The 56863-nt window shown below is 65.4% G+C and carries 49 protein-coding genes and 1 tRNA gene (1 of these 50 cut by a window edge); 27 read left to right on the top strand and 23 right to left on the bottom strand.

The genetic code is table 11. The annotated features are described in order from the left end of the window. Window positions 1-844: 844 nt before the first annotated feature. The 3 genes from ACFPAH_RS06680 (at window position 845) to ACFPAH_RS06670 (ending at window position 3959) form a co-directional block, all read left to right on the top strand. Complete coding sequence (locus ACFPAH_RS06680; RefSeq protein ID WP_379742494.1) at window positions 845-2257, top strand: purine-cytosine permease family protein; 1413 nt, start codon at window positions 845-847, stop codon at window positions 2255-2257. Continuing rightward, window positions 2250-2963 (top strand): cysteine hydrolase family protein, encoded by a 714-nt coding sequence (locus ACFPAH_RS06675; RefSeq protein WP_379742491.1) that lies wholly within the window; start codon window positions 2250-2252, stop codon window positions 2961-2963. Before ACFPAH_RS06680 ends, ACFPAH_RS06675 begins: the two co-directional genes overlap by 8 nt. A 174-nt stretch (window positions 2964-3137) precedes the next feature. Then, window positions 3138-3959, top strand: a complete 822-nt coding sequence (locus ACFPAH_RS06670; RefSeq protein WP_379742488.1) for an outer envelope protein — start codon at window positions 3138-3140, stop codon at window positions 3957-3959. 46 nt (window positions 3960-4005) lie between these two features. Here the strand turns inward: ACFPAH_RS06670 and ACFPAH_RS06665 are convergent, their stop codons facing one another. Both ACFPAH_RS06665 and ACFPAH_RS06660 read right to left on the bottom strand, forming a co-directional pair. Continuing rightward, window positions 4006-4521 carry a MarR family winged helix-turn-helix transcriptional regulator gene (locus tag ACFPAH_RS06665; RefSeq protein WP_379742485.1) on the bottom strand — a complete coding sequence of 172 codons (516 nt, stop codon included), beginning with the start codon at window positions 4519-4521 and terminating at the stop codon, window positions 4006-4008. Between the two features lie 333 nt (window positions 4522-4854). Next, complete coding sequence (locus ACFPAH_RS06660) at window positions 4855-6039, bottom strand: FAD-dependent monooxygenase (RefSeq protein ID WP_379742482.1); 1185 nt, start codon at window positions 6037-6039, stop codon at window positions 4855-4857. Between the two features lie 324 nt (window positions 6040-6363). Between ACFPAH_RS06660 and ACFPAH_RS06655 the strand changes: the two genes are divergently transcribed. The 11 genes from ACFPAH_RS06655 (at window position 6364) to ACFPAH_RS06605 (ending at window position 17800) form a co-directional block, all read left to right on the top strand. Then, on the top strand, window positions 6364-7128 hold the full coding sequence (locus ACFPAH_RS06655) for an Asp/Glu racemase (protein WP_379742479.1): 765 nt from the start codon (window positions 6364-6366) through the stop codon (window positions 7126-7128). A gap of 16 nt (window positions 7129-7144) precedes the next feature. After that, window positions 7145-8008, top strand: a complete 864-nt coding sequence (locus ACFPAH_RS06650; protein WP_379742476.1) for an alpha/beta fold hydrolase — start codon at window positions 7145-7147, stop codon at window positions 8006-8008. Further along, window positions 7999-9042, top strand: a complete 1044-nt coding sequence (locus tag ACFPAH_RS06645) for a 2,5-dihydroxypyridine 5,6-dioxygenase (RefSeq protein ID WP_379742473.1) — start codon at window positions 7999-8001, stop codon at window positions 9040-9042. Before ACFPAH_RS06650 ends, ACFPAH_RS06645 begins: the two co-directional genes overlap by 10 nt. Before the next feature lie 10 nt (window positions 9043-9052). Continuing rightward, window positions 9053-9688, top strand: coding sequence for an N-carbamoylsarcosine amidohydrolase (locus ACFPAH_RS06640; protein ID WP_379742470.1), 636 nt, complete (start codon window positions 9053-9055; stop codon window positions 9686-9688). A gap of 41 nt (window positions 9689-9729) precedes the next feature. Continuing rightward, entirely contained in the window at window positions 9730-10050 is a 321-nt protein-coding gene (locus ACFPAH_RS06635; RefSeq protein WP_379743004.1) for a 2Fe-2S iron-sulfur cluster-binding protein, read from the top strand. A 142-nt stretch (window positions 10051-10192) separates the two neighbouring features. Next, the gene (locus ACFPAH_RS06630) at window positions 10193-11911 is read left to right on the top strand and encodes an NAD(P)H-dependent oxidoreductase subunit E (RefSeq protein ID WP_379742467.1); all 1719 of its coding nucleotides are present in this window, start codon (window positions 10193-10195) and stop codon (window positions 11909-11911) included. A 19-nt stretch (window positions 11912-11930) separates the two neighbouring features. Beyond that, window positions 11931-14732, top strand: coding sequence for a formate dehydrogenase subunit alpha (gene fdhF, locus ACFPAH_RS06625; RefSeq protein WP_379742464.1), 2802 nt, complete (start codon window positions 11931-11933; stop codon window positions 14730-14732). Then, window positions 14729-15598 carry a formate dehydrogenase accessory sulfurtransferase FdhD gene (locus tag ACFPAH_RS06620; RefSeq protein ID WP_379742461.1) on the top strand — a complete coding sequence of 290 codons (870 nt, stop codon included), beginning with the start codon at window positions 14729-14731 and terminating at the stop codon, window positions 15596-15598. The genes fdhF and ACFPAH_RS06620 overlap by 4 nt, the downstream gene beginning before the upstream one ends. A 9-nt stretch (window positions 15599-15607) precedes the next feature. Beyond that, complete coding sequence (locus tag ACFPAH_RS06615; protein WP_379742458.1) at window positions 15608-16315, top strand: ABC transporter permease; 708 nt, start codon at window positions 15608-15610, stop codon at window positions 16313-16315. Next, on the top strand, window positions 16312-17007 hold the full coding sequence (locus ACFPAH_RS06610) for an ABC transporter ATP-binding protein (protein WP_379742455.1): 696 nt from the start codon (window positions 16312-16314) through the stop codon (window positions 17005-17007). Before ACFPAH_RS06615 ends, ACFPAH_RS06610 begins: the two co-directional genes overlap by 4 nt. Then, window positions 16994-17800, top strand: coding sequence for a substrate-binding domain-containing protein (locus tag ACFPAH_RS06605; RefSeq protein ID WP_379742452.1), 807 nt, complete (start codon window positions 16994-16996; stop codon window positions 17798-17800). The genes ACFPAH_RS06610 and ACFPAH_RS06605 overlap by 14 nt, the downstream gene beginning before the upstream one ends. Window positions 17801-17869: 69 nt before the next feature. Here the strand turns inward: ACFPAH_RS06605 and pepA are convergent, their stop codons facing one another. The 13 genes from pepA to ACFPAH_RS06540 form a co-directional block, all read right to left on the bottom strand. Continuing rightward, the gene (pepA, locus tag ACFPAH_RS06600; protein WP_379742449.1) at window positions 17870-18721 is read right to left on the bottom strand and encodes a flocculation-associated PEP-CTERM protein PepA; all 852 of its coding nucleotides are present in this window, start codon (window positions 18719-18721) and stop codon (window positions 17870-17872) included. A 384-nt stretch (window positions 18722-19105) separates the two neighbouring features. After that, the gene (locus tag ACFPAH_RS06595; RefSeq protein ID WP_379742446.1) at window positions 19106-20563 is read right to left on the bottom strand and encodes an RAD55 family ATPase; all 1458 of its coding nucleotides are present in this window, start codon (window positions 20561-20563) and stop codon (window positions 19106-19108) included. Window positions 20564-20574: 11 nt separating this feature from the next. Next, window positions 20575-20976, bottom strand: a complete 402-nt coding sequence (locus ACFPAH_RS06590; protein ID WP_379742443.1) for a hypothetical protein — start codon at window positions 20974-20976, stop codon at window positions 20575-20577. Window positions 20977-21060: 84 nt separating this feature from the next. Next, window positions 21061-21963 carry a sensor histidine kinase gene (locus ACFPAH_RS06585; protein ID WP_379742440.1) on the bottom strand — a complete coding sequence of 301 codons (903 nt, stop codon included), beginning with the start codon at window positions 21961-21963 and terminating at the stop codon, window positions 21061-21063. A gap of 250 nt (window positions 21964-22213) precedes the next feature. Next, the gene (gene rng / locus ACFPAH_RS06580) at window positions 22214-23677 is read right to left on the bottom strand and encodes a ribonuclease G (RefSeq protein ID WP_379742437.1); all 1464 of its coding nucleotides are present in this window, start codon (window positions 23675-23677) and stop codon (window positions 22214-22216) included. A 164-nt stretch (window positions 23678-23841) separates the two neighbouring features. Further along, window positions 23842-24459, bottom strand: a complete 618-nt coding sequence (locus ACFPAH_RS06575) for a Maf family protein (protein WP_379742434.1) — start codon at window positions 24457-24459, stop codon at window positions 23842-23844. Window positions 24460-24470: 11 nt separating this feature from the next. After that, window positions 24471-24941, bottom strand: a complete 471-nt coding sequence (gene rlmH, locus ACFPAH_RS06570; protein WP_379742431.1) for a 23S rRNA (pseudouridine(1915)-N(3))-methyltransferase RlmH — start codon at window positions 24939-24941, stop codon at window positions 24471-24473. Between the two features lie 42 nt (window positions 24942-24983). Next, window positions 24984-25682 (bottom strand): ribosome silencing factor, encoded by a 699-nt coding sequence (rsfS, locus tag ACFPAH_RS06565; RefSeq protein WP_379742427.1) that lies wholly within the window; start codon window positions 25680-25682, stop codon window positions 24984-24986. Beyond that, window positions 25682-26362: a nicotinate-nucleotide adenylyltransferase gene (locus ACFPAH_RS06560; RefSeq protein WP_379742424.1), complete on the bottom strand. Its 681-nt coding sequence runs from the start codon at window positions 26360-26362 to the stop codon at window positions 25682-25684. The genes rsfS and ACFPAH_RS06560 overlap by 1 nt, the downstream gene beginning before the upstream one ends. Beyond that, window positions 26359-27270 carry an oxygen-dependent coproporphyrinogen oxidase gene (gene hemF / locus ACFPAH_RS06555; RefSeq protein ID WP_379742421.1) on the bottom strand — a complete coding sequence of 304 codons (912 nt, stop codon included), beginning with the start codon at window positions 27268-27270 and terminating at the stop codon, window positions 26359-26361. The genes ACFPAH_RS06560 and hemF overlap by 4 nt, the downstream gene beginning before the upstream one ends. Window positions 27271-27430: 160 nt before the next feature. After that, entirely contained in the window at window positions 27431-28696 is a 1266-nt protein-coding gene (purD, locus tag ACFPAH_RS06550) for a phosphoribosylamine--glycine ligase (RefSeq protein WP_379742418.1), read from the bottom strand. A gap of 10 nt (window positions 28697-28706) precedes the next feature. Further along, entirely contained in the window at window positions 28707-29432 is a 726-nt protein-coding gene (locus ACFPAH_RS06545; protein WP_379742415.1) for a YebC/PmpR family DNA-binding transcriptional regulator, read from the bottom strand. A gap of 72 nt (window positions 29433-29504) precedes the next feature. Continuing rightward, entirely contained in the window at window positions 29505-30317 is an 813-nt protein-coding gene (locus tag ACFPAH_RS06540) for a DUF2182 domain-containing protein (protein WP_379742412.1), read from the bottom strand. 472 nt (window positions 30318-30789) lie between these two features. Between ACFPAH_RS06540 and ACFPAH_RS06535 the strand changes: the two genes are divergently transcribed. From ACFPAH_RS06535 to ACFPAH_RS06525, 3 genes are read left to right on the top strand one after another with little or no spacing between them, the layout of a single operon-like run. After that, a complete protein-coding gene (locus ACFPAH_RS06535; protein WP_379742409.1) occupies window positions 30790-31167 on the top strand; it encodes a methylglyoxal synthase in 378 nt (125 codons plus the stop codon). Between the two features lie 40 nt (window positions 31168-31207). Beyond that, complete coding sequence (locus tag ACFPAH_RS06530) at window positions 31208-32182, top strand: quinone oxidoreductase family protein (protein ID WP_379743001.1); 975 nt, start codon at window positions 31208-31210, stop codon at window positions 32180-32182. Then, window positions 32179-32322, top strand: coding sequence for a hypothetical protein (locus tag ACFPAH_RS06525; RefSeq protein WP_379742406.1), 144 nt, complete (start codon window positions 32179-32181; stop codon window positions 32320-32322). Before ACFPAH_RS06530 ends, ACFPAH_RS06525 begins: the two co-directional genes overlap by 4 nt. A gap of 78 nt (window positions 32323-32400) precedes the next feature. On the opposite strand, the gene ACFPAH_RS06520 is transcribed toward ACFPAH_RS06525, so the two are convergent. After that, on the bottom strand, window positions 32401-33039 hold the full coding sequence (locus ACFPAH_RS06520; protein WP_379742403.1) for a DUF4136 domain-containing protein: 639 nt from the start codon (window positions 33037-33039) through the stop codon (window positions 32401-32403). A 195-nt stretch (window positions 33040-33234) separates the two neighbouring features. Between ACFPAH_RS06520 and pepN the strand changes: the two genes are divergently transcribed. The 3 genes from pepN (at window position 33235) to ACFPAH_RS06505 (ending at window position 37094) form a co-directional block, all read left to right on the top strand. Then, a complete protein-coding gene (gene pepN / locus ACFPAH_RS06515) occupies window positions 33235-35880 on the top strand; it encodes an aminopeptidase N (protein WP_379742400.1) in 2646 nt (881 codons plus the stop codon). A 31-nt stretch (window positions 35881-35911) separates the two neighbouring features. Next, on the top strand, window positions 35912-36913 hold the full coding sequence (locus ACFPAH_RS06510) for a class 1 fructose-bisphosphatase (RefSeq protein ID WP_379742397.1): 1002 nt from the start codon (window positions 35912-35914) through the stop codon (window positions 36911-36913). A 105-nt stretch (window positions 36914-37018) separates the two neighbouring features. Continuing rightward, window positions 37019-37094 (top strand) — tRNA-Thr (locus ACFPAH_RS06505). A 207-nt stretch (window positions 37095-37301) separates the two neighbouring features. Here the strand turns inward: ACFPAH_RS06505 and ACFPAH_RS06500 are convergent. Continuing rightward, entirely contained in the window at window positions 37302-40202 is a 2901-nt protein-coding gene (locus ACFPAH_RS06500) for a molybdopterin oxidoreductase family protein (RefSeq protein WP_379742394.1), read from the bottom strand. A 324-nt stretch (window positions 40203-40526) separates the two neighbouring features. Between ACFPAH_RS06500 and ACFPAH_RS06495 the strand changes: the two genes are divergently transcribed. Beyond that, entirely contained in the window at window positions 40527-40862 is a 336-nt protein-coding gene (locus ACFPAH_RS06495) for a four-helix bundle copper-binding protein (protein WP_379742391.1), read from the top strand. A 10-nt stretch (window positions 40863-40872) separates the two neighbouring features. Here ACFPAH_RS06495 and ACFPAH_RS06490 read toward each other — a convergent pair whose 3' ends face one another. Continuing rightward, window positions 40873-41841, bottom strand: a complete 969-nt coding sequence (locus ACFPAH_RS06490) for a mechanosensitive ion channel family protein (protein ID WP_379742388.1) — start codon at window positions 41839-41841, stop codon at window positions 40873-40875. Between the two features lie 132 nt (window positions 41842-41973). On the opposite strand from ACFPAH_RS06490, the gene ACFPAH_RS06485 reads away from it, so the two are divergent. Then, a complete protein-coding gene (locus tag ACFPAH_RS06485) occupies window positions 41974-42486 on the top strand; it encodes a DUF421 domain-containing protein (protein ID WP_379742385.1) in 513 nt (170 codons plus the stop codon). Between the two features lie 28 nt (window positions 42487-42514). Here ACFPAH_RS06485 and ACFPAH_RS06480 read toward each other — a convergent pair whose 3' ends face one another. From ACFPAH_RS06480 to ACFPAH_RS06465, 4 genes are read right to left on the bottom strand one after another with little or no spacing between them, the layout of a single operon-like run. Then, the gene (locus ACFPAH_RS06480) at window positions 42515-43024 is read right to left on the bottom strand and encodes an HPP family protein (protein ID WP_379742382.1); all 510 of its coding nucleotides are present in this window, start codon (window positions 43022-43024) and stop codon (window positions 42515-42517) included. A gap of 10 nt (window positions 43025-43034) precedes the next feature. Further along, window positions 43035-43421: a DUF1622 domain-containing protein gene (locus ACFPAH_RS06475; protein WP_379742380.1), complete on the bottom strand. Its 387-nt coding sequence runs from the start codon at window positions 43419-43421 to the stop codon at window positions 43035-43037. Next, window positions 43414-44685 carry a cation:proton antiporter gene (locus tag ACFPAH_RS06470; protein ID WP_379742377.1) on the bottom strand — a complete coding sequence of 424 codons (1272 nt, stop codon included), beginning with the start codon at window positions 44683-44685 and terminating at the stop codon, window positions 43414-43416. The genes ACFPAH_RS06475 and ACFPAH_RS06470 overlap by 8 nt, the downstream gene beginning before the upstream one ends. 3 nt (window positions 44686-44688) lie before the next feature. Beyond that, the gene (locus ACFPAH_RS06465; protein WP_379742375.1) at window positions 44689-45963 is read right to left on the bottom strand and encodes a DUF2254 domain-containing protein; all 1275 of its coding nucleotides are present in this window, start codon (window positions 45961-45963) and stop codon (window positions 44689-44691) included. Between the two features lie 385 nt (window positions 45964-46348). Here ACFPAH_RS06465 and ggpS point away from each other — a divergent pair, with 385 nt between their 5' ends. The 5 genes from ggpS to ACFPAH_RS06440 all read left to right on the top strand — a co-directional run bounded on the left by ggpS (window position 46349) and on the right by ACFPAH_RS06440 (window position 54110). Beyond that, window positions 46349-48679 carry a glucosylglycerol-phosphate synthase gene (gene ggpS / locus ACFPAH_RS06460; protein ID WP_379742372.1) on the top strand — a complete coding sequence of 777 codons (2331 nt, stop codon included), beginning with the start codon at window positions 46349-46351 and terminating at the stop codon, window positions 48677-48679. 23 nt (window positions 48680-48702) lie between these two features. Then, window positions 48703-49815 (top strand): mechanosensitive ion channel family protein, encoded by a 1113-nt coding sequence (locus ACFPAH_RS06455; RefSeq protein WP_379742369.1) that lies wholly within the window; start codon window positions 48703-48705, stop codon window positions 49813-49815. Window positions 49816-49918: 103 nt separating this feature from the next. Continuing rightward, window positions 49919-51352 carry a DUF389 domain-containing protein gene (locus ACFPAH_RS06450; protein ID WP_379742366.1) on the top strand — a complete coding sequence of 478 codons (1434 nt, stop codon included), beginning with the start codon at window positions 49919-49921 and terminating at the stop codon, window positions 51350-51352. A gap of 37 nt (window positions 51353-51389) precedes the next feature. Further along, on the top strand, window positions 51390-52709 hold the full coding sequence (locus ACFPAH_RS06445; protein ID WP_379742363.1) for a chloride channel protein: 1320 nt from the start codon (window positions 51390-51392) through the stop codon (window positions 52707-52709). A 501-nt stretch (window positions 52710-53210) separates the two neighbouring features. After that, window positions 53211-54110, top strand: a complete 900-nt coding sequence (locus ACFPAH_RS06440; protein ID WP_379742360.1) for a DUF883 family protein — start codon at window positions 53211-53213, stop codon at window positions 54108-54110. Window positions 54111-54353: 243 nt separating this feature from the next. On the opposite strand, the gene ACFPAH_RS06435 is transcribed toward ACFPAH_RS06440, so the two are convergent. Further along, window positions 54354-56863, bottom strand: partial view of an efflux RND transporter permease subunit gene (locus tag ACFPAH_RS06435; RefSeq protein ID WP_379742357.1) — the 3' portion only. Its footprint extends 607 nt past the window's final position; 2510 of the gene's 3117 nt are visible here — the last part of the coding sequence; the start codon falls outside the window, past its right edge; its stop codon occupies window positions 54354-54356.

Here is a 56863-nt window from a genome sequence, read left to right as displayed (position 1 = left end):
AAATATTCTAGTCTCCGATTGGGGGAAGCGCTGTTGCGCGCGCTCCAGGCGTTCCGCAAGCTTTCGGTGCTGCGTCTGGTGAACGCCTCCGGGAAGCCCTGGGGGCCGGCCGAATTCCTCATGTATCTGCCCCGCACGTATAGGCATTCCATCCCGCGCTCATGGGAAAAAGCCGCGCCGATGCTGGCTGCTGCGCGGCCGCCGGGGCAAGCACGGCATGCATGCAACCCCGGCCGCGGAGTTGCCACGGTGTCAACGATATCCCGTCACTTCACTTTCCTCGACTGAAACGCGAATACTTCTTGCAAACTGCATAAAGCTGTACGATTATGGTGTACGCGTTGTAAATTCAGTGAGGCATGAAAGGTCGTCAGATCCGCCTCGCGCATTTCTCGAGGAGACAGGAGTGGAAAAAATATTCCGCGTCGGCCCCATGGTGCCGAGTTCGAACACAGGCATCGAAGCCGGAGTCGCGTGGACGCCGACCGCGCGCCGCCCCGTCCGCTCCGAACGCCTTGCCTTTTATTCGCCCCGCAGTGCCGACGTGATCGTCCCGTCGGCTTGCGCGCACGCGCCTGCGCTGCCGGCGATTGCCCAACGTCGAGGCGATCCCGGGCGCGGCACCCGGCATGTAACAGGCCCTGGCTGACGCTCGCGACAATTTAGAAATAAGGAAAGGATGGACGTGGTAGGGGAACCAGGACAGGCAGACTCGTCCGAGTGAGTCGTGCGTCCAGGGTTCCCGATGCAAGACCCGAGACAGGCTGCGCATCGGAATTCCGGAAAAACAGTTACGGCAAGTCAGAACAATCATGTCAAAAAAATTAAATCAAGGAGACCTTAAATGAATGAGAAAGACCGTCAAGCGCAGAATCACGACGATTACGCTCGAGAGAGGGTGCCGGAACACGCAAAGCGTGGTGCGTCTTCTGTCTTGAGCGTGCTGGTGGGTTTTATTACTGCATTCTTTTTTGTATTGGTCGGCGGCCTGTCCCTCAACAAGAGCGGCGCGGCGGCGACATGGGTGGCCTTGCTGATTTCCTTCGTACTGCTGATTGTCTTCACGCTGATCGTCGCCGGCAGGGCGTCCAGGGAGGGGCTGACTTCCGAGCTGTTGACACGTGGCGCGGGGTTTGGCGCGGTAGGGTCGGTCATGACGACGATCGTGTATGCTGGAACCTTTGTCATCTACGCAGGCACCGAGGGTCAAATTCTTGCGCATTCGATTGACCAGATCTGGGATCTTCCCGACCAAATATGGTTCGTGCTCGTTGCCTTGATCTTTTTGCCGATGGGGTGGAACGGCATTAGCAGCATGACCAAAATCCTCGCATGGACCGTGCCGGTGTATGTGGTGTTGCTTGTTTGGGCAATTGTTCAGGCCTGGAACAAAGCAGGCGGCATGCCGGATGGGATGTTCGACGCGATGCCGGCCGGTGCCGTCGGTGGCGTCGCCGGGGTCATCGCCATCGTTTCTGCCCTGTCGGGAACCGTCGGGATCAACCCGTTCGAGGCATCCGACTACAACCGCTTCATCAAGGCCGAGGATTTCAAGCGCAAGGCCTGGTTGACGGTGATCCTTCCGTACGCGCTGTTGTTCTTCGGCGCGATGCCGCTGGGGATGTATTTCACCCTCGCCACCGGCAGCACGGACCCCGCCATTTATTTTATCGGCCTGATCGGCTTGCTGCCTGGCGTGGCACTGGCATGGGTCTCCCAGGTCCGCGTGAACCTGACCAACATCCACGTGAGTTCGGTTGCATTCGCCTCGGGGTCGGAACTCGTCGGTGCAAAAATCCTCGGACGGCGTTTCTGGGTGCTCGGCGTAACGGCCGCGTCGATTGCACTGATGTGGTTCAACGTGCTGGGCAATCTGTATGTCTTCCTCCAGTGGACCGGCATCTTCCTGTTGTCGTGGGTCGCTTGCGTCGTGGCCGACATCACGGTCGTGCGCGGACTGTTGAAGATCGTCACCGGCGAGATCGAATACCGCACCTCGCATATCCGAAAATACAACTGGGTTGGCATTGTCGCCATGCTGACCGGAACGATCTCGGCATCCCTGATCTGGATCTATTCGCAGGATCAGATGCTGAATGACTTGTCGGCCTATATCGGCTTTGTCATCGCCTTTTGCGTGCATGTCGTGATGGCCATCGTTACCAGGGGCAAGACGTATTTCAAAGATCCAGCAGATCCACGGATCGCTGTAAATGGTTCAATCGGCATTTTTGAGGAGGACAAGATTCATGCATAAGTCGGCGATCAATCCCGTGATCAGGGCGCGGTATCGCGCCATGAAGGGAGGCAAGGAGTTCGCGTTTGCCGCGCTCGATCCCCAGCGCACTGCGCACCTGGTGATCGACATGCAGAACGGCTTTGTCGAGGAGGGCAGTTTCTTGGAGGTGCCCGAAGCGCGAAACGTGGTGCCGAACATCAATGCGATCAGCAAGGCCATGCGTTCGAATGGCGGGATGAATCTCTTCCTGCGGTTCACTACGACGAGCAAAAGCGATTGGTCCGTCTACTTCGAACAATTCCAGAGCGAGGAATTCTCGACAGTGGAAGTCGACGGATTCATGGCCGGCAGCCATGGACACGACTTGTATCCCACGCTGGAGGTCCTGCAGGACGACCATATTCTCGATAAAACGCGATTCAGTGCGTTCACGCCCGGCTCTTCTTCCGCACTCGAACTGCTGAAGGCGAAGGGCGTCGATACGGTTGTGATCTCGGGGACGCTCTCCGATTGCTGCTGCGCGGCGACGGCGCGCGACGCGCAACAACTGGGCTTTCGGGTGATCTTTGTCAGTGACTCCAACGCTGCATTGAGCGACGACGAGCACAATGCTGCCCTTAATTCACTTGCGGCATGGTTTGCCGATATACGGACCACCGCCGAGGTCGTTCAACTCGTCCTGCAGTCCGAGGGTGCCGTGAAGAAAGCGGATCGAACCGGGTAACTCACCTGGGCAGTGCGCGTCGTTCGGCGCGCACTGTTTCTTCTTCATTAATCAGAACCAGTGGCGGAAAAGCGGTCGGCGCGCGCCGAGGCCTCGTGCCGTCCCTATCAAGCCTGAATTCTGTGGAAATTTCTCGAATTAAAAACAAAGTGACAGAACCTTGGAGGAAGACAAATGAAAAAACTGTGCAGCGTGTCGATTATCGGGATTGCAGGATTGTTGAGTGCCAATGCATCGGCGGAAGTGTGGAGCGATACATCGATCGGCATCAGCTACGGCCCTGGTTACAGAGAGCCGGGCGTGAACGGCGATATCGCAAAGACGGTCGTGAACATGACCCACGCGGGCGGCTATAAATATGGCAGCAATTATTTCAACGTCGATTTCCTGAAATCGGACAGCGTCGACCCGTCGGTTGGTGCCGGCAATACGGACGGATCCATCGAGGTCTATGCGGTGTACCGGCATCAGTTGAGCATGTCGGCCGTCGCCGGCAACCGCTTTGCCTACGGTCCGGTAAAAGACCTGTCCCTGACTGCGGGATTCGACCTCGGTACGAAAAACAATGGCTTCGGTTCGCGCCCAGTGAAAACCGTCGTGGGTCCGACGCTGAATTTTGCCGTGAACCAGGGTTTTTTTGATCTCGGCCTGTTCTGGTATCGCGAGACGAACAACAACGGCATCGTCGGGAGAAAAGTAACTTTCGATAGCACCTACCAGGTTTCCGCGGCATGGAAGAAAAATTTTGCCCTTGGTCTTCCCGCCGCTTTTGAGGGCTACCTGTCGTATACGGGGGCGAAAGGCAAGAACGGCTTCGGCGTCGAAACGGTGGGCGGAACCGTGGCGCATGCCCTGCTGATGTTCGATATCGGTTCGCTGGCCGGAAAGCCGGGCGTCGTGTATTCCGGTGTCGGTGTCGATCACTATCGGAACAAATACGGGGAGCGCGGGGTGGATCAAACGAGCGCGATTGCGCAGCTCGCCATCCACTTTTAATCGTCGCGATGTGGCCAGCCCAAGCGCTGGCCTTGCTGCGCCGGCCTTATGCCTGGTCGAACTTGTTCATCTTCTGCAGCAGATAGAGCAGCGCCATCCGCTCCGCTGGGTTCAGTTCCCCGAAAGTGCTTTCGGTGATGCGCGCGGCGAACGGAAGGACCTCGTTGATCAGTTCGTTCCCTTGATCGGTCAGCCGCACCAGGACTTTTCGCTTGTCCGAAAGGTCGTGTTCGACAGCCAGCAATGCGCGTGCCTTCAGGCGCTTGACGATATCGCGCACGGTCGCCTGGTCGATGGCGGTCATTTTCGTGATCTCGGTGAGGGAGCAGCTGTGCTGTTCCAGCACGGCGCACATGACCACGAACTGCGCCGAGGTCAACTGCGAGTCGGGAATCATTTCCTGGAAAATGGCCACATGCCGCTGATAGGCGCGCCGCAACTGGTGGCCCACCTGTTCGGCGAAATGATAGTCGTGGTGCGCTTCCTCTTGCTCGAGCTGATTCGCGGATGAAGCTGTCGACGCTAACTCCGCGGTCGATTTGTCGGCATTCTTTTGCTTCATGCTTCGGTATCCAACTCAGTTGATTAAATAGCAGTGATTGATCGTCAAGGTCAGCGCGGCCGGTCTCGGAAATAGCGAGCCATTATAACAAGACAACACAACAGGCAAGCCGCCGTCGACTCCTGCTTCTGGCGATGGCATGGGACGGGTGTGGGGCGCAGGGTGGGGCGCAGGGTGGGGGAAACCCGCGCTGGTAAAGGCCGGGCGCGGCATGGTTGACGGGCCGGCCTTCGAGCCGGCCCGTGTTGGCTGAATGATGGCCTGTGCCCAACCAGGGCCATCATTCAGGTGCGCTGCAGGCTTGCGCCTCAGCCCGCTCAGCCGCTCAGCCGCTCAGCCGGTCAGCAGTTCGGCAGCGTCCGCGGCTCCGGTGGTGCTTTTCGGTGCCGGGTCGACCAGCGGCACCGTGAAGACGTCGTAGCCGAAGCACCAGTCGGGGTCTTCGTTGCTGCGCAGCCAAGTATTGTTGTGCGACACCAGCTGAACCTTGCTGGCGCGCTCGTTGCGGTTGGCCTGGTACAGGGCGAAGGCGGAAGTGTAGTCGCTCACGCCGACCTGCTCGAAGCAGCGCACCAGCATGGCCGCGTCCTCGATCGCCATGGCGGCGCCTTGTGCCATGTGCGGTTTCATCGGGTGGCAGGCGTCGCCCAGCAGGACCAGGCGGCCGCGGCTCCACAGCGGCAGCGGATCGCGTTCGAGCAGCGGCCATTTGGTCACGTTCTCGCTGGCGTCGATCAGCGACTGCACGCCCGGGTGCCAGCCGTCGAAGGCCGCCTTCATCTCGTCGCGGCTGCTGGGCACCCAGCTCTTGCTCATGTCCCAGGTCGGTTCCGGCACCCCCGTCACATAGTAGAGCTCGTCTTTTTTGCCGGTGACGTAATACACCATCATGTGGCGGTCGTCGGACCACCATTTGGTGCACAGGTCGTGGGTAAATCCCTTCACGCTGGCGGTCGGGAAGACGGCGCGGTGGCCGACGTAACCGGTGTATTTCGGCAGTTCCGCGCCGAGCAGGGTGTCGCGGATCTTGGAGTTGATGCCGTCGGCGCCGATGACGATATCGGCTGTTTCCACCGTGCCGTCGGCAAAGCTGAGGAGCACGTCGTCGCCGCGGTCTTCCACCTTGAGCAGGCGCTTGTCGAACGCGATCACGCTGTCCGGGATGGCTTCGATCATGAGGGCATGAAAGTCGCCCCGGTGCACGGTCAGGTAGCTGGCGCCGTAGCGCGACAGCGCGTAGTCGCCGAGCGGGATCTGCGCGATTTTCTCACCGCTCTTCCAGTCCCGGCTATACCAGAAATCGGGATGCGAGCCGGTGCTGTTCAATGCATCGGCGATGCCGATCTTCTGCATGACCTTCATCACGTTGGGCCCGAGGTGGATGCCTGCGCCCAGGCGCGAGAACTGCGGGGCCTGCTCGTACAGGCGCACATTGAATCCGCCCTGATGCAGCAGCGCGGCCGCTGCCGCGCCCCCGAGCCCGGCGCCGATGACGGCGATACGCGGTGATTTTTGCATGGTGTGTCTCCTCGATGTTGGGAAAATTCACTCATCCTTGGATAAGCTCAAAATCGAGTGTACACGCGATAAAATTCGCTGTAAAGAAAATGTGTCGCGGATTCCGGTTGCGCGCCTTGCGGCCCAGTCTGCGCCGGGGCACGCGCGCTCTTACGGGCTGTGACAAGAGTGGAAATTGGCCGAGCTGGAAATAAAAGCCTTGCATACCGGAGAGATTTGGATAAATATAGCGTACACACTTTATTCGTAGGTAATCAAACGATGCCTTGCGCGGCGCCGCCTGCGGCCCGGGTTCGTGCAAGCGTCATCTACCAGGAGATCGAGATGCAAAAAGTCTTTCGAATCGGCCAGATCGTGCCTAGTTCAAACACGACCATGGAAACCGAGATTCCCGCCATGCTCGCAGCCCGCCAGCTGGTGCGGCCGGAACGGTTTACCTTCCACTCGAGCCGGATGCGCATGAAGAAAGTGGTGAAGGAAGAGCTGGCGGCCATGGATGCCGAGTCCGACCGTTGCGCCGTCGAGCTGAGCGATGCGCGGGTCGATGTGCTGGGCTATGCCTGCCTGGTGGCGATCATGGCGATGGGCCACGGTTATCACCGCGTATCGCAGAAGCGGCTGCGCGCCCACACTGCCGAGAATGGCGGCGATGCGCCGGTCATCACCAGTGCCGGCGCCCTGGTCGATGCGCTCAAGGTCATCGGCGCCAAACGCATCGTCGTCGTCGCCCCGTACATGAAGCCATTGACGGAACTGGTGGTCGACTACATCCGCAACGAAGGCTACGAGGTGATCGACTGGCGCGCGCTCGAGATTCCAGACAATCTCGAGGTCGGCCGTCATGACCCGGCACGCCTGCCGGCGATCGTCTCCCGGATGAACTTCAAGGATGCCGACGCCATCGTGCTGTCCGCGTGCGTGCAGATGCCTTCGCTGCCGGCCGTCGCCCAGGTCGAGGCAATGACCGGCAAGCCGGTGATCACCGCGGCGATCGCCACCACCTACGCGATGCTGCGCGCACTCGACCTCGATCCGGTGGTCCCGGGCGCAGGCGCGCTGCTGTCCGGCGCCTACCGCGACGCCGTCTGACGAGGAGGGCGACGACATGGACACGAGTACGTTTATTTACGGCGGCAACGTTCAGGCGAACGGTATCCGCCAGCATTACCTGCGCTACGGCGGCGCGGGCGGCGGGCGCGCGGCACGCGATGCGGTGATCATCGTGCCCGGCATCACCAGCCCGGCCGTCACCTGGGGCTTCGTCGGCGAACGCTTCGGCCGCGTCTTCGATACCTATGTGCTCGACGTGCGCGGCCGCGGCCTGTCGGAAGCGGGCGACACGCTCGACTACAGCCTCGACGCCCAGGCGGCCGACCTGCTGGCGTTTGCGGCGGCACTGGGACTGGAGCGCTATGCCGTGGTCGGGCATTCGATGGGCGCGCGCATCGCGGTGCGCGCGGCACGAACGCAGCCGGCCGCCTTGAGGCGCGTGGTGCTGGTCGACCCGCCGGTATCCGGCCCGGGCCGCCGCGCCTATCCCTCCAAGCTGCCCTGGTATGTCGATTCGATGCGCCTCGCCCGTGAAGGCATCGACGCCGAGGGGATGCGCTCGTTCTGCCCGACCTGGACCGACGAGCAGCTGCGCCTGCGCGCCGAGTGGCTGCACACCTGCGACGAACGCGCGGTGCTGGCCAGCTTCGACGGCTTCCATACCGACGACATCCACGCCGACCTGCCGCGCCTTGCGGTGCCGGCCATGCTGATGGTCGCCGGGCGCGGCGATGTGGTGCGCGACGAAGATATCGCGGAGATCCGCGGGCTGCTGCCCGACCTGGCGCTGGCGCGCGTCGCCGATGCGGGCCACATGATCCCGTGGGACGACGAAGAAGGCTTCTACCGCGCCTTCGGCGACTTCCTTGGTGCGCCGCTGGCACCCCAACTCGACACCCGGGAGGCAGCATGGCCGTAAGCGACCACGATTTGATCCAGGCCTGGAAACAGGTGCTCACCCTGTCGAAGCTGGAGCAGGGCCAGATCGTCACCATCCTCACCAGCGCGGCAAGCCATCCGCAGAACGTGCATGCGGCCACCATTGCCGTGGCCCAGATGGGCGCGCTGGTGAACCGCCTCGACCTGCAGGCCGTGAACGGCGAGAAGGCGCTCAGCCGTGACTCGCTTGCCTATCTCGGCACGACGCCGCTCACCGGCAACCGCGCGGCGATTGCGGCATTGAAGGAAAGCGACCTGGTGCTCGACCTGATGACGCTGCTGTTCTCTCCCGAGCAGCACGACATCCTCAAAAGCGACACCAAGATCCTGCTGGCGGTCGAGCCGCCCGAGGTGCTGGTGCGCCTGGTGCCGACCGAGGCCGACCGCGCCCGCGTCAAGGCGGCCGCGGCGCGGATCGCGGCGGCCAGGGAAATGCACATCGTGTCCGATGCCGGCACCGACCTGCGCTGCGGCCTGGGCGAGTTCCCGGCGATCAGCGAATACGGCTACGTCGACGAGCCGGGCCGCTGGGATCATTGGCCCAGCGGATTCGTCCTGACCTGGCCCAACGAAGGGCAGACCAACGGCCGCCTGGTGCTCGACCGCGGCGATATCCTGCTGCCGCAAAAGTCCTACCTGCAGTCGCAGATCGAGGTCACCCTGACCGACGGCTACGTCACCAGGATCGATGGTGGCGTCGATGCCGCGCTGCTGGCCGAGTACATGGCCTCCTTCGAGGATCCCGAAGCCTATGCCATGTCGCATATCGGCTGGGGCCTGCAGCCGCGGGCCCGCTGGTCCACCCTCGGCCTGTACGACAAGGAAGCGACGATCGGCATGGATGCGCGTGCGTTCGAAGGCAATTTCCTGTGTTCCTTCGGTCCCAACAACGAAGCCGGCGGCCAGCGCACCACCGCTTGCCACATCGATATCCCGATCCGCAACTGTACGGTCCGGCTCGACGGCCGCGACGTGGTTACCAAAGGCAAAGTGCGCGATGCCAAAGACGATTGAGGAGAACGCCATGCACACAGAAGTCCGTACTTACGAGCGCCAGGGGTTCGGCGCCGAGCTCCCGCTGCAGGCGCCGTTCGGCCTGCTCCTGATCGATTTCGTGAACGGCTTTGCCGATCCCGAAGTGTTTGGCGGCGGCAATATCCCGGAGGCGATCGCGCATTCTGCGCCGCTGCTGGCGGCGGCGCGCGCCGGGGGCTGGCCGGTGGCGCACAGCCGGATCGTGTTCGCCGATAACGATTCCGACAACAACATCTTCTCGATCAAGGTGCCCGGCATGCTCGGCTTGAAAGAGCATGACCACAACAGCGCGATCGTCGATGCGCTGGCGCCTGCCGCCGGCGAGCTGGTGGTACGTAAAACCGTGCCCTCGGCCTTCTTCGGCACCTCGCTTGCCGCATGGCTGACCCAGCGCGGCGTGCGCACGCTGGTCGTGGCCGGCTGCGTGACCAGCGGCTGTGTGCGCGCCAGCGTGGTCGACGCCATGTCGCTCGGCTTCCGGCCGCTGGTGGTGTCCGACTGTGTCGGCGACCGGGCCATCGGTCCGCACGAGGCGAACCTGTTCGACATGGCGCAGAAGTACGCCGCCGTGATGCCGCGCGACGAAGCGCTGGCCGCGATCGGGCGCGCCGCCGGCGCTGCCTGAGTACCACCTTTTCTTCAACAAACAACAGGATGACAATCAAGATGGCGCACATCACCTATATTGAATCCGACGGCACCGCGCACAAGGTCGAGGTTGCCGAGGGCTGGAGTTTGATGAAGGGCGCGGTCCACAACAGCGTGCCCGGCATCGATGCGGAGTGCGGGGGCGCCTGCGCTTGCGCGACATGCCACGTGTATGTCGACGATGCGTGGATGGACAAGCTCGGCGATGCCGGGGGAGCGGAACGGGACCTGCTCGAGTGCGTCGGCGAACCGCGGCCGAATTCCCGCCTGGCCTGCCAGATCCGCATCGGCAGCGAGCTCGACGGCCTGGTCGTGCGCATGCCCGCGTCGCAGGGTTAAGCCACGCACCTTCGTGTCAGGCGTCACCGGAACAAGGGCCGGTCCTATACTGACGCCAGCGCCGCCAACGGTCCTGGGTATTGCGCGCCCTGCGTTCAGTATCCCGGAACCCTTGCACAACGATTTGAACCTGGGACTCATCATGAACCACCCCATCATCCCGATCGCCCGCGCGGACCAAGCTGCCGGCGCCACCCGCCAGCGCAAGCGCGAGGCCCCGAAGGGCCGCCGGGTCGACCCGCAGGCACTGCGCGAGGTCCAGGCCCTGCTGGGCCAGGCATCGCGCCGGCGCGACCTCCTGATCGAACACCTGCACGCCATCCAGGACCATTTCGGCTGCCTGGGCAGCGCGCACCTGGCCGCGCTGGCGCAGGAAATGCGCCTGGCCCAGGCCGAGGTGTACGAAGTCGCCACCTTTTATCACCATTTCGACGTGGTCAAGGAGGGGCAGCCGGCTCCGCCGGCATTGACGGTGCGCGTCTGCGCCGGGCTGTCGTGCGAGATGGCCGGCGCCCGCGACCTGCTGGCCAAGCTGCCCGCGCTCCTCGGGCGCGCAGTGCGGGTGCTGGAGGCGCCCTGCGTCGGGCGCTGCGAGCAGGCGCCGGTGGCCGTCGTCGGCCAGCGGGCGCTGCCGCAGGCCAGCGCCGAGGCGGTGCTGGCCAGGGTGAACGCCGGCGAGACGGTTGAGGCCGTCACCGGCCACATCGATCATGCAGGCTACCGCGAGGGCGGCGGCTACCGGCTGCTGCGCGCCTGCGTCGCCGGCGAGCACGCCGTCGAGGACGTGATCAAGACGCTGGAAAGCTCGGGCCTGCGCGGCCTGGGCGGCGCCGGCTTTCCGCTGGGCCGCAAGTGGCGCATCGTGCGCAGCGAGCCCGGTCCGCGCCTGATGGCAATCAACATCGACGAAGGCGAGCCCGGCACCTTCAAGGACCGGGTCTACCTGGAGCGCGATCCGCACCGCTTCCTGGAAGGCGCCCTGATCGCGGCCTGGGCGGTCGGCATCGAGGCCATCTACATTTATTTGCGCGACGAATACCACGGCTGCCGCGCCATGCTGGAAGCGGAGCTCGACAAGCTGCGGCGCGATCCGCCGGTGCCGGGCATGCCGCCGATTTACTTGCGGCGCGGCGCCGGTGCCTACATCTGCGGCGAAGAGTCGGCGATGATCGAATCGATCGAGGGCAAGCGCGGCATGCCGCGCCTGCGCCCGCCTTATGTGGCCCAGGTCGGCCTGTTCGGGCGCCCGACGCTGGAACACAATTTCGAGTCGCTGCACTGGGTGCGCGAGATCCTGGAGCGCGGCGGGGCATGGTTCGCCGGCTTCGGGCGCCACGGCCGGCGCGGCCTGCGTTCGTTCTCGGTCTCGGGCCGCGTCAAGCAGCCCGGCGTGAAGCTGGCGCCGGCCGGCATCACCATCACCGAACTGATCGCCGAATACTGCGGCGGCATGCAGGACGGCCACCGTTTTTATGCCTACCTGCCGGGCGGGGCCTCGGGCGGCATCCTGCCGGCCAGCATGGGCGACATTCCGCTCGACTTCGACACGCTGCAGCCCTATGGCTGCTTCATCGGCTCGGCCGCGGTCGTCGTCCTGTCCGACCACGACAGCGCCACCGCCGCCGCCCGCAATACGCTGGCCTTCTTCAAGGACGAGTCCTGCGGCCAGTGCACGCCTTGCCGCAACGGCACGGCGAAGGCGCTCGACATCATCAAGCAGCCGGTGTGGGACCTGCCCTTGCTGGCCGACCTGTCGCAGGTCATGCGCGACGCCTCGATCTGCGGCCTCGGCCAGGCTGCGCCGAATCCCTTTGACTGCGTCATCCGATACTTCCCGCACGAGCTCGCTCAGTCTCAGTAAAGCTAAACCGTACACCGCCATGAACGCTCCCATCCAGACCGTCACATTCGAACTCAATGGCCGCGCCGTCCAGGCGCTGCCGCACGAGACCCTGATCGAGGTTGCCGACCGCGAAGGCGTCGCCATCCCGCGCCTGTGCTACAAGGAGGGCTATGATGCCGTCGGCAACTGCCGCTCCTGCATGGTCGAGATCGACGGCGAGCGGGTGCTGGCGCCGTCCTGCTGCCGCAACCCGAGCGCCGGCATGAAGGTCAGCACCGACAGCCCGCGCGCGCTTGCTTCACAAAAGATGGTGCTCGAGCTGCTCATGGCCGACATGCCCGAGGCCGAGTACACCCGCAAGAACGAACTCGACCTCTGGGCCGGCAAGCTGGGCCTGGGCCGGCCGCGCTTTAGGCCGACGCGCAGGCAGCCGCAGCGTGACGACAGCCACGCCGCGATGACCGTCAACCTCGACGCCTGCATCCAGTGCACCCGCTGCGTGCGCGCCTGCCGCGACGAGCAGGTCAACGACGTCATCGGGCTGGCCTTGCGCGGCGAGAACGCGAAGATCGTGTTCGACCAGGACGACCCGATGGGCAATTCCACCTGCGTGGCCTGCGGCGAATGCGTGCAGGCCTGCCCGACCGGCGCCCTGATGCCGGCGCGCGAGGTGGCGCTGAACATCCCCGATAAACAGGTCGATTCGGTCTGCCCCTACTGCGGCGTCGGCTGCCAGCTGACCTACAACGTCAAGGACAACAAGATCTTGTACGTGGAGGGCCGCGACGGCCCGGCCAACCACGGCCGCCTGTGCGTCAAGGGCCGCTACGGCTTCGACTACGCGCACCACCCGCACCGGCTGACCAAACCCCTGATCCGGCGCGCAGGCGTACCGAAGACGGGCGAGTTCGCGATGGACCCGGAGCGCGTGCTGGATGTGTTCCGCGAGGCGAGCTGGGAAGAAGCGCTGGCGCTGGCCGGCGGCAGGCTGGCGGCGATCCGCGACGCGCACGGCGGGGCCGCGCTGGCCGGCTTCGGCTCGGCCAAGGGCAGCAACGAGGAAGCGTATCTGTTCCAGAAGCTGGTACGCACCGGCTTCAGGACCAACAACGTCGACCATTGCACGCGCCTGTGCCATGCCTCGTCGGTCTCGGCGCTCCTGGAGGGGATCGGCTCGGGCGCGGTGTCGAACCCGGTGATGGACGTGATGCGCGCCGAGGTCATCGTCGTCATCGGCGCCAACCCGACCGTGAACCACCCGGTGGCGGCGACCTGGATCAAGAACGCGGTGAAGGAGGGCGCCAAGCTGGTTGTGCTCGATCCGCGCCGCTCGGAACTGGCGCGCCACGCGCACCGTTATCTGCAGTTCAAGCCGGACAGCGACGTGGCGCTGCTGAATGCGATGATGCACGTGATCGTCACCGAAAAACTGGTGGACGAGGCCTTCATCGCCGGCCGCACCATCGGCTACGCCGAGCTCGAAGCCAACGTGGCCGGGTACAGCCCGGAGGCGATGGCGCCGGTCTGCGGCATCGACGCCGACACCATCCGCTACGTCGCGCGCCTGTACGCCACCTCGAAGGGCTCGATGATCCTGTGGGGCATGGGCGTGTCCCAGCACGTGCACGGCACCGACAATGCGCGCTGCCTGATCGCGCTGAGCCTGATGACGGGCCAGATCGGCCGGCCCGGCACCGGCCTGCATCCGCTGCGCGGCCAGAACAACGTGCAGGGCGCGTCCGACGCCGGCCTGATCCCGATGATGCTGCCGGACTACCAGCGCGTCGACAACCCGGCCGCGCGCGCGAAATTCGAGGCGGCCTGGGGCGCCACGCTCGACCCGAAGCCGGGCCTGACGGTGGTCGAGATCATGGACGCCATCGACGCCGGCCAGATCCGTGGCATGTACATCATGGGCGAGAATCCCGCCATGTCCGACCCCGACGCCAACCACGCGCGCGCCGCGCTGGCCGCGCTCGAGCACCTGGTGGTGCAGGACATTTTCCTCACCGAGACGGCCTACCTGGCCGACGTGATCCTGCCGGCCTCTGCGTTTCCGGAAAAGACCGGCACCTTCACCAATACCGACCGCCTGGTGCAGCTCGGCAGGCAGGCGATCGATCCGCCGGGCCAGGCGAAACAGGACCTGTGGATCATCGAGCAGATGGCGAACCGGCTCGGCCTGCCGTGGAACTATGGTGATGTCTCGGAAGTGTTCGACGAAATGCGGCGCACCATGGACAGCATCGGCGGCATCACCTGGGAGCGGCTGGAGCTTGAGGGCGCGGTGGTCTACCCCTGCCTGGAGGAGGGCGCGGCGGGCGAACCGGTGGTCTTCGTCGACGACTTCCCGCGCGAGGACGGCCGTGCCCGTTTCGTCCCGGCCGACATCATCCCGGCCGACGAACGTCCCGATACCGACTATCCGATGGTCCTGATCACCGGCCGCCAGCTCGAGCACTGGCATACCGGCAGCATGACGCGGCGCGCCACCGTACTCGACGCGATCGAGCCCGATCCGGTGGCCCTGGTGCACCCGCTCGACCTGGAACGCCTCGGCGTCAAACCGGGCGAAGTCATCACGATTGCCTCGCGCCGCGGCGAGGTGGCCCTGTATGCGCGCGCCGACGACAGCTCCCCGGTGGGCGCAATCTTCGTGCCGTTCTGCTACTACGAGGCGGCCATCAACCGCCTCACGAACGCGGCGCTCGACCCGGTTGGGAAGATCCCGGAATTCAAGTATTGTGCGATCCGGGTCACGCCGGGCGGCGTGCTCGCACCACAGGGAAGTTATGGCGGTGGGAAAATTTTGGAGGGCATGGCACAATCAGCAACATGAACTCTGCCGACCAGCCAAGTTACCGTCCTCTCATGACGGATGCGCACGCCCACCTCACGCACGAGGTGAGCGTGCTGGACGAGCGCGCGCGCCGTTCCACCATTTCCATTCCCGCCGAGCGCCCGCTGACGGTCTATGTCGACAAGCGCGAGCTGGTCACCCTGATGACCCTGGGCGGCGCCCCGGAGGCGCTGACTCTCGGCTACCTGCGCAACCAGCGCCTGGTGCGATCGATCGAGGACGTGGTCTCGGTGCAGGTCGACTGGTCGGTCGACGCGGTGGCGGTCGTGACCCGCAACGGCATCGCCGACGTCGAGGAGCGCACCGCGAAAAAAGTCGTCACCACCGGCTGCGGCCAGGGCTCGGTATTTGGCGGATTAATGGATGAGATCGAAACTATTTCCCTGAGTGATAGTGCGAGGCTGCAGCAGTCCGTTGTCTACCGCATCGTCGACACCATCCGCACCCAGCAATCGATCTACAAGCAGGCCGGTTCCGTGCACGGCTGCGCCCTGTTCTCGAATACGGGCGAGCTGCTGCATTTTGTCGAGGACGTGGGCCGCCACAATGCCGTGGACGCCATCGCCGGCCTGATGTGGCTGGAGGGCATCGGCGGCGACGACAAGGTGTTCTATACGACCGGCAGGCTGACCTCGGAAATGGTGATCAAGGGCGCGCAGATGGGGATTCCCTTCCTGCTGTCGCGCTCGGGCACCACGCAGATGGGGCACATGGTGGCCGAACGGGTCGGCATGTCGCTGCTGGCACGCTGCAGCGGCAAGCACTTCCTGCTGCTGGCCGGGCAGGAGCGGCTCGTGTTCGAGCCGGCGCTGTTCGAACTGCCCGGCCCCGCGCGGCCCGACTGACCCGCTGCGATGTCCCTGTTCGACGCCACGGCGCATGCGTTTGCGCTGCTGTTTTCGGGCGACGCCGGTCTCTGGCGCATCATCTGGGTCTCGCTCAAGACCAGCATCATCGGCCTGGTGCTGGCCGCGCCGCCGGCCGTCCTGCTCGGCTATGCGATCGCCATGCACCGCTTTCCGGGCCGCCGCATCGCCGTCTGGCTGGCGCAATGCGCGCTGTCGCTGCCGACGGTCCTGATCGGCCTGCTGCTGTATTTGCTGCTGTCGCGCCGCGGGCCGCTCGGTTCGCTCGAATGGCTGTTCTCGCAGCCGGGCATCATCCTCGGGCAGTGCGTGGTCGGCCTGCCGGTGCTGCTCGCGTTTACGCTGGCGGCGGTGCAGGCGCTCGATCCGCGCTATGCTGAGACGGCGCGCGCGCTCGGCGCCTCGCGCTGGCGCGTGATGACCACCGTCCTGCACGAGGCGCGCTATGGCGTGATGGCGGCCGTCATCAGCGGCTTCGGGCGCGTGATTTCGGAAGTCGGCTGCGCCCTGATGGTCGGCGGCAACATCGAAGGCGAAACGCGCACGATCACCACCGCCATCGCGCTGGAGACGAGCAAGGGCGATTTCGCCCAGGGCATCGCGCTGGGCATCGTGCTGGTCGCCCTGGCGCTGCTGATGAACGGCGCCTTGATGCTGCTGCAGGGCGAAGCGCATACGGCGGGAGGGCGCACATGAGGACAAGCAAGGAGGCGCTGTTGAGCGTGCGCGGCCTGGCGCGGCGCCATGGCGAGCGGCTGCTGTTCGACATCGACGAACTCCGCCTCGACGCCGCCAGCGCCTATGTGCTCACCGGCGCCAACGGCGCCGGCAAAAGCACGCTGCTGCGCGCGCTGGCCGGGCTGGAACGGGTGGAGGCGGGGCAGGTCGAATTCGAGGGCAAGCCGGTCGTCCTGCACCCGTACCCGCAGGCGCTGCGCCAGGCCATCGTGTACGTCCACCAGCACCCGATCATGTTTTCCACCAGCGTCGCGCACAACATCGGCTACGGCCTGCTGGCGCGCGGCGAACCGAAGGCGCGCGTGGCGCAACTGGTCGACGAAGCGATGGCCTGGGCCGGCGTGGACTACCTGCGCGATACCGACCCGGCGCGCCTGTCGGGCGGCGAAAAGCAGCGCGTGGCGCTGGCGCGGGCGCGTGTCCTGCAGCCCCGTTTGCTGCTGCTGGACGAGCCCACCGCCAACCTCGACGGCGCCGCGCGCGAGCAGGTGATCGCCCTGATCCCGACGCTGATGGAAACCGGCAGCAGCGTGGTCATGGCCTGCCACGACCGCGACTTGATCGGACTACCCGGCGTGCGCCGTCTCAAGCTGCGCGACGGCCGCCTCGAATACCGCACCCACAAAGGAGAAATCGATGAAACGCCGTAAGCTGCTTGCCGTCCTGATGTGCTCCATCCTCGCTGCGCCGGCCGCCCTTGCCCAGGAATCCCTGCGCCTGTCGACCACCACCAGCACCGAGAATTCCGGCCTGCTGAAACACCTGCTGCCGGCCTTCGAAGCGAAGACCGGCATCCAGGTCAAGGTGATCTCGGTCGGCACCGGCAAGGCCCTGGAGCTGGGCAAGAACGGCGACGTCGACGTCACCCTGGTGCATGCGCGCCAGCTGGAAGACAAGTTCGTCGCCGAGGGCTGGGGCGTCGACCGGCGCGACGTGATGTACAACGACTTCCTGGTGGTCGGCCCCGAGTCCGATCCGGCCAGGATCAAGGGCGGCAAGGACGTGATCGCCGCCTTCGGCAAGATCGCGGCAAGCGGCGCCCGCTTCATTTCGCGCGCCGACAATTCGGGCACCGACGTGATGGAGAAAGGCTATTGGCAGGCCGCGGGCACCAGGCCGGCGGGCGCCAGCTATGTCTCGGCGGGCCTGGGCATGGGCGAAGTGCTGAACATGGCCGCCGAGATGCGCGCCTATACGCTGACCGACCGCGCCACCTATGCCGCCTACAAGGCGAAAACGGGGCTGGCGGTCCTCGTCGAGGGCGACAAGCGCATGTTCAACCCCTACGGCATCATCGCCGTCAATCCGGCCAGGCATCCAGGCGTGAACCACAAGGGCGCCAGGCAGCTGATCGACTGGATCACATCAAACGAGGGGCAGGCGCGCATCGCCGCCTTCAGGCCGGGGGGCGAGCAGCTGTTTTTCCCGACGGCGAAGCCATAAGGACATGATGGAAACAAAAAAGCGGCCGAGGCCGCTTTTTTGTTGCTTGCAGTTTTTACCCTCTTGCGCTTACTTGCGCAGGATCTGACGCTTGCGCGCAGTGGCGCCGGCAGCCAGCAGGGCGATGCCGAACAGGGCCAGCGAGCCCGGTTCCGGCACTTCGTTCACTTCACCCAGTTTGAACTGGCCGTTCGCGCCGATGAAGAAGTACTCGTTCGCACGGTTGCGGTAGCGCGTGCCGTCGCAGCCTGCGCCGGTGAAGCCGGCATACTGGCATGCCAGTTCGCTGACCAGGGTGGTGCCCGGACGGGCGAGCGAGTTGGCGTTCGTGAAGGCAAAACCGAGAATCGACTGGGTCGACAGGTCCAGGCCTTCGCTATTGAAGAAGTAACCTGGAGCCAGCATGCCGGCTCCCGCCTTGGCAAACACGCTCACCTGGCCGTTGCTGGTGGGAGCGCCAGTCGCATCGACCTTGCCGCCGCCGCCGGCGAGGACGTCGAATTGCGCGATCATCGTGCCCAGGTTCGCGCCATAGAATCCGTTCGTGCCTGCGTACTGGTTGTTCACCGGATTCTGGTACATCCGGATGATGCCGTCGGCGAAACTGAAGGAGCCGCCGTAATTGCCGCTGCCGGTCGCTTCGAAGGTGGCCGTGATATTGCCGCCTGGGAAGTTCAACGGGAACAGGCGGCCATTGCTGTCGGCCTGGGTGATATTGAAGACCGCAGTCTCCTTGAAGGTAAACGAGGTGCCACCGGTCGGCGTCAGCTGGAGGAAGGCATTGCCGTTCACGTCCAGGTATTCACCAACGGTCTGGCCACTGGAGAAGCCCCCGCCGGTAGGGTTGAACACCCAATCGGTAATGATCGGACTCGCGATTGCGGTACCGGTCGCGCCCAGCGCGAAAACTGCTGAACACATAAGTTTCTTAAGGAGATTCATCTTTGCTCTTTCGACATATTGTCATCGGGGTGGATGGACTGAAGGTGAAGCAATCTCCGTGCCTGCAGAAAATAATGCGATAAATCAAGCGCTTAAAAATTTCGAATTTTGCATTCGTCAATACGTGTAAAGAATGTCGACAAGTTGTTGTTTCTATTGAGAATTTTTAATATCATTCTGACTTCTCAAAGGCGCAACTTAGTGGTGTTGCCCTACATTATTTAACAATGTGATCCAGTAAATCTTGGCAATCAGGAACGAGAAAATGCCTTATTGAAAGGACGCTTTGCGTGCCGTCTACCCATGCGAAAACGCCAGCCCGAAGGCTGGCGTTTTGCATCCTGCGATCCGGCGGCGAACGGTTCAGCCCCTGCCGCGCGGTCCGCCCAGCAGCACGTCCTCATAGGGGGCAGGGACGGTACCAATGACGATGCCCTCGTCGGTAATGTCGAAGGTGCGGATTTGCCGGCTGTGCTTCGAGCCCCTGACCTTGACGACCGAGATCACGGTGCGCAGTTCCGACTGCGACTCCACATAGCGCTGCATGACCACGGCATCGGCCAGCACCGCGCTGCCGTAGGGCGAAAAGCGCAGTTCCTGGTAGCGGTCTTCGAGTTCGCTCGTCATCAACATGGTCACGCCCTTCGCGCACAGCACGGTCGTCATGCGGTAGAGCGACTCGCGGAAGTCCTCGCGGTATTCGGGCGCCATCGCCAGTTCGAAACCGGACAGTGAATCGAGCACGACGCGCTTGGCGCCCAGGGCGTCGATCATCGTCACCAGTTCGTACAGCATCTCGTCGACCGACAGGTCGAGCGCGCGTACGCTCATCAGTCCGACTTGGCCGGAACGCACCATGGTATCGAGCTTGTCGTTCATCATCTGGCTCGGGCTGCGTTCGAACAGGGCGATCAGGCCCGGTTCGCCGACGGCTGCGCCGGCCGCCAGGAATTCGGTGGCAAGGACGGTCTTGCCGGACCCCGTGGGGCCGACCAGCAGCACGGAATAGCCGCTCGGGATGCCGCCGCCCAGCATGTCGTCGAGCACGGGGACACCGGACGAGACCCGCCCGACCGGCGTGCGCAGCGGCGGCTCGGCGCCGACCGGCTCGGGCGCAGGCAGCACCCGTGGGAAGATTTCGATGCCGGCCGCAGCGATGCGGAAGGCGTGCAGGCCGGGACGCTGCCTCTGGCCACGCATCTTGATGACCTGGATCTTGCGCGACATCGCATTGCGCTGCACCACCTGGCTCAGCCAGATCAGGCCGTCGGCCACGGTGAAGATCGGGTTCTGGTCGGCCTCGTTGCTCGTGTATTCGCCGATCAGGAAGCTGGTCGCGTTCCAGGTCGTCATGTGGGCCACGAGGTGCTGGACGAAAGTTTGCAGTGCCGCCACTTCCTGGTGGTCGCCGCGCGCGCCCTGGATGAAGGAGCGGAACGAATCGATGAAGACCAGGCTCGGCGAGTGCATGCGCACTTCTTCCAGGATCTGGGCCAGCACGGCGTCGTAGTTGCCTTCCTCGACCTGAGGCGCAAGGCTGATGAAGTTGACCGAATCGCCGACCTTGTCGAAGTCGAAGAAGCTGAACTGCTGCTGGTAGCGCAGCATTTTAACGGGCGGCTCGCCCATCGCGGTGAAGAACAGGGCCTTGCGCGTGGGCGACGCCAGCCCGAACATGATCTGCTGGGCGAACGTGGTCTTGCCGCTGCCGGGGGCGCCCCCAATGATATTGAACGACAACTCGGGCAAACCACCGCCGAGGATGGTATCGAGTCCGGGAACGCCTGTCGCCAGCAGGCGCAGGTCAATTTTGTCGGTCATGCCGCATACTCCTAAATGTTCTTGTTGAGGGCCACATCCGGGAAGGCTGCCTTCAGGAAGGAAACGGTCAGGCGCATGCCGATCAGCTCGGACAGGAGCGTCGTGTAGCTCGACAGCAGCGCCCGGTTGACGGCGGCAATGTCCTCCGGCGTACGGTCTTCCAGACAGCGTTCGAAGGCCTCGAAAGGCAGGCGCGCCTCGTTCGAGGCGACCTGGGGCAGCCATGGAAAGGCCGCCTCCTGGGCCGCCAGGCTGCGCGCGAACAGCAGTTCCGTGCTCAGGGGGCCGAGCAGCGGGGCGAATTTCTTGAACAGGGTGCGCCAGATGCGCAGCGCCTCCGCGCTGGTCGCGCCCGCGCCCCCGTGAGCGAGGCGCCGGGTGATCGTCTCGAACAGCTCGGTCGGTATGGGCATGGCGTTCGAATCGTTGCGACTTGGCCTGTCGAGATGCTTGCGCAACGCCCTGGCCGGGTAAATGGATGTGTTTAGGACATCATTTTAGCCGATTGCAGGCCGGGTGGAAGCGTCCTGTGGCGGAAGGGCGATCGGAAGCGTCAGGAGCACTTCCGTGCCGTGCGTGCGTGCGCGCTTGATGGCCAGGTCGCCGCCATGGCTGGCGACGCGCTCGTCGAGGTCGAGCAGGCCGAAGCTGCCCGGCTTGCGGGGCGCGGCCGGATCGAAACCGATGCCGTTGTCGACGATGCGCATGGAGAGCACGCCGGACGCGTGCGCCAGCGCCACCTGCACGCGGCTCGCCAGCGAATGGCGAAACACGTTATTCAGGCATTCCTGCAACACCCGGTAGACGGTCAGCAATTCTTCTTCGCCCATGGCCAGCTCGTCGATGCCGGGCGCCGTGTCCAGTTCGCAGGCGATGCCGCTGGCGCGGGTGAACTTGCGCAACTCCATCTCGACGGTCGCCTGCAGGCCCAATTCCATGCCGGAAGGCCGCAGGTCGCCCAGCAAGCCCTTGACCGTGCGCAGCGTCACGTCGACATTGTCGAGCGCGGCGCCGATACGGTCGCGCAGGCGATAGTGACGGTTGGTGGTGTGCTGGTGCAGCATGACGATATCGATGCGCAGCGCCAGCAAATTCTGGGCGAGCGAGTCGTGCAGCTCCTGCGAAATGCGCTTGCGCTCATCCTCGCGTGTAGCGAGCTGGTGCGCAAGGAGCTGGTGCAGTTTTTGTTCGGAAGCGCGCAATGCGGCTTCCGCCCGTTGCAGGGCCAGGATCTTCTCGACCAGGGCCTGGTTGACCAGCATCTGGTTCTGGTGCAGGTGCACGAGGGCAGGGTCGATGGCTTCGCCCGGCTTGTCGACTGGTAATTCGAAAGGAGGGTCCTGCAGGGTGCCGGGATGCAGCCCGCAGGTCTTGCCATAGCCTGGAGTTCGGGTATCCATATCGATAAGCCAGTTGATGTGCCGCAACATAACGTTTGCGAAAACTGCTACCTGTCCAGAAGCTAGGGAATCTCGGACCACAAGTCAAGAAAAAGCGGCGGCTGGCGACGAATGATGCAGATGTCGGGACGATTTGGGAACTTCGCCTGCGCCCGGCGGATCTCTGGACGCCCAGTACGGCGACGCGGGCGGGTGCCCAGGCGCCGGCGCGACCGGCTTGCTGGAATGCATGCAAAAGCCCCGCAGGTCTCTACATCAGGATGACGTCGTACTGTTCCTGGTGATAACCTTTTTCGACTTGCAGCGAAATTTTCTTGCCGATGAAGTCGCCCAGCATCGCCAGGTGCTGCGATTCCTCTTCCAGGAAGAGGTCGACCACTTCCTGCGAAGCAAGAATACGGAATTCGCGCGGGTTGAACTGTTTCGCTTCGCGCAGCAGTTCGCGCAGGATCTCGTAGCAGATCGTGCGCGAGGTTTTCACTTGTCCCTTGCCGCAGCAGGCGGGGCAGGGCTCGCACAGGATGTGGGCGAGCGACTCGCGCGTGCGCTTCCTCGTCATTTCGACCAGGCCCAGGGCCGAGAAGCCGCTGACCGAGACCTTGGTGCGGTCGCGCGCCAGGGTTTTCTTCAACTCGGCAAGGACGGCATTGCGGTGCTCGTTGTTGTCCATGTCGATGAAGTCGAGGATGATGATGCCGCCCAGGTTACGCAGGCGCAGCTGGCGGGCGATCGCATGCGCCGCTTCCAGGTTGGTTTTAAAGATGGTATCCGCGAAATTACGCCCGCCGACATAGCCGCCGGTGTTGACGTCGATCGTCGTCATCGCCTCGGTCTGGTCGACGATCAGGTAGCCGCCGGACTTCAGGTCGACGCGGCGGCCCAGCGCGCGCAGGATTTCTTCCTCGACCCCGTACAGGTCGAACAGCGGACGCTCGCCCGTGTAATGCTGCAATCTCGCCAGCACACTCGGCGTGTAGACCTGGGCGAATTCGACCAGTTTCAGGTAGTTTTCGCGCGAATCGACCTGGATCGTCGCCGTCTCGTCGTGGACGAAGTCGCGCAGCACGCGCTGGGCCAGGTTCAGGTCCTGGTACAGCAGGCTGGTGGCAGGGCGGGTACGGGCCCCGTTCTGGATCGCGGCCCAGGTCTTGCGCAGGTAGTCGATGTCGGCGGCGAGGTCGGTGTCCGACGCTTCCTCGGCCTGGGTGCGCACGATGTAGCCGCCCTTTTCGTCGGCCGGCAGCAGCCCGGCCATGCGCGTGCGCAGCAGTTCGCGGTCGGCCTCTTTCTCGATCTTTTGCGAGATGCCGATGTGCTTATCCTGCGGCAGGTACACCAGCATGCGCCCGGCGATCGAGATCTGGGTCGACAGGCGCGCGCCCTTGGTGCCGATCGGGTCCTTGATGACCTGCACGGTCAGCACCTGGCCATCGAAGAGCAGCTTTTCGATCGGCGTCGGCGGGGTGTTCGAATTGTCGTGCGGCCGCGCTTCCCAGATGTCGGCCACGTGTAAAAAGGCGGCGCGTTCCAGGCCGATGTCGATGAAGGCCGACTGCATCCCCGGCAGCACCCGCACGACCTTGCCGGAATACACGTTCCCGGCGAGGCCGCGCGTCAGCGTGCGTTCGATGTGCAACTCCTGCACCGCGCCCTGCAGGACGAGCGCCACGCGCGTTTCCTGCGGAGTGATATTGATGAGGATGTCTTCGTTCATGGACGCTGCATACGGGGATATTGTTCAGAGTGCCATGATACACGGCCCGCCGCCGCCGCGTAGGGTGGAGTCCCGACTCCACGCGTGAAGCCCGAACATTGGCAAGCGTATCGCGTGGACAAACGTACGCGTGGAGGCAGGACTCCACCCTACGTCCCCCGGCCTTAAATCGGCAGTCCCGCCTTGCGCAGCAGGGCCGCCGTCTCGAACAGCGGCAAGCCCATGATCCCCGAGTGGCTGCCCTCGATATGCTCGACGAACAGGGCGGCGAGGCCCTGGATGCCGTAGCCGCCGGCCTTGTCGTAGGGCTCGGGTGTGGCGCAGTAGGCGCGGATCGCCTGCGGCGACAGCTTGGCGAAGCGCACGTTCGACACCTGCGTGACGTGCTCGGCCATGTCGGTGAAGTGCACGGCCACGGTGGTCAGCACCTGGTGGGTGCGGCCCGACAGGCGCTCGAGCATCGCGGCGGCCTCGGCCGGGTCGGCGGGCTTGCCGAGGATCTCGTCGTCGACCGTGACGGTCGTGTCGGCGGTCAGCACCGGGCGCAGCGGCTGGCGGCGCTGTTGCAGCACCTTCCAGGCGAACGCGCCTTTTTCCAGCGCCACCCGCACTACGTAGTCGTGCGCCGGTTCGCCCGGGCGCACGTCTTCGCTGACGTCGACGCCGCGCGCCGGGTCGCTGCGCAGCATCAGCAGATCGAAGTCGACGCCGACCTGGCGCAGCAGTTCGCGGCGCCGCGGGCTCTTCGAGGCGAGATAGATTTTCTTGTCGAACGCTTTCATGGGGAGCTGCCTCAGACGCGGTGGTACGGATGGTTCTGGGTAATCGACCAGGCACGGTAGAGCTGCTCGGCCAGCATCACACGCACGACGCCGTGGGGCAGGGTCATGCTCGAAATACGGATCAGGCTGTCGGCGCGGGCCTTGAGTTCGGGGTCGAGGCCGTCCGCGCCGCCGATGAGAAAGACGGTATCGCGACCGTCCTGCTGCCAGCTCAACAATTGTTGGGACAGACCAACACTTGTCAGGTCCTTGCCCCGTTCGTCGAGGGCGATGATGCGCGCCCCGCGCGGCAACACGGCCTCGATGCGCTCGCGCTCGAGCGCCATCGCAGTGGCGGCCGTCTTGCTGCCGGAACGCTCGACCGGCTTGATTTCCTTGAGCACGATGCGCAGCTCGGGCGGCATGCGCTTCGTGTACTCGGCAAAACCGGTTTCGATCCAGGCCGGCATTTTATGGCCGACCGCGGCGATGATCAGTTGCATTGAAACTTACCGGTTAACTGATTGGCTCACTTGCTTGCCAAATTACTCGGCAACTTTCTTGACGGTGCGGCGGATCACCTTTTTCACCGGTTCGGCGTCAGGCGCGGCTGCTGCCTTCGGCGTGCGCTTCGGCGGCTTGGCCTTGGTCGCCTCGACGGCGGCGATCTCGCTCTTGCTCGGCGCGACCTTGATGGTCTTGCCGACCGGCGCCTTCTTGGCCGCCGGCTTCTTCGCTGCCGTGGTCTTGGTGGCGGCCGTCTTCACGGCGGTGGCGCGCTTGGCGGCCGGCTTGCGCTCGTTGACCGGCTTGACTTCCGGCGCGTCCTGGTTCGCGGCCAGGTGCTTCGACTTGGTCTTCGGCTCGGCCGCTTCCGCCGCTTCCGGCGTCGACTTGCGCTTGGCGGCGCCCAGCTTGACCGGCTTCTCGCCCCAGATTTCTTCCAGGCGGTAGTACTGGCGGATGGCCGGCTGCATGATGTGGACAATCATGTCGCCCAGGTCGACCAGCACCCATTCGCCGGTGTCCTCGCCCTCGAGGCCGACGACGTCGCCGCCTGCTGCCTTGACCTTGTCGCGCACCGAGGCGGCCAGCGCCTTGGTCTGGCGATTCGACGTACCCGAGACGACCGCGATGCGATCGAACAGGCTGGTCAGCCCGGTCGTGTCGAACAACATGATCTCCTGGCCCTTGACGTCTTCGAGGGCGTCGACGACGACCGTTTGCAGTTTTTTGATATCCATTAGCTTTTGTATAAATTATGGTGTTGAATATAGTCTAGCACTACCGGGGCGACCAGCGAGTTCACTTTCGCCTTGGCGTTTGCCTCCGGGTTCAGGGTGGCAGCATCGCCCCCCAGCAGCGCGCGCACCGTCGTCGACGAGATGTCGACGGCGAGCGTGTGCGCCAGGCACACCAGCCCCGCGGGGGTGGTGCGCACTTGTTCTGCCGACGCCAGGCGCGGCGCCAGTTCGCGCGCCACCGCCGGCGGCAGCGCATCGCGCTCGAGCGTATAGCCCGGCCGCGCCGCGACGGCGAGGTTGGCCAGCTCGAACAATTGTTGCCATTCGCGCCAGCTGTCCAGGTTCTGCAACTGGTCGGCGCCCATCAGGAATACGATCGAGGCGTCCGGACCGAGTTCCGCCCGCAGGCCGCGCAGGGTGTCGACGGTATAGGTCGGACCCGTCGCTTCGAGTTCGCGGCGATCGATCGACACCGCCAGGCCGGCGTCGCGAAAGGCCAGTTCCAGCATGGCGATCCGTTGTTCGTCGCTGGCCTGCAGGGCCGCTTTCTGCCAGGGACGCGCCGGCAGCACGCGCAGCTCGTCGGGCCGCAGCAGGCCGTCGAACAGGCGCGCCAGCGCAACGTGGCCATGGTGGACGGGATCGAAACTGCCCCCCAGCAGGGCGATGCAGGCGCTCACGAAGCGAGCCAGTCCCGGTGCGGCAGGAAATCGGTATACAGCTTCGCTTCCGCGCTGCCCGCTTCCGGATGCCAGTCGTAGCGCCATTTGACGATCGGCGGCAGCGACATCAGGATCGCTTCGGTACGTCCTCCCGACTGCAGGCCGAAATGCGTGCCGCGGTCCCACACCAGGTTGAACTCGACGTAGCGCCCGCGCCGGTAGGCCTGGAAGTCGCGTTCGCGTTCGCCGTAGGGCGTGTCCTTGCGTGCCTGCAGGATCGGCAGGTAGGCGTCGAGGAAACCGTCGCCCACGGCGCGCACCATCGCAAAGGCGTCGTCGAACGGCAGTTCGTTGAAGTCGTCGAAGAAGATGCCGCCGACGCCGCGCGCTTCCTTGCGGTGCTTGAGGTAAAAGTACTCGTCGCACCAGGCCTTGAAGCGGCCATGCAGCGTGTCGCCGAAGGGCGCCAGCGCGTCGTGGCAGACCTGGTGGAAGTGGCGCGCGTCATCTGCGTTGCCGTAGTACGGGGTCAGGTCCATGCCGCCGCCGAACCACCAGACCGGCTCGAGTCCCTCCGCCGTCGCTTCGAAGAAGCGCACGTTCATGTGCACCGTCGGCGCGTAGGGATTGCGCGGATGGAGCACCAGCGACACGCCCATCGCTTCCCAGGCGCGGCCGGCCAGTTCGGGGCGGCTGGCCGCGGCCGACGGCGGCAGGTTCGCGCCCATCACGTGCGAGAAATTCACGCCGCCGCGCTCGAGCACATGGCCTTCTTCGATCAGGCGCGAGATGCCGCCGCCGCCTTCAGGGCGCTCCCAGCTGTCTTGCAGAAAAGGCTTGCCGTCCACGTCTTCCAGTGCCGCGACGATGCGCGACTGCAGGTCGAGCAGCCAGGCTTTGATGGCCGAAGGGGAAGGGGTGGACATGGCGGATGGGATCGGTGACGGAAAATAGGAGGGGGATTGTACACCGGCAGCGCGCCGTGGCGGGAAAAGCCGGGGCGCCGGCCGTCATGCGCGCCGGATGGCGTGCTCGGCGGAGCCCGCCCAGGCGCTCCTGCCCATCCGGCGCCGTGCCGGTTCGTCCTTACTTCATCCCGCGCCACCCGATGTCGCGGCGGTACTGCGCGCCGTCGAAATGGATCTTGTCGACGATGTCATACGCCTGCTTTTGCGCCATCCTGACGCTGTCGCCGAGGCCGACGACGCACAGCACGCGGCCGCCGTTGGTCTGCAGCTGGCCGTCGACCAGGCGGGTGCCGGCATGGAAGGTCACGGTTTCCGGCGTGTCAGCGGGGATGCTGCCGATGGCGTCGCCCTTGCGCGGGCTGTCCGGGTAGCCGGCGGCGGCCATGACGACGCCGACCGCGGTGCGGCGGTCCCAGTCGAGCTCGACGGCGTCGAGCGTGCCGTTGCAGGCATGCTCGAGCACCGTCGCGTAATCGCTTTTCAGGCGCGCCATGATCGGCTGGGTTTCCGGATCGCCCATGCGGCAGTTGAATTCCAGCGTGCGCGGATTGCCTTCGGCATCGATCATCAGTCCGGCGTACAGGAAGCCGGTGAAGACGATGCCGTCCTTCGCCATGCCCTGGATGGTCGGATGGATGATTTCGCGCATCACGCGCGCATGCATCGCCGGGGTGACGATCGGGGCCGGGGAGTAGGCGCCCATGCCGCCCGTATTCGGGCCCTGGTCCTGGTCCTTCAGGCGCTTGTGGTCTTGCGAGGTGGCCATCGGCAGGATGTTCTTGCCGTCGCACATGACGATGAAGCTCGCTTCTTCGCCGGCCAGGAATTCCTCGATGACGATGCGCGCGCCGGCGTCGCCGAAGGCGTTATCGGACAGCATGTGATCGACTGCGGCATGCGCTTCCTCGAGCGACATGGCGACGACGACGCCCTTGCCGGCCGCCAGGCCGTCGGCCTTGATGACGATCGGCGCGCCGTTCGCATCGACATAGGCGTGCGCCGCGGCGGCATCGGAGAAGCTCTGGTACTTCGCGGTCGGGATGCCGTGGCGCTGCATGAAGGCCTTGGCGAAGTCCTTCGAGCTTTCCAGCTGCGCCGCTTCGCGGGTCGGCCCGAAAATCTTCAGGCCGCGCGAGCGGAACAGGTTGACGATCCCGGCGGCCAGCGGCGCTTCCGGGCCGACCAGGGTCAGGGCGACGTGCTCGGCGACGACGAAGTCGGCCAGCGCGGCCGGATCGCTGATGTCGACGTTGACCAGGCGCGCATCGAGCGCCGTGCCGCCGTTGCCCGGCGCGACATACACCATCTGCACGCGTTGGGATTGGGCCAGTTTCCAGGCCAGGGCATGTTCGCGGCCACCTGAGCCGACTACCAGGATTTTCATAGTGTTCCGCTTATTCTTCGATCACGGCGTTGGTATAGATTTCCTGCACGTCGTCCAGGTTTTCCAGTGCGTCGAGCAGCTTCTGCATCTTGATCGCCTCGTCGCCGGTGAAGACGGTCTCGGTGGCCGGCTTCATGATGACTTCGGCTACCTCGGCCTTGAAACCGGCCTTTTCCAGGGCATCCTTCACGCTCGGGAAGGCGAACGGATCGCACAGCACTTCGAAGCCGCCTTCCTCGTCCTGCACCACGTCTTCGGCGCCCGCTTCGAGCGCCGCTTCCATCAGCTTGTCCTCGTCCACGCCCGGCGCGAACAGGAACTGGCCGGTGTGCTTGAACATGAAGGCCACCGAACCCTCGGTCCCCATGTTGCCGCCGAACTTGCTGAAGGCATGGCGTACTTCGGCCACCGTGCGCACCCGGTTGTCGGTCATGCAGTCGACGATGATGGCCGCGCCGCCGATGCCGTAGCCCTCGTAGCGGATCTCTTCGTAGTTGGCACCCTCGAGTTCGCCCGCGCCGCGCTGGATCGCGCGGTTGACGTTGTCTTTCGGCATGTTGGCGTCAGCCGCCTTGTCGACCGCCAGGCGCAGGCGCGGGTTGGCGTTGATGTCGCTGCCGCCCATGCGCGCGGCGACGGTGATTTCCTTGATGAGGCGGGTCCAGATCTTGCCGCGCTTGGCATCGGTGGCGGCTTTCTTATGCTTGATATTGGCCCATTTGCTGTGTCCAGCCATGTCGAGAATTCCTTAGACGGTATGCAAGAGTGGGCGACATTTTAGCATGGGCCCGCCCTGCAAAACGCGCTCTCAGGCTTGTGGAAACAGCAACAGTGTCCCCCACGCAACGAGTGCCAGCCCACTGAGGCAGGCAATGACCGATCCGGCCGGTAGCAGCTTTTCGGCCAGCACCAATCCGGCCAGGGCCACCAGTGCCACCAGGTTGGTGACCCCGGCGGCGAACAGCAGCAGCATCAGCAGCCAGCAGCAGCCGGTGCAATACAGGCCTTGCGCGATGCCCATGCGCAAGGCGCCGCCCAGGCCCAGCCGCCAGCTCGCCACCACGAAGGACAGCGGCGCGCGGCAATGCTGCAGGCAGGCGTGCTTGGCCGGGGTCCACTGGTAGACCCCGGCTGCCACCAGCACCAGCCCGCAGGCGCTCTGGTTGGCCACGGCCATGCCGGTGTCGAGCGCGCCGGCGTCGTGCAGGCCCCATTGCAGCAGCGTGGCCAGGGCGCCGAAGCCGCCCCAGACGGCCAGGTAGCCGGCCACGAACATGAGCGTGGAGAGGTTGGGGAAGCGCACCGTGCGCACCAGCCGGTTGATGCGCGCAAACAACAGGATGGCCGGGGTGGCGGCCGGGAGCATGATCGCCGACAGCATTGCGCCCCACATCGCCAGCACCAGGCCGAGCTCGGACAGGCGGTAGGGAGCCGGTGCCAGGTTGTAATGCGCGCCCAGCCTGCTGCCGGCCGCGACCGGCAGCGCCGGGTCGACGTTCGCCATGCGCAGGGCGCGGAACACCAGGCAGGCCCAGCACACCGCGACCAGCATGGTCAGGCAGGCGATGACGAAGGGCCGCTCGCGCCCTGGCTGCGAGTCGAGGCGGATCAGGGCGGTCATTGGGGCTTCCTCCAGCGGGCGGGCAGCGCGACGCAATCGCGGCAGGGAAAGGGATGGCCGGGCGGCCGCGTCATGCTCCAGTTCGGCATTGTTCCTCCTCATGAACGGTCGATATTCCACTTTGACTGCGGAGCCGGCTTTGCGTTCAGGGCTTCTGCCGAGCCCGATTCTGTGCTTGAGGCGCTGATGGTCGGCTGCGCGGGCTTGTACGGGTCGCCAGTGCGTCTCCCTTACCACGCCCGCCGAACCTGGCGGCGGCCGGGCCGCGCCTGGTGCCGGCCGTGCGCTCGCCAGCCGGGGCGCAGCCGTCGAAATGCGGCATCCTTGCCACGGCACCGACACAGGTTTGATCCGGTTCAGGGCGTCTTCGCTGGTTCTGGTGTGGAGGGCGCGCCGGGCCGGGAGGCCACCGGCTCGCTCGTGCATGGTATTTTCTGTACTATCGTTCCGGAAAACGGAAAGAGGCGTCCAGATGAAACCACGCATTGCGCTCATTGCGCACGACAAGAAAAAAGACGACATGATCACGCTGGCCGGCGAGTACCGCGACTTCCTGGCCCAGTGTGCGCTGTCGGCCACCGGCACCACCGGCGCGCGCTTGATCAACGAACTGGGGCTGGCGGTCGAATGCAAGCACTCGGGACCCTTCGGCGGCGACCTCCAGATCGGCGCCCAGCTCGTGACGGGCGAGATCGACTGCGTGATCTTCCTGCGCGACCCGATGACGCCGCAGCCGCACGAACCCGACATCAACGCGCTGGTGCGCGCCTGCGACGTGCACAACATCGCCTGCGCGACCAATGTCGCCACGGCGCACCTGGTGCTGGGACGCCTGATGGACGCAAACTGATCAACAATCAACATCAATCGAGGAAGGAACAAAGCACATGATGGCCAAGGCAATCCGCATGCACCGCACCGGCGGGCCGGAGGTGTTGGACTACGTCGACGTCGAGGTGGGCGAGCCGGGACCGGGCGAGGCGCGCGTGCGCAACCATGCGATCGGGCTGAATTTTATCGACGTCTATTTCCGTAACGGCCTGTACCCGATGCTGCTGCCGTCCGGCCTGGGCCAGGAGGGCGCCGGGGTGGTCGAGGCGGTGGGCGAGGGCGTCACGCACGTGCAGCCGGGCGACCGGGTGGCTTACGCCGGCCGCCCGAACGGCGCCTACAGCGAGCTGCGGGTGATGCCGGCCGATATCCTGGTGCGGCTGCCCGACGCCATCGATTTCGAGACCGCGGCCGCCATGATGCTGCAGGGTCTGACGGTGCAATACCTGTTCCGCCAGACCTACGAACTGAAACCGGGCCAGACCATCCTGTTCCACGCGGCGGCCGGCGGGGTCGGCCTGATCGCCTGCCAGTGGGCGCGCGCGCTCGGGGTGAACCTGATCGGCACGGTCGGGTCAAACGAAAAGGCGGAGCTGGCGAAGGCGCACGGCGCCGCCCACGTCATCAACTACAACCAGGAGGACATCGTGGCGCGCGTACGCGAGATCACCGGCGGGGCGATGGTGCCGGTCGTCTACGATTCGGTCGGCAAGGATACCTTCATCCGCTCGCTCGACTGCCTGCAGCCGCGCGGCCTGATGGTCAGTTTCGGCAATTCCTCGGGCGCGGTGCCGCCGTTCTCGCTGGGCGAACTGGCCTCGCGCAATTCGCTGTACGTCACCCGGCCGTCGCTGGCCGCCTATGCCAGCTCGCGTCCCGCACTCGAAAGCATGGCGGCCGACCTGTTCGGCATGGTCGCGAGCGGGAAGATCAAGATCGACATCAACCAGCGCTTCCCGCTGGCCGAGGCAGCCCAGGCCCACATTGCGCTCGAAGCGCGCCGGACCACCGGTTCAACGATTTTGCTGCCATGAGGGAGTTTAGCGACGACAATGAGCCGCAGGAACCGGACACGGTCGGCTCGCCGCGCTTCGGCCGGCTGCTGCTGGTGCTGCTGGTGGCGGTGCTGCTGGTGGTGCTGATCACCTTTGCCTCCGAGGCTTATTTCTCCTGAGGAGAAGACGCCTGAACGAAAAAAGCCGGAACGCGAACGTTCCGGCTTTTGTTTTTCGGGCCGCGGCCCCGGGCTGGTTCAGCCGTTCTTCTGCTGCAGCTCGACACGCCGTACCCCGCCGCTCGGGCCCGGGAAACCGGCGAAGGCGCTGTGCACGAGTGCCGGCATCACGGCTGGCGTGGACAGCTCGCCGCCGGTGTTATGCACCGTGACGTCGAACAGGCGCTTGTCGTTCCTGTCCTTGATCGAGACCTGCAGCTCGCGCCGGTAGCGGTGCTCGATCGAGACCTGGTAGCTCGGGAACGGGTTCCAGAACGGGTCGTTGAACGGGTGGTACCAGGCGCCGAAACGGCCGCGCGGGCCGAAGCGCGGGCCGTAGCCATAGCGGTAGTAGGGATGGAACATCGGCGTCATCTGTTCGATCACGCGCACCGGCACCTCGGTGGTGGTAAAGCGCATCGCCACTTTCAGGGCCGCTGTGCCGGTATTGGCCTCGCGAAAGCCCAGCTGCGCCAGCTCTCCGCGCACCAGGTTCTGGTAGCTCTGGTATTCCAGGGTGTTGTCGATTGCCGGCGGGGTCTCGAAGACATAGCTCTTGTCCTCGATCTGCGCCGGCCACTGGTGGAAGGTGGTGACGTCGCTGCGGATGGTGGTCGCGCATCCGCCGAGCAGCAGGGCGAGCGCGGCCGGAACCAGTATTTTCCATAGGCGTTTCATTCGATTCTCTCCGATATTGTGTGCGTCATGACCCGATCGTCAGGCTGCGCTTTTTCGAACATTTTCGCAGATAAATTTACACATGGTTACCCTCTGCACATGACGACATATTCCGACAGGTGGAAATCGGGCGGAGGCAGGGAATTCTTGTTGGTAGAATAAGGATCTTCTTCGACTGTATTTTTCGGACATCCCATGCGCACCGACACGCCCCAGACGATTTACCGGAAAGACTATACGCCACCCAGCTACCTCGTCGATACCGTCGAACTCGGCTTCGACCTCGATCCCGCGCGCACCATCGTCGCCAACCGGATGACGATGCGGCGCAATCCCGACAGCGCCCAGCGCGAAATCGAGCTCTACGGCGAAAACCTGGAGCTGGTGGCGCTGCGCCTGAACGGCAAGCCCCTGCGCGAAAAGGACTACCGCATCGAGGGCAGCCTGCTGACGATCCCGAATACGCCCGAGGAGGTGACGCTCGAGATCGAAACGATCTGCGCGCCGGAACTGAACACGACCCTGAACGGCCTGTACACGTCGAACGGCAATTTCTACACCCAGTGCGAAGCCGAGGGCTTCCGCGCGATCACGTATTTCCCGGACCGCCCCGACGTGATGGCGGTCTTCACCGTCATGCTGCGCGCCGACAAGGAAAAATACCCGGTGCTGCTGTCGAACGGTAACCTGGTGGAAGAGGGCGATCTGGGCGACGGCCGCCATTACGCCAAATGGGAAGACCCGTTCAAGAAGCCCTCCTACCTGTTCGCCCTCGTCGCTGCGCGCCTGGTCTGCCAGGAAGAAACGTTCAGGCTGGCCGACGGCCGCGACGCGCTGCTCCAGGTCTGGGTCGAAGAGGGCAACCTCGACAAGACCGACTATGCGATGCAGTCGCTGAAAAACAGCATCCGCTGGGACGAGGAGCGCTGGGGCCTGGAACTCGATCTCGATCGCTTCATGATCGTCGCCGTCAGCGACTTCAACATGGGCGCGATGGAAAACAAGGGCTTGAACATTTTTAATACCAAGTTCGTGCTGGCCAATCCGCGCGTGGCGACCGACATCGACTTCCAGGGCATCGAGGCCGTCGTCGGCCACGAATACTTCCACAACTGGACCGGCAATCGCGTCACCTGCCGCGACTGGTTCCAGCTGTCGCTGAAGGAAGGCCTGACCGTGTTCCGCGACCAGGAATTTTCCGCCGACATGATCGGCACGGACAGCGGGCGCGCCGTCGGCCGCATCGACCAGGTGCGCACCTTGCGCCAGGCCCAGTTCCCGGAAGACGCAGGCCCGATGGCGCACCCGGTGCGCCCCGACTCCTTTGTCGAGATCAACAATTTCTACACCGTCACCGTGTACGAGAAGGGCGCGGAAGTCGTGCGCATGTACCAGACCCTGCTGGGCCGCGAAGGTTTCAGGAAGGGCATGGACCTGTATTTCGAGCGCCATGACGGCCAGGCCGTGACGGTCGACGATTTCCGCCGCGCCATGGCCGACGCCAACGGCCGCGACTTGACCCTGTTCGACCGCTGGTACAGCCAGGCCGGCACCCCGGTGGTGCGCGCCGAAACTCGCTACGACGAGGCGGCCAAGACCTATACCCTGAGCTTCATGCAGTCCTGCCCGGCCACGCCCGGCCAGCCGCGCAAGTTCCCCTTCCACATCCCGATCGCGGTCGGCCTGCTGGGGGCGGACGGGCGCGACATGCCGCTGCGGATCGACGGCGAGGACAAGGGCACGACCACCGTGCTGGAGTTGACGGAAGCGCAGCAAAGCTTCGTCTTCGAGAACGTGCCCGAGCAGCCGACGCCCTCGATCCTGCGCGACTTTTCTGCTCCGATCATCCTCGACTTCAACTACGGCGACGCCGACCTGCTGCACCTGTTCAGCCACGACAGCGACGCCGTCAACCGCTGGGAGGCGGGCCAGCGCCTGGCCATGGGCCGCCTGCTGAAACTGACCGGCGAAGCCGGCATCGATGCGCCGCTGAACCTGGACGACACCTTCCTGATGGCGCTGGGCAAGATGCTGAGCGACGAGACGCTCGACCCGGCCTTCCGCGAGCAGGCCCTGCTGCTGCCTTCGGAGGGCATGGTGGCCGAGCAGATCGAGGTCGTCAATCCGATGGCGATCCACCTGGCGCGCCAATTCATGCGCGCCAACATCGGCGCCCGCCTGCGCACGGAATTGCTGGCGCAGTACGAAGCGAACCAGACCCCGGGCGACTACAGTCCGGATGCGCTGTCCGCGGGCAAGCGGGCATTGAAAAACCTGTGCCTGGCCTACCTGAGCGCAGCCCAGGACGAGCAAGGCCTGGCGCTGGCCCAGCGCCAGTTCATTGATGCCGGCAACATGACCGACCGCGTCGCCGCCCTGAGCGCGCTGATCCATGCGCGGGCACCGGGCGCCGACGCCGCGCTGCAGCGTTTCTACGACGAGTTCGAGGACGAAGCCCTGGTCGTCGACAAGTGGTTCGCGCTGCAGGCCTCCGCCGCGACCACCGACGTGGCGGCCGTGCGCGCGCTGATGCGCCACCCGGCCTTCAACCTGCGCAACCCGAACCGCGCACGCAGCCTGGTGTCGAGTTTCTGCGTCGGCAATCCGGTACAGTTCCACGCGCCCGACGGCAGCGGCTACGCCTTCTGGGCCGAACAGGTGATCGCGCTCGACGCCCTCAATCCCCAGGTGGCGAGCCGCCTGGCGCGCGCCATGGACCGCTGGCGCCGCTACACGCCGGAGCTGCAGGAGCACATGAAGAAGGCCTTGCAGCAGGTCGCCGGACAGCAGCGGCTATCCAACGATGTGCGCGAAGTGGTCGGCAAAGCTTTAGCGAATTAATCAAAAATATTTAATCCAAAAAAGGAAGTTCATGAAACGCGTCAGTCTCACGCAACACCTGGTGGAGCAGCAGCGCCTCCACAACAGCATCCCGGCCGAACTGCGCCTCCTGATCGAGGTCGTGGCCCGTGCCTGCAAGCGCATCAGCTATGAAGTCAGCAAGGGCGCGCTGGGCGACATCCTCGGCAGCGCCGACACGGAAAACATCCAGGGCGAAGTGCAGAAGAAGCTCGACGTGATCTCCAACGAGATCCTGCTGGAAGCGAACGAGTGGGGCGGCCACCTGGCGGCCATGGCCTCGGAAGAGATGGAAACCATCCACCCGATCCCGAACCGCTATCCGAAGGGCGAGTACATGCTGCTCTTCGATCCGCTGGACGGCTCCTCGAACATCGACGTCAACGTCTCGATCGGCACCATCTTCTCGGTGCTCAAGGCCCCCGAAGGCATGGGCGAGCCGACCGAGGAAGCCTTCCTGCAGCCGGGTTCGGCGCAGGTGGCGGCCGGCTATGCGGTCTACGGCCCGCAGACCATGCTGGTGCTGACCACCGGCGACGGCGTGCATTGCTTCACGCTCGACCGCGAGATGGGTTCCTGGGTGCTGACCCAGAGCGACATCAAGATTCCGGCGACGACCAAGGAATTCGCCATCAACATGTCGAACAAGCGCCACTGGCACGCGCCGGTGCAGCGCTATGTCGACGAGCTGCTGGCCGGCAAGTCCGGTGCCCGCGGCAAGGATTTCAACATGCGCTGGATCGCCTCGATGGTGGCCGACGTGCACCGCATCCTGAACCGCGGCGGCGTCTTCATGTACCCGGCCGACATGCGCGACCCGTCCCAGCCGGGCAAGCTGCGCCTGATGTACGAAGCGAACCCGATGGCGATGCTGGTCGAGCAGGCCGGCGGCGCCGCCACCGACGGCGTCAACCGCATCCTCGACATCGCGCCGACCAAGCTGCACCAGCGCGTGCCGGTCTTCCTCGGTTCGAAGGAAGAAGTCGAGGTGGTCACCGGTTATCACGCGGAGTAACAGTAGCTTTTTGGCAAATCCCGTGCGAAATTGCCGAGCCGGACTAGCAAGTTTGCCGTGTTGTTTGCTAGAATACGGCTCTTCGTCGGGATTGCCCGTCGTAGAGCCGCTGTAGCTCAGTCGGTAGAGCAGCGCATTCGTAATGCGAAGGTCACCAGTTCGATTCCGGTCAGCGGCACCAGAATTCAGCAGTCGATACAAGTAGTCAGGAAAAAGGGTTGCATGCTTTCGCATGCAACCCTTTTTCTTTTGGTTGCGGCATCTGCGCTGGGTGTCACCGTCATGGAACCGGCAAGGCCCCGCCACATTCCAGCCAGTGCCGCCGCTTCGCTACGTGCCGCGGCGTCCAGTCCTGCAAGCGCGCCGCGATATGGACGCAGGCGCTGTTTCAGGATGGTACCGCCAGCGTTTGCGGCGCTGCCTGGCGGATGCGGCCGTGCAGCCAGTCGAGCTGGCGGCCATTCTGGTGCCGGATCTGCGTGATGGCTTGTTCGAATTGTTTATCGTGCAGCGACCGCGCCGCCTGCTCGAGCACGTCGAGCGACATCATGCTTTCGTTCACCAGCAGCCACAGGTCATGCAGGTCGCGCAGCATGTCGAAGCCGCCCTGGTGGCGCTGTACCAGCAAGGCATCGTCGAGCCGTTTCGGCTCGCCTTCGCGGCGTTTGCCGTAGTGCTGGACGAAGGGCTCCAGCGCGTCGGCCGAGGCCTGCGACCATCCGGCAAAGATGTGGCACAAGGGACCAATGTCGGGCTCGTCCGGATGGGTGGTGCGGACCTGGTCGAAGGCCTTGACCAGCCGCCGCTCGCTTTCCTGCAACAGGCCGAGGTAGTCGGCGACATGGGCCCGCACCGGCTTGACCTTCTGCACGCTTTCCTGGAACGCGTGCTTGACTTCGTGCAGGGCGTGCCTGACCGTGCCGTCGGCGGCGAGCGGGTCGGAAACGCCGGGCTGGGCCGGGTCCATCCGTTCCGGCTGCCTGCTCGCCGGCGCGTCGATCCTTTCCAGTTGCACGGCCGCGTACTTGTAGTGCGGCTGCTTGCTCACGGGGTCCCATTCGTAGATCGTCAATTCGTTGGCGGCGCGGGCGCGTCCCGGTTCGTCCCAGTACCCGAAATGGAAAGGCAGGAACAGTTCACCCGGGCCGACACCGCCCAGTCGTGCCTGCACCTCGACGGCGCCGCGGCGCGAGCCGATGCGTACCCAGTCGCCGTCGGCAATGCCGAGGCGAGCCGCGTCCTCGGCGGACATCTCGACGCAATCGCGTGGCGCGGCCTGTTCCAGTGCCGGCGCGCGGCCGGTCTTGGTGCGCGTATGGAAGTGGAACACCAGGCGGCCGGTCGTCAGGAAGAAGGGGTAATCCTCGTCCGGCTCCTCGAAAGGGGCCATGTATTCCGCGCCCTTCAGGACGGCACGCCCGGCCGGGTTGTCGGCGCGGTAGGCCTGCGGTTTCACGGGGGCACCCGTGATCAGGTCGTGGCCATAGCTTTCGCAATAGTCGGCATCGGTCGGGAACACGAGGTCGGCATAGAGTTTCTGCGCGCCCTCCGGATGTTCGGCGTTGCAGGGCCAGGGCAGGCCGGAACCGCCGGACAGCTTTTCATAGCTGAGCCCGGTGTAATCGCAAGGCCTGCCACGCGTACATTCCTTCCAGCCAGCAAATGCCTCTTCGGGCGTGCTCCACTTGATCAGGGGCGCGCCGTCCTTGTCGCTGAACTGCATGCGGCGCGCAAAATCGACGAAGATGTCGAAGTCGGCCCGTGCCTCGCCGGGCGGTTCGACCGCCTTGTGGCTGATGTGGACGGTACGGTCGACGTTGGTGAAGGTGCCGGTCTTTTCGCCCCATAGCGCGGCCGGCAGTACCACGTCGGCAAGCTGGGCCGTTTCGGTGAGGAAGGCATCCTGGACCACCACGAACAGGCCGGGCCGCTGCAGGATGTCGCGCACGCGCCCGAGGTTGGGCAGGGAAACGGCCGGGTTGGTCGCCTGGATCCAGAGCATGCGGATCGAGCCGGTTTCGCAATAGCGGAAGATCTGCATCGCGCGGGTCGGCGGGGTCCAGTGCGGGATGATGGCCGGATCGACATTCCAGACCCGCGCCAGGTCCTCGATGTGGTCGATGTTGTCCCAGTTGCGAAAGCCCGGCAGGTCGCCGTCGGCGCCGGTCTCGCGCGTATTCTGCGCCGTCGGCTGGCCGTTCATCTGCAGCACGCCGCAGCCGGGACGGCCGATACGGCCGAGGACCAGGTTGATGTTGTTCACTTGTACCGCCGCGGCCGTCGCCTGGTTCGATTGGTACACGCCCTGCAGGCAGCTCGACAGCAGCATCGACGAGGAAGCGATCATCCCGGCGGCGCGCCGCAGGTCGGCCGCGCTGACCCCGGTGATGTCCTCGACACGCTCGGGCGGGTAGGCGGCGACCAGGCGCTTCAAGTCGTCGAAGCCGACCGTGTGGGCCTCGACGAAGTCCGCGTCGGCATGGCCGTCCGCGATCAGGAGGTGCAACAGGCCGTTGAGCAAAGCGACATTGGTGCCGATGCGCGGCGCAAGGTGCAGGTCGGCTTCCTTCGCGGTCACGGTCTTGCGCGGATCGATCACGATCAGTTTCGGCGGGTCCGGATGGCGGCGCCGGTCGAGCACGCGCATCCACAACACCGTGTCGGTAGCGGACATGTTGTGTCCGATCATCATGATGCAGTCGGTGCTGTCGACGTCGAAGTAGGAGCCGGGCTGCCCGTCGCTGCCGAAGCTTTCCTTCAGGGCCGCCGCCGCCGTTGCCGTGCACAGGCGCGTGTTGCCATCCATGTGGGGTGTCCCCAGCCCGGCCTTCCCGATCATCCCCAGCGTGTAATATTCTTCGAGGAAGAGTTGGCCGCTCGTATAGAAGCCGATCGCACCGGCCGTGTAGTCGCGCTTTACCTGCTGGGTCTTCTCCACGATCAATTGCATCGCTTCGTCCCAGCTCGCCCGCTCGAGCGTCCCGTTGCGGCGCACCAGGGGATGGGTCAGGCGGTCGCCACTATTGTTGGCCTCCCATCCGTGCAAGCCCTTCGGTCCGAGGCGGCCGCGGTTGACCACGTCTTCGGCGCGGCCGCGTACGCCAACGATGCGCCCGTCCTTCACGCCGATGTCACAGCCACACCCGTTGGAGCACAACACGCATGCCGACTGGACCCATTTGTCGGGCGCTTCCAGCGTGCGCTGGTCGACCCGCACCGGCCACTTGTCGTGTCCGGCGTAGGGTGTGCGCTCGCCCCAGATGTCGGCAATACTGTTTCTCGACTCCATCGTGTGCTCCTGAAAAAAATGGCTTGAGTGGCGCGGAAGGCGGCTGCCGGCGCGCCAGCCGCTTCGGTCCGCTTTGATGGCAGGTTAGCATCGTCACGGGAGAGGAAGCGCAGCATTGCGGCCGGGCCGCGTGCGGGCAAGCCTGCATGCCCGTCCACGGCGCCAGGCCTTGCCGTGGCGGCTTTCCGAGACGAAAGGTGCGCCTGCGCCGGCTGCGCGCGGGTAGACTCATTTGTACAAATGTATTTGCCGCATTCGCCACCTGGATGGGGCATGTGCGAGCCGCGCATGTGCGGCGCATTCACCCACACTCAAGGAGAAATCATGGCCATCGAAAACTTTCAGGAATGTATAGACGCCTGCAATGCCTGTGCCGTTGCCTGCGACGAATGCTCCACTGCCTGCCTGGCAGAAGATGACGTCAAGATGATGGCGCGCTGCATTGCGCTGGACATGGACTGCGCCCAGGCCTGCCGCGTTGCAGCCGCCTACATGGCACGCGGCAGCGAGTTCGCAGCCGCCATGTGCCGCCTGTGTGCCGACATCTGCACCGCCTGCGGCGACGAATGCGGCAAGCACCAGATGGACCATTGCCAGCGTTGTGCGCAAGCCTGCCGCCGTTGCGCCGAAGCGTGCCGGGCGATGAGCGCTGGCGCCTGAGGGCCGGGGCTCAGGCGCCCGGCGCCGGCGGTTCCGTTTTCATGCTCTGCAACGCCCGTGCCAGGCCGGCCGGTTCCGGCACCTCGCCCTTCCCGGCCGGCCAGCCTTCGCGCTGGCGGCGCCGGTCCCCGTCGGTCGCTTCGGTCTGGTCGTGCAGCAGCACCTGGTAGGTCGGGAAGGGCAGGTCGATGCCTTGCGCGGTCAGGGCGGACTTGACCCGTTCCAGCACCTTGTCCTGGAGGTCGAGGGCATCGGCGCGGCGCGGCGGCTTGATCCACCAGCGTATCCGGATCTTGACGCCGGCATCGGCATACTCGACGACCAGGGCATCGGGCGCGGGTTCCGTTTCCACGTCCGGCATGGCGCGCATCGTCTCGAGCATCACCTGCTTCGCCCTGGCGATATCGTCGCCATTGCCGATCACCAGGTCATATTGCAGGCGCCGCTGCGGATAGGCGGTGTTGACGATAAACGTTCCCTTGTACAGGACGGAATTCGGAATCACCACCAGCCTGCCATCGTAGGTACGCATCTTGGTCGCGCGCGTTTCGATTTCCTCGATCGTGCCCTCGAAACCATCGAAGACGATCTGGTCACCGATGCGGAAGGGTTCGTTCAGCAGGATCAGCATTCCGGCCAACAGATTTTCGAAGATATCCTTGAAGGCGAAGCCGATGGCGATGCCGGTGATCCCGAGTGCGCTGATCAGGTTGCCCGGGGTGAAGGTGGGGAAGGCGATGGTGGCCGCCAACAGCAGTCCCAGCAGCCGCATGCCCCATTGGGCCATGCGCCCCAGCACCACGACCAGGTTGGCGTGCTTGCCGGCGTTGAGATGCTGCACCAGCCTGCGCGTCCAGGTGGCAATGAAAAGGAACAGGATGAAAACGAGCAGCGCAATGACGAGGTTGGGGAGCATGCGCAGCGCACCCAGGCCGAGGGCGTGCACGCGTTGCAGCAGGATCGCGAGTTCTGCGGACATGGACGGCGGGCGGCGAACGCCTTGAAGGTAGAGCACGGATGATGACGGATTCGCCACAAGCGTGGCGCAGCGTTGTACGGGCCGGAGCAATGATGGGAAGTAACCAGAGTCACGCAAACGACAGGGGGCAGCATGTTCTTCGATAGCTGGGACAACATTTACCGCGTCATCATCGTCGGCCTGCTTGCCTACGCCGGGCTGGTGCTGTTGCTGCGCATTAGCGGCAACCGGACCCTTTCGAAGATGAATTCGTTCGACCTGGTCGTCACGGTCGCCTTCGGCTCGACCCTGTCGACCATCCTGGTGAACGAGAGCGTCACGCTCGCCGTCGGTCTTGCCGCCCTTGCGCTGCTGGTCGTCCTGCAGCTGGTCATTACCTGGTGTTCGGTGCGTTCGTCATTCGTCAACGATATCGTCAAGACCAGGCCGACCGTCCTGGTGCTGGGTGGCCGGTTGCGCCACGATGCATTGAAGCGCGTACGCGTCACGGGCGACGAGATACTGGCGGCGGTGCGGCAACAGGGCCAGGGTTCGCTCGACAACATCGACGCCGTGATCCTGGAAACCGACGGCAGCCTGTCGGTGATCCCGGCGAACCAGGCCGGCAACCGCTCGGCCTACGGAGAACTGCTGCGGCGTGGCTGACGGGGCGGCGCCGCGCCGGCCTGCCGGCTTACTGCCCGCTTTCCTGGCTGCGCTCGCGCCGCGCCGCGCGCACCACCAGCCACTGCGTCAGCTTCTGCAATCCCAGCAGCACGGCCGTGATGCCGAGTGCGAGGCAGAACAGGGCCAGGTTGCTGGTGTCGCCCGCTTTCAGCCCGAAGCTGAGCGCGGTGGCGACCGCCGGCGGGTGTACGGCGTCGCAGACGATCATCGCCACGATGGCCAGCACCATCGCCGTTCCCGCGGACACGTAGCCGGGCCCCAGGGCGAGAAACGCCAGCATCCCGATGACGGCGGCGCCGAGTTGCGACAGCAGCAGGGTGCGCGCCTGGTTCACGCTGTGCTGCGGGTCCAGGTAGATCAGGAAGGCGCTCGAAGCCAGCGAGGCAAACAGCAGCCGCTGGCTGCTCACCGCTTCGACCAGGGCCAGCACCAGCAGGACGGTGAGCGTCGGCGCCACCGCCAGTATCAATTCCCGGCGCAGCCCGAGGCGGCGCCGGCGCGAAGGCAGTTCGCTCATTGTCTTGTCCTCACTTGTGGCCGGTGGCAGGAGCGCGGCTTTGCTGCGCGGCTTCGACGGTGCGGCTCTCCGACTGCAACTCCTTGTTGAGGAAATAATTCAAGGCGGTCCTGATCACGGCGATCGCGGCCAGTTTGCCGATCCGGTCCCAGGTCGGCGCCACCGAAGTGGACAGGATGTCGGCCGCCAGTTGCAGTTCGAGCGCCAGCGTCAGGTAGCGCGCGAAGGTCAGCCTGATCGGCGTAAAACTGTTGCCGCGCTCGAACAGCAGGTGGCGCACCAAGGCAACGATCACCAGTACCACGCCGGCGGCGATGATCAGTGCCCCGAGCGCCTCCACCAGCAGCCGCAGCCACTCGACATATTCGCGCACCTGCCGTTCGACCTGGTCAAACATGGGATTCTCCTTGTTGAAGTGTCGGTTGCCCGGTGCAGGGAACGATCTTGCGTACCAGCCGTTCCACGCTCAAGCCCTGTACCAGCACCGAGAACACGACGACGATATAGGTCATCGTCACCAGGGCGTTGCGCTCGGGGCCGGCCGGGAGGGAGAGCGCAAGCGCCACCGAAATGCCGCCACGCAGCCCGCCCCAGGTCAATACCTGCCACGCGCCCTGGGGCAGCCCGGAGCGGCTGCCGAGCACGGCGACCGGCACGCCTGCCGTGAGCAGGCGCGCGGCCAGGGTGACGCAGACCGCCAGCAGGCCTGCGGCGAACAGCGGGCCGGAAAACGGCAGCACCAGCGCCTCGAAGCCGATCAGCACGAACAGGACCGCGTTGAGCATCGAATCGAGCAGCTCCCAGAACTGGTCGAGTTGTTCGCGGGTCAGGTCCGACATGGCCTTGCGGCGCCCGCGATTGCCGATCAGGATGCCGGCGGCCACCATCACCAGCGGGGCCGATACCCCAAGCTGGTGCGCGAAGCTGTAGCCGCCCAGGACCGCGGCCACCGTCAGCAGCACCTCTTCCTGGTAGCTGTCGATACTCTTGAGCATGCGGTAGGTCACGTAGCCCAGCGCGATCCCGAAGGCGATGCCGCCGACGGCTTCGCGCAGCAGCAGGGCGGAGGTCTCCGCGCCGCCGGGAGCATGGTGCTCGGCCGCTACCGCCGCCATCACCGTGAAGACGACGATTCCGACCCCGTCGTTGAACAGCGACTCGCCCGAAATCACCGTCTCGAGGTTGCGCGGCGCCCCTACCTTGCGCAACAGGCCGGTGACGGAAATCGGATCGGTCGGCGCGATCAGGGCGCCGAAGACGAGGCAAAAGGCAAGCGGCAAATGAAGTCCCGTGAGCGGCAACAGGTAGTAGAGACCGAGACCGATCAGGAGCGCCGCCGCGACCGTCCCGAACACCGCCAGCAGCCCGACTTGCCAGCGGTACTTCGCCAGACTCTGCAAGTCGACCTGCAGCGCGCCGGCAAACAGCAGGATGCTCAGCATTCCGTCCATCAACAGTTCGGAAAAGTCGATGGTGCCGAACAGGTCGGCGGCGTAATCGCGGGGCCGGCCGACGCCGGCCTGGTCCAGGAGGAGTGTCGCCGTCGACAGGATCAGGGCGGCCGCCATCACGCCGATCGTGGACGGCAGCTTGAGGTAGCGCGCATTGATCCACGCGATCAGGGCGGTGATGACGAGGAAGACCGGGACCACTTCTGGCATGCGCTATCCTTTCGATGCGGGCGGGTGCGCCGCCGGTGTCCAGTAGCCGGCATGCCGGCGCCGCAGCTGCTCGAGGTCAGGAGGGAAATCGAGCGCCAGCTCGGCGCGGGCCATGGCCAGGGCGGCATGCTGCCCGGCCACCGGCGCCATGTCGGCCGCGCCGCGCCCAAGCTCGCCCAGCACCCGCTGCATCCGCATCGCCACTTCGACCAGCCCGGCGCCGTCGCGCGCGATCGCAGGGAACGCGTCCTCGAACAGGTCCTCGATCTCCAGGGGCGGCACCTCGATCCGGTCGTATTCAGGCGTGTCCGCTTCGCATGCCCCTGCCCAGTCGGCGAACAGCCGGTGCAGGGAACCGAGGATGCCGATGGCGGTGCCAGGGTCGTTAATGCCGGGAGACAAGGCTCGGCAAGCGATCTCGGCCAGCACGACCAGGCCGAAACGCGGATCCTCGTCGAATTGGCGCAGTGGCCCGATGACGAAGTTCTTGCGCAGTATCTCGGGCTCGACCGTCCCGCTGTCGCCCGAATCGGGCAACACATAGCCGAGCGCACGCGACGGTACGATCATGGCGCCGGGCAGGACAGCCAGCCGGATGCGGACCTTGTGCCGGGCGGCGACGCGCTGCAGGGCGGCGATGTCGACCCGCTGCAGGTAGCCGATGCTTTCGCTGTAAAACACCAGGCCGCGCAGCGGCCCCCTGGCGGGGACGCCGCCCAGGCAGGGACGGCGCTTGCGCCGCTCCATGGCCTGGGCCGTTGCCTGCTCGACCTTGGCGATGACGGCCCCCAGGCGCCCGAGGCGCGCGATGCTGTCGACCCAGCGCACGAATACCAGTACCACGGCGACCAGCGTCAGCAGCGTCAGGGCGAACAGGGTAAAGCGGCCGGCCTTGCCGAAGTAGTCATTCGTCGTCGCGCTCAGGGCCACGATCGCAAAGATGAAGGTGCCGACGAAGACCGACAAGGCGTTCTGGGAAACGTCGTCCGCGACCACCAGCGGGAAGGCGCGCGCGGTGGCCGACTGCCCGGTCGACGCATAGGCCGCCACCATCGAGGCGACCGCGAAGGTGGCGATCCCGAGCATGCTGGCGGCGATGATCTTGAGCAGGTCGATGATCGAGCCCTGTGCGATTTCCGGCACTTTCCAGTCGACCGGGATGCCGTCGGCGGCATGCGCCAGCAGCACGCCGCCGATCGACAGCACGCAGGCGATCAGCGGCTTGACCCATAGCCGTTCGCGCAAGCGGTTCAACAGGAATTGAATTTGGTCTGGCATATCCGCCTCAGTGGCCTTGGCCCCGCATCGGCAGCGGCAAGGGCAGTGCAAGCCTAGCCGGGCCGGGCCATGGCGTCGGTTCGCTGGGAAACACTCCTCCACGAAGCGCCGGAATGCTGCGTGCGCCGCCTACGGATGAGCTCGCGTGCTTACATAAATTATATCTACATTTGTGCAAATGCTTGTTCGTTGTTACAATGAAAGGCTCTTGGGAAGAACCAGGCGTTCTTCCTCCCGGCGACGGCCAGCCCGTTCGCCTCCATTCCCTGGCAACTGTCGACGTGTGTCACCCGTCCGGTTGTGTTCGCCTTGTGACGGCTGTGCCGCCACTCCCACCAGGTCGGCGCAACAGCGCCGAGCACATCGCTCTGAAAGGACGAAGACGATGACTCTTGCAGTTCCCCCACAATGGGCGCCACGCCCGCAACCGCATCATTTTGTACTGGCTACCGATCTCGACGGTACCCTGCTGGCCGGCAGTGTCGAAGCGCGGCGCCGGGTGCGCATGCTGTTCGCGCACGCGCCGGCCGGCGCCAAGCTGGTGTTCGTCACCGGACGCGGCCTGGAATCGATCCTGCCGCTGCTGAGCGACCCGACGATTCCCCGGCCCGACTACATCATCGCCGACGTCGGCGCCACCATCGTCGACGGCGAGCTGCGCCCGGTCGACGAGGTGCAGGGAGAAATCGCCGCGCGCTGGCCCGGTTCGCAGGCGGTATTGAAGGCGCTGGCCGATTTTCCCGGCCTGGTGCGCCAGAGCGTGCCGCAGGAGCGCCGCGTTTCCTTCCTGGTCAGCGAGGAACAGGTCACGCCGGCGCTGCGCGCGGCGGTCGACGCGCTCGGCTGCGACCTGCTGCTGTCGGCCGGCTGCTACCTCGACGTGCTGCCGCGCGGCGTCGGCAAGGGCCCGGCCCTGCTGCGCCTGGCCGAGGCGGCCGGTTTCGACCCGGCGACCATCGTCGTCGCCGGCGACACCCTGAACGACCTGTCGATGTTCGAGACCGGCCTGCGCGGCGTGGTCGTCGGCCATGCGGAGCCGGCCCTGGTGCAGCGGGTGCGCAAGTGGCCGCTGACCTATGTCGCCGCCGGCGAAGGCTGCGACGGCATCCTCGAGGGACTGGCCCACCATGGCGCCATTGCGGCACAGGCCGGGCCTGCGCCGCTGCCGCGTCCGCGCAGCGGGGCGGAACTGGTCATGGTCTACCACCGCCTGCCCTACGACGAAGTGGTCGAGGACGGGGTGCTGCAACAGCGCCGCCCGCGCAGCCCGAACGGCATCATCCCGACCCTGCTGCGCTTCTTCGCGGGGGAGCGTTCCGGCTCCTGGGTCGCGTGGTCGCAGCAGGCCAGCCGCAATCCGGACGGCTTCGTCACCCACGTCGCGGTCGACCCCGAGCGCTACCCGCGCCTGCAGGCCGCGCGCATCGCCCTGACCGAAGACGACATCGACATCTTCTATAAAAAGTTTTCGAAAGAAGCGTTCTGGCCGATCATCTTTTCCTTCCCGGACAAGGCCGAGTTCAAGCAGGCCCACTGGGAGCGCTTCCTGGAAGTGAACCGCCTGTTCGCCGAGCAGGCGGCGCGCGAAGCCGGGGAGGGCGCGCTGGTCTGGGTGCACGACTACAACCTGTGGATGGTGCCGGCTTTCCTGCGCTCGCTGCGGCCAGACTTGCGCATTGCCTTCTTCCACCACACGGCCTTCCCGTCGAGCGACGTGTTCAACATCTTGCCGTGGCGGCGCGAGATCATCGGCAGCCTGCTCCAGTGCGATTACGTCGGCTTCCACATCCCGCGCTATGTCGAGAATTTCGTCGACGCGGTGCGCTCGTATGCGCCGGTCGACGCCTGCGGCACGGTGCCGTGCGCGCCGCGCTTCCTCACCTACGGCTGCGCGCTCGGGGTCGACACGATGACGACCGCGATCGAAGCCGGCGGACGCCGCATCGGCCTGGGCGCCCACCCGGTCGGCACCGACACCGCGCTGATCGAGCGCGTCATCGCCACCCCTGAAGTGCAGCAGCAGGCGGCCTCGATCGGCGAGTACCTGGGCGAAGCGACCGGGATCGTGTCGATCGAGCGCCTCGACTACGTCAAGGGCACGCTCGAAAAGCTCGAGGCCTTCGAACGCCTGCTCGAGAACCATCCCGAGCACATCGGCAAGGTCACGCTGCTCAACGTGATCACCCCGGCCGCGGCCGGCATGGAAATCTATGACAGCCTGCGCGTCGAGGTCGACCGCACGGTGGGGCGCATCAATGGCCGCTTCTCGACCCTGAACTGGGTGCCGGTGCGTTACTTCTACCGCTCGCTGCCCTTCGAGGAGGTGCTGGCCCATTACGTCGCCTGCGACATCGCCTGGATCACGCCGCTGCGCGACGGCCTGAATTTGGTGGCCAAGGAATTCGTCGCCGCCAAGAAGGCCAGTGCCCGCTCGGGCGTGCTGGTGCTGTCGGAATTCGCCGGCGCGGCCGTCGAGCTGCATGGCGCGCTGCTGACCAATCCCTACGACGCGAATGCCATGACCGCGTCCCTGCACCAGGCGCTGACGATGGGCGAGGACGAGCGCGCCTACCGCACCGCGCGCATGGCGATGATCACGGCCGAGCACGACGTGGCGCGCTGGGGCCGGGATTTCATTGCCGCGGCAACGCGCGATGAGGACGAACAGGCATGCCCGGATGCCATGCCGGCCGCCGTCGACGCCAAGGCTGCGTGAGCCAGGGAGCGGAAACGAACGTCATGAATGTAATGCTACTCAACAACGACCTCGCCGCCTGGAGTGTCGCGCTGGCGATCGCCCTGGTCGCCTACGGGGTGCTGTATGCGGTCAAGGGCATGGCGCTGCGCCGCCTGCACGCCTTCGCCCCGGCCAGTGCCACCTACCTGGACGACCTCGCGATCCGGATCCTGTCGGCGACCAATCCGCTGTTCATGGTCCTGATGGCGATCTATGCCGGCTCGTTCTGGCTGGCCCTGCCCGAGAAGACCGCCGCCCACCTGTCGCATATCGCCATCGGCGTGCTGCTGGTGCAGGCGGCGCGCTGGGGCGACGTCGGCGTGCATGGCTGGATCCAGCACTACCGCGCCCACCGCGTCGAGAACGACGCGGCCAGCACGACTTCGACCGCGGCGCTCGGCTTCGTGGCGCGCGCCGCCATCTGGCTGGTCGCGATCCTGATGATCCTCGATAATGCCGGGGTCAACATCACCACCCTGGTGGCCAGCCTCGGCATCGGCGGCATCGCCGTCGCGCTGGCGCTGCAGAACATCCTGGGCGACTTGTTCTCGTCGCTCTCGATCGTCCTCGACAAGCCCTTCGTGGTGGGCGACTTCATCATCGTCGACGACATCCTCGGCACGGTCGAATACGTGGGCCTGAAAACGACCCGCATCCGCAGCCTGGGCGGGGAACAGGTCGTGTTTTCCAACAGCGACCTGCTCAAGAGCCGGATCCGCAATTACCAGCACATGCGCACGCGCCGCATCGTGTTCGCCATCCGCGTCGGCTACCAGGTCAGCAAGGCGCAACTGCGCGCGATCCCGGGCATCCTGCGCGAAGTCGTCGAAGCCCAGCCGCAGGTGGCATTCGACCGCGCCCACTTCAAGGGCTACGCGACCTCGTCGCTCGAATTCGAGGTCGTGTATTACGTGCAGGTGCCGGACTATAACGTGTACATGGACGTGCAGCAGGAAATCAATCTTGCCCTGTTCGACCGCTTCGCCGCCGAGGGCATCGAGTTCGCCTATCCGACCCAGACGGTGTATTTTGCGAGTGCCAGGCCGGGCGCTGCCTCTGGCGGCACCCCGGGCGGCACCCCGGGCGGCACCGAGGGCATGGCCGCGCCGGGATAGGATCGGGAGCCGGGAGCGCGTGGAGCATTTGTGCAAATGAAGATTCCCGGCGAGAATCACGGTTCAGCCCGCTCCAGCGGGCCTCCCGACCTTCTGATGAACCATGAACGCACTCGATAACAAGCCGCCGCCGCCCTCCCTGCGCGCGGCCATTGCCCACCGCTTCAGCCTCCTCGACGACAAGGCCGACGATGCCGAAATCGACCGCAGCCTGCGCGCCGGCGTCGAGTTGCGCGGCGCGACGCTCTGGATCCTGATGTTCGCGATCATGATCGCTTCGGTTGGCCTGAACACCAATTCGAACGCGGTCATCATCGGCGCCATGCTGGTGTCGCCGCTGATGGGGCCGATCGTCGGGCTCGGCTACGGGGTCGGCATCTTCGACTTCGCGCTGGTGCGCCGGTCGCTGGCCAACCTGGCGATCGCCGCCGCGATCAGTCTCCTGACCTCGACGCTCTACTTCATGCTGACGCCGCTGGACGAAGCCCAGTCCGAACTGCTGGCGCGTACCACGCCTTCCTTGTGGGATGTCCTGATTGCGCTCGCCGGCGGCCTGGCCGGCATCATCGGCCAGACGCGGCGCGAGAAGTCGAACGTGATTCCCGGCGTGGCGATTGCGACGGCGCTGATGCCGCCGCTGTGCACGGCCGGATATGGCCTGGCCAACGGCGACTGGTCCGTGTTCGGCGGCGCCTTTTACCTGTTTTCGATCAATTGCGTGTTCATCGCCTTCGCGGTGGTGGTCGTCATCGAGTTCCTGCGCCTGCCGCACCGCAAATTCATCGATCCGCGCCGCGGGCGCCGCGTCAAGGCCTTCCTGCTGGCCGTCGTCGTCGTCACCGCTCTGCCGAGCATCTACCTGGCGGCGCGCCTGGTCGACAACGAGCTCTTCAAGAGCCGCGCGCGCGACTTCGTACGCAAGGAGTTCAAGGCGGCGCACGTGCACGTGCTCGACACCCGCATCGTGCCGGGCTCGCGCGATATCGAGGTGACCCTGATCGGCCAGCGCATGCCGCGCGAGGCGATCGTCGCCATCGAACAGCGCCTGGCGCCGGCCGGCTTGAAAAATGCGCGCCTGGCGGTGCACCAGGCGCAGGCGGAGGATACCAACAAGATCGACGTCGGCAGCCTGAAGGCGGATATCCTGGCCGATATCGTGCGCAACAACCAGCAGGCGCTGCAAGAGAAGGACGCGGCCATCGCCACGCTGCGCGAACAACTGAGCGGCCAGCACGACTGGGTGGCGCAGGCGGCCGCGGTGACGCGCGAATTCGAGGCACAGTATCCGCAATGCGGCAACGTGGCGATGGGCAGGGCGGTGCTGCCGGCCGCCGGGCAGCCGGCGCCGGTCCCGATCCTCAGCGCCGACTGCCGCCGGATGCCGAAGGCCGACGAGATCGCGCGCATGAACGCGTGGCTGAAGGTCCGGACCGGCAAGGCCGAGGTCAGGCTGGTGCTGGCTGCAAAGCGCGGGAAGATCGTGCGCCAGCCGGTCGCGGCCGAGGGGACCGCGCCGGTCCCGGCGCCGGCCGGATAGCGCGCAGGCGCTTCAACCAATTCGACAGGACGGTGACATGAAAGTAGGGCATGACTGGCGCAAGCGGGCGCGCGTCGAACTGTCCGATTGGCAGCTGTGGACCGGCCGGGTGGTGGTGATGGCACTGGCCTTGCTGGCCGGCCTGTCCGTGGTCGGTTTTACCTGGCTGTGCGAACGCGCCCTCGACCTGTTCGAACACGCGCGGCAGCTTGCCTGGTGGTTCCCGCTGCTGTGGACGCCGGCCTGTACCGCTGCCATCGTCTGGCTCACGCGCCGCCACGCGCCGGGAGCGGCCGGATCGGGTATTCCGCAAGTCATGGCGGCACTCGAGCCGGCGCTGCCGTCGGAAAAACGGGGACTCTTCGTTTCGCTGCGCCTGAGCCTGGCCAAGGCACTGTTGACGGCCGGCGGCCTGCTGGCCGGCCTGTCGCTGGGGCGCGAAGGGCCTTCGGTCCAGATCGCGGCCGGCGTGATGCTGCAGGCCCGGCGCCTGCTGCCGAAACGGTCGGCGGTCACCGTGCACGGCCTGCTCGTCGCCGGCGGCGCGGCCGGCATCGCCGCCGCCTTCAATACCCCGCTGGCCGGGGTCATGTTCGCCATCGAAGAGCTGGCACGGGCACCGGAGCAGCGCAACAGCGGCCTGATCATCACCGCAATCGTGCTCGGCGGCCTGGTGGCCGTCTCGGTGCACGGGAATGCCACCTATTTCGGCGTCGTCCACAGCGGTGCGGTCGGCCTGGCGCTGTTGCTGCCGGGCCTGGTCGTCGCCTTGTGCACGGGCATCGCCGGCGGCTTGTTTTCGCGCCTGCTGATCGCCTCGCTCGGCGGGCACGGCCGTGACTGGATGAGCCGCCTGCGGGCGCGGCGGCCGGTGGTGTTCGGCGCCGTGTGCGGTGCCGTCGTGGCCGTCATCGGCGTCGTGACCGCCGGTACGACCTTCGGTTCCGGCTACGAGCCCACGCGCGCAATGGTCGAGGGTGTCACGACGATGCCGGCGCTGTATGCGCTGTTCAAATTCATCGCGACCTGGCTGAGTGCCTGGGCCGGGGTGCCGGCCGGGATTTTCGCGCCTTCCCTGGCAATCGGCGCGGCCTTGGGCAACGACGTCGCGCTGGTGTTCTTTCATGCACAAGTCCCGGCACTGATCGCGCTCGGCATGGTCGGCTTCCTGGCGGCGGCCACGCAGGCGCCCCTGACCGCCTTCATCATCGTCATGGAGATGGTGGAGGGGCACTCGATGGTATTGAGCCTGATGGCCTGCGCACTGGTGGCGAGCATGCTGGCCCGGGTCATCAGCCCGCCGCTGTATCCAAGCCTGGCGCGCATGCAGCTGGCCCGGGCGGACACACCGCCCTGAACCCGCTTGCGGATGCCGCGTGAAACCGGGCGCAGCAGCCCCCATGGCAGGGCCGGGACGAATCTTCTCTTTCCATCCATCCGTCTTTATTTCCTGCGCTCATTAAAACATCGTCGAATTCGCCTTATTTCGCGCTTATTTTTCCCCTATCTCCATTGATCCCATTGCTCTGTTAGTCAGCGCACGGTTCCGCTAGCCCATTCGTTATATTTTTTGTATCGTGACGTGGTTACCCGACCGCCCCAATCGTGCAGTACGTCAAATCGGCGTAGGCTTGCAAAACGGGACGCGAAAGTGACGTGGCACGGACGGAACTTTTGAGCTTGTCGGCGGTCATCGACACAAATCCTTGATCGAAGGCAGGGCCCGAATGATCCATTGATGTAGCGCAGTACATTTTCGCGCCTCCGTTTTGTTTCGGGCGGAATCGAGGAAGAATGTGGTGATGGTCGGGTACCGGTCTACTCCGCGTTGGTCTTACATTTTACAAGGACAAAAGTCATGGATAATCAGAAGTCGAGCGAGGGAAAAGGCGTTGATGCCGGTAAAAACAACGGCAGCAGCATGGGCAAGGACAGCCAATCGAGCATGGGCAAGGACGACAAGTCGACGTCCAGCCTGGGCAAGAGCGGCATCGGTTCGTCGGCCAGCGCCGGTTCGTCGGGCAGCATGAGCGGCGGCGCGTCGTCGAGCGCCAGCCCGGCAACGGGGTCGAGCAGCGGCGCCGTGGGCGGCACCAGCAACGCCGGCAGCACGGGCAGCATGGGTTCGAGCGGCGCCGGCAGCAGCGGCGGCATGAGCGGCTCCACCAGCGGCCTGTCGGGTTCGTCGGCTTCGGGTTCGACCGGCGCCTCGGGCATGTCGACCTCGGGTTCGTCGTCCGGCTCGACCGGCGCGTCGGGCATGTCGACTTCGGGCTCGTCGTCGGGTTCGACCGGTGCATCGGGCATGTCGACCACGGGTTCGGCATCGACCACGGGCACCTCGGGCTCGGGCAGCAGCTCCGGCTCGATGGGCGGCTCCTCGGGCGCGATGGGCGGCTCGACCGGTGCCAGCACCGGCGGCGACGCATCCTCGAAAGAGGGCATGATGGCGTCGATGAAGCCTGAGCAGATGCACAAGACCATCGACAAGGCAGCCGAAGCGGCCCAGCCGATGGTCGAGCGCGTGGTCAGCACCGCCCACGCCGGCGTCGACAAGCTGAGCGGCCTGCTCAGCGGCGCATCGGACCAGTTCAGCAACCGTTCGGCCCAGATGAACGACACCTACCAGCAACTGGCCGATTCGGGCCGCGAGTATGTGCGCAACAAGCCGGGCACGGCTGTCGCCATCGCCCTGGGCGCCGGCTACATCCTGGCCAAGCTGCTCGGTGGCAGCAAGCGCGACCGCGATTATTACTAATCCCTAGCGCAGGCTGCCGGACTCCGGCCGACCTTGTCGGCTGGAGCTGGCCGATACGAAAACGCCGACACGATGTGTCGGCGTTTTGTTTTATGGGGCGGCAGGAACGGGCCGCTGGCCGGCAGGCGCCGTACCGCGTGGGGTCATTGACGCCGGGGGCTTCGATGACATGCCCACCCTACCCGGAACTTGTAGGGTGGGCTCTCGAGCCCAGGCGGTTTCACGCGCAACGACCAGGCGCCATCACTTCACCGCCGCCGATTCCTCCGCCTTGACGGCCGGCTCCTGCGGATGGCGCTGCATCTTGCGCACGCCGCGCTTGAGCATCAGCTTGAAATCGTCGACATAGGTGAACACCGCCGGCACCACCAGCAAACTCAGCAGCGTGGAGGTGATCAGGCCGCCGATCACGGCAACCGCCATCGGCGAGCGGAAGCTCGGGTCGCCCGACAGGCCCAGCGCCAGCGGCATCATGCCGGCGCCCATGGCGATGGTCGTCATCACGATCGGCCGGCTGCGCTTGTGGCAGGCGTCGACCAGCGCCTCGAAGCGGTTCAAGCCGGCTTTTCTCGCCAGGATCGCGTAATCGACCAGCAGGATCGAATTCTTGGTTACGATCCCCATCAGCATGATCAGGCCGATCATGCTCGGCATCGACAAGGCGCTGTTGGTGACCAGGAGCGCGACGAAGGCGCCGCCGATCGACAGCGGCAGCGCCGCCAGGATGGTCAGCGGCTGCATGAAGTCGGCAAACAGCAGCACCAGCACGCCGTAGATGCACAGCACCCCGATCGTCATCGCGACGCCGAAGCTGGCGAACAGGGCCTTCATTTCCTGGGCGTCGCCCAGTTCCGCGATCTGCACCGACGCCGGCAGGTTCCTGAAGGCGGGCAGGGCGCGCGCCTCCTCGTTGACCTCGCCGAGCGAGCGCGCGCCCAGTTCGACGAGGAGGGTGACGTTGCGGCTGCGGTTCAGGCGCGAGATCTCGGCCGGGCCGCTTTCCATCGTGATGTCGGCCACGGTCGACAGCAGGACCGGCCCCCTCGTACCGGGCACCGTCAGGCGTCCGATGGCGTCCAGGTCGGCGCGCACGGCGTCGGGCAGCTTGACCCGGATCGGCACCTGGCGCTCGGACAGGTTCATTTTAGGCAGCGCCTGTTCGTAGTCGCCGGCGGTGGCCACGCGCACCGTCTCGCCGATCGCGGCAGCCGTTACGCCGAGGTCGGCGGCGCGCGCAAAGTCGGGGCGCACGATGATCTCGGGGCGCACCAGCGAGGCGCTCGAGCTGACGTTGCCGATTCCCTTCAGGGTGCGCAGCTCGCGCTCGGCGCGCTGGGCGGCGGCAGCGAGCGCCTGCGGGTCCTCGCTGCGCAGCACCAGCTGCAGCTTGCCGCCGGTGTCGGCCTGGCCGACGGTGAAGCGCGCGCCGGGAATGTCGGACAGTTGCGTGCGTATCCGGCGTTCGAGCTCGGACAGCGACGCGTCGCGCTCGCTGCGGTGGACCGTGGTAACGGTCAGCACGGCGCGCCGCGCCTCGGCCGAGGCGCCGGGCGCAAAGGCGTCGCCGCTGGAGCCGCCGCCGATCGAGCTGAAGACGCTGGTCACGCCCGGCACGCGCATCGCCGCCTGGCGCGCGCCTTCGGCGACGGCGCGGGTCTCGGCCAGGGTGGAGCCCGGCGGCAGCTCGACGTTGACGATGGTCTGGCCGCGGTCGGCCGCGGGCACGAAGCCGGTCGGCAGCAGCGGCACCAGCGAAATCGAGGCGACGAAGAAGACGGCGGTCGCGATGGCGGTGAACATGCGGTGGCGCAGGCACCACTGCATCGTTGTCATGTAGCGCCGCATCAGCGGGCCGTCCTTTTCCTCGTGCGGCTTGACCGGTTTCATGATGTAGGCCGCCATCATCGGCGTGAGCAGGCGCGCCACCACCAGCGAAGCGAGGATGGCCAGCACCGCGGTCCAGCCGAATTGCTTGAAGAAGCGCCCCGGAATGCCGCCCATGAAGGCCGTCGGCAGGAACACCGCCACCAGCGAGAAGGTGGTGGCGATCACCGCCATGCCGATTTCGTCGGCCGCTTCCAGCGCCGCCTGCATCGGCGTCTTGCCCATGTTCAGGTGGCGCGCGATGTTTTCGATCTCGACGATCGCGTCGTCGACCAGCACCCCCACCACCAGGGCCAGCGACAGCAGGGTCACCATGTTGAGGGTATAGCCGAACAAGTACTGGCCGAGGAAGGCCGGGATCACCGACAGCGGCAGGGCGGCCGCCGCCACGAAGGTGGCGCGCCAGTCGCGCAGGAACCACCAGACCACGATCACCGCCAGCACCGCGCCTTCGTACAGCATTTCCATCGAGGCGTCGAAGTTTTCCTGCACCGGCTCGGCATTGTCGACGACTTCGCGCAGCACCAGGTTCGGATGGGCTTTCTGGAGTTCGGCCACGGCGGCGCGCGCGCCTGCCGCGACCTCGGTCTCGCTGGCGCCGCGGGTGCGGAAGATCTCGAAACCGACCACTTTTTTACCGTCGTGCTCGGCCAGCGAGCGCGGCTCGGAGACGGTGTCGATCACGGTGGCCACCTCGTCGAGGCGCACGCGGCGCCCGTCCGGCAGCGGGATGTCCATGCGCGCCAGTTCCTGCGCGCTGGCGACGGTGGCCAGCGTGCGCACCGACTGCTCGGCGCCGCTCACGTCCCCGCGCCCGCCCGGCGCCTCGCGCTGCACATTGCGCAGCTGGCGCGACACGTCCAGCGCCG

The sequence above is a fragment of the Massilia sp. GCM10023247 genome, from assembly GCF_042653325.1.
Classification (GTDB): Bacteria; Pseudomonadota; Gammaproteobacteria; order Burkholderiales; family Burkholderiaceae_D; genus Telluria.
This window is presented reverse-complemented; position numbering and strand designations above follow the sequence as displayed.

Bases quoted from the DNA above. Each gene is read 5' to 3' on its own strand.
- ACFPAH_RS06665 (WP_379742485.1), bottom strand. From the start codon at position 4,521: ATGAAGCAAAAGAATGCCGACAAATCGACCGCGGAGTTAGCGTCGACA.
- fdhF (WP_379742464.1), top strand. From the start codon at position 11,931: ATGAACGCTCCCATCCAGACCGTCACATTCGAACTCAATGGCCGCGCC.
- ACFPAH_RS06520 (WP_379742403.1), bottom strand. From the start codon at position 33,039: ATGAAACGCCTATGGAAAATACTGGTTCCGGCCGCGCTCGCCCTGCTG.
- ACFPAH_RS06660 (WP_379742482.1), bottom strand. From the start codon at position 6,039: ATGCAAAAATCACCGCGTATCGCCGTCATCGGCGCCGGGCTCGGGGGC.
- ACFPAH_RS06635 (WP_379743004.1), top strand. From the start codon at position 9,730: ATGGCGCACATCACCTATATTGAATCCGACGGCACCGCGCACAAGGTC.
- ACFPAH_RS06530 (WP_379743001.1), top strand. From the start codon at position 31,208: ATGGCCAAGGCAATCCGCATGCACCGCACCGGCGGGCCGGAGGTGTTG.
- ACFPAH_RS06670 (WP_379742488.1), top strand. From the start codon at position 3,138: ATGAAAAAACTGTGCAGCGTGTCGATTATCGGGATTGCAGGATTGTTG.
- ACFPAH_RS06480 (WP_379742382.1), bottom strand. From the start codon at position 43,024: ATGAGCGAACTGCCTTCGCGCCGGCGCCGCCTCGGGCTGCGCCGGGAA.
- ACFPAH_RS06650 (WP_379742476.1), top strand. From the start codon at position 7,145: ATGGACACGAGTACGTTTATTTACGGCGGCAACGTTCAGGCGAACGGT.
- ACFPAH_RS06575 (WP_379742434.1), bottom strand. From the start codon at position 24,459: ATGAAAGCGTTCGACAAGAAAATCTATCTCGCCTCGAAGAGCCCGCGG.
- ACFPAH_RS06645 (WP_379742473.1), top strand. From the start codon at position 7,999: ATGGCCGTAAGCGACCACGATTTGATCCAGGCCTGGAAACAGGTGCTC.
- ACFPAH_RS06455 (WP_379742369.1), top strand. From the start codon at position 48,703: ATGAATGTAATGCTACTCAACAACGACCTCGCCGCCTGGAGTGTCGCG.
- ACFPAH_RS06510 (WP_379742397.1), top strand. From the start codon at position 35,912: ATGAAACGCGTCAGTCTCACGCAACACCTGGTGGAGCAGCAGCGCCTC.
- hemF (WP_379742421.1), bottom strand. From the start codon at position 27,270: ATGTCCACCCCTTCCCCTTCGGCCATCAAAGCCTGGCTGCTCGACCTG.
- ACFPAH_RS06585 (WP_379742440.1), bottom strand. From the start codon at position 21,963: ATGGATACCCGAACTCCAGGCTATGGCAAGACCTGCGGGCTGCATCCC.
- ACFPAH_RS06620 (WP_379742461.1), top strand. From the start codon at position 14,729: ATGAACTCTGCCGACCAGCCAAGTTACCGTCCTCTCATGACGGATGCG.
- ACFPAH_RS06525 (WP_379742406.1), top strand. From the start codon at position 32,179: ATGAGGGAGTTTAGCGACGACAATGAGCCGCAGGAACCGGACACGGTC.
- purD (WP_379742418.1), bottom strand. From the start codon at position 28,696: ATGAAAATCCTGGTAGTCGGCTCAGGTGGCCGCGAACATGCCCTGGCC.
- ACFPAH_RS06595 (WP_379742446.1), bottom strand. From the start codon at position 20,563: ATGACCGACAAAATTGACCTGCGCCTGCTGGCGACAGGCGTTCCCGGA.
- ACFPAH_RS06615 (WP_379742458.1), top strand. From the start codon at position 15,608: ATGTCCCTGTTCGACGCCACGGCGCATGCGTTTGCGCTGCTGTTTTCG.
- ACFPAH_RS06680 (WP_379742494.1), top strand. From the start codon at position 845: ATGAATGAGAAAGACCGTCAAGCGCAGAATCACGACGATTACGCTCGA.
- ACFPAH_RS06500 (WP_379742394.1), bottom strand. From the start codon at position 40,202: ATGGAGTCGAGAAACAGTATTGCCGACATCTGGGGCGAGCGCACACCC.
- rsfS (WP_379742427.1), bottom strand. From the start codon at position 25,682: ATGGATATCAAAAAACTGCAAACGGTCGTCGTCGACGCCCTCGAAGAC.
- ACFPAH_RS06535 (WP_379742409.1), top strand. From the start codon at position 30,790: ATGAAACCACGCATTGCGCTCATTGCGCACGACAAGAAAAAAGACGAC.
- ACFPAH_RS06640 (WP_379742470.1), top strand. From the start codon at position 9,053: ATGCACACAGAAGTCCGTACTTACGAGCGCCAGGGGTTCGGCGCCGAG.
- ggpS (WP_379742372.1), top strand. From the start codon at position 46,349: ATGACTCTTGCAGTTCCCCCACAATGGGCGCCACGCCCGCAACCGCAT.
- ACFPAH_RS06495 (WP_379742391.1), top strand. From the start codon at position 40,527: ATGGCCATCGAAAACTTTCAGGAATGTATAGACGCCTGCAATGCCTGT.
- ACFPAH_RS06605 (WP_379742452.1), top strand. From the start codon at position 16,994: ATGAAACGCCGTAAGCTGCTTGCCGTCCTGATGTGCTCCATCCTCGCT.
- pepA (WP_379742449.1), bottom strand. From the start codon at position 18,721: ATGTGTTCAGCAGTTTTCGCGCTGGGCGCGACCGGTACCGCAATCGCG.
- ACFPAH_RS06470 (WP_379742377.1), bottom strand. From the start codon at position 44,685: ATGCCAGAAGTGGTCCCGGTCTTCCTCGTCATCACCGCCCTGATCGCG.
- ACFPAH_RS06590 (WP_379742443.1), bottom strand. From the start codon at position 20,976: ATGCCCATACCGACCGAGCTGTTCGAGACGATCACCCGGCGCCTCGCT.
- ACFPAH_RS06545 (WP_379742415.1), bottom strand. From the start codon at position 29,432: ATGGCTGGACACAGCAAATGGGCCAATATCAAGCATAAGAAAGCCGCC.
- ACFPAH_RS06465 (WP_379742375.1), bottom strand. From the start codon at position 45,963: ATGCCAGACCAAATTCAATTCCTGTTGAACCGCTTGCGCGAACGGCTA.
- ACFPAH_RS06440 (WP_379742360.1), top strand. From the start codon at position 53,211: ATGGATAATCAGAAGTCGAGCGAGGGAAAAGGCGTTGATGCCGGTAAA.
- ACFPAH_RS06675 (WP_379742491.1), top strand. From the start codon at position 2,250: ATGCATAAGTCGGCGATCAATCCCGTGATCAGGGCGCGGTATCGCGCC.
- ACFPAH_RS06610 (WP_379742455.1), top strand. From the start codon at position 16,312: ATGAGGACAAGCAAGGAGGCGCTGTTGAGCGTGCGCGGCCTGGCGCGG.
- ACFPAH_RS06445 (WP_379742363.1), top strand. From the start codon at position 51,390: ATGAAAGTAGGGCATGACTGGCGCAAGCGGGCGCGCGTCGAACTGTCC.
- ACFPAH_RS06475 (WP_379742380.1), bottom strand. From the start codon at position 43,421: ATGTTTGACCAGGTCGAACGGCAGGTGCGCGAATATGTCGAGTGGCTG.
- pepN (WP_379742400.1), top strand. From the start codon at position 33,235: ATGCGCACCGACACGCCCCAGACGATTTACCGGAAAGACTATACGCCA.
- rng (WP_379742437.1), bottom strand. From the start codon at position 23,677: ATGAACGAAGACATCCTCATCAATATCACTCCGCAGGAAACGCGCGTG.
- ACFPAH_RS06540 (WP_379742412.1), bottom strand. From the start codon at position 30,317: ATGACCGCCCTGATCCGCCTCGACTCGCAGCCAGGGCGCGAGCGGCCC.
- ACFPAH_RS06630 (WP_379742467.1), top strand. From the start codon at position 10,193: ATGAACCACCCCATCATCCCGATCGCCCGCGCGGACCAAGCTGCCGGC.
- ACFPAH_RS06485 (WP_379742385.1), top strand. From the start codon at position 41,974: ATGTTCTTCGATAGCTGGGACAACATTTACCGCGTCATCATCGTCGGC.
- ACFPAH_RS06450 (WP_379742366.1), top strand. From the start codon at position 49,919: ATGAACGCACTCGATAACAAGCCGCCGCCGCCCTCCCTGCGCGCGGCC.
- ACFPAH_RS06655 (WP_379742479.1), top strand. From the start codon at position 6,364: ATGCAAAAAGTCTTTCGAATCGGCCAGATCGTGCCTAGTTCAAACACG.
- rlmH (WP_379742431.1), bottom strand. From the start codon at position 24,941: ATGCAACTGATCATCGCCGCGGTCGGCCATAAAATGCCGGCCTGGATC.
- ACFPAH_RS06490 (WP_379742388.1), bottom strand. From the start codon at position 41,841: ATGTCCGCAGAACTCGCGATCCTGCTGCAACGCGTGCACGCCCTCGGC.